This window comes from Methylomonas sp. LWB (assembly GCF_001856095.1).
Taxonomy (GTDB): domain Bacteria; phylum Pseudomonadota; class Gammaproteobacteria; order Methylococcales; family Methylomonadaceae; genus Methylomonas; species Methylomonas koyamae_A.
Genome location: NZ_MKMC01000006.1, coordinates 1 through 56,916, shown reverse-complemented (window position 1 = coordinate 56,916; position 56,916 = coordinate 1). Strand labels below are relative to the sequence as shown.

Here is a 56,916-nt window from a genome sequence, read left to right as displayed (position 1 = left end):
GTTTCCAGACTCAGCTCGCGCAAACCTTGCCGACCGGCCAATTCGCCGACCCGGATGCCGGCCACCGCGTAACCGTCGAAATGCCCGCCTTGATAGGCTTGATTGAGCGCCCATAACTCCAACGCCAAGGTACCGCTGATATTGTCCGCGCCGCGCCGGTTGGCAATTTCACCGACATTCAACCGAATCCGCCCATTTTGAACGTCGTAACCGCAATTGCCCAGTAACAACAGTTCGGCGGCCGCCGGTTTGAACGCCTGGGCTTGCACGAAGTAGTCGTTCTCGATAAAGCGTCCCGATTGGTTATCGCTGGCTTCGGCATGCTTGTACTCGATGAAACTCACTTCGATGACATTGTTCGAAGCTTGCCGGACGGCGGTTTTAACCGGACTGTACGGTGCCGCGAAATTGACGAAATCGCGCGTCTCGTAAGCCATGCCATTCCACTCGCGCAACATCAGCGTCAGTTGCCAGTATCCTTCGCCGGGCTCTTGGAACGCCAGATCCCACGAAGCAGGCCCAATCGCATGTTGACCATGCAATTCGCCGATAACGACGCCAGCCAACGGAATGCCGCTGAAACCGCCGCCCTGATACGCTTGATTCAGCGCCCAGAGTTCCACCGAAAGCGTGCCGCTTAGATTCCCGAACGACCGGTGGTTGGCAATTTCACCAATATTCAGCGTAATACGGTCGCCTAGAATGGAATAACCATTAATACCGCTTAACCGCAACTCTGGAATATCGGTATCAAAAACAGGGTTTTGTAATGCATACATAGATTATGACTCAGTGATTAAGGAAGGAAAATTATATATCAAGCCTAGAATATACCGCCATTATTTCCAACCTTTTACTGCTTATAAAACAGCCGCTTAAGCACCAACTAGGTGCAATTAAGCTGAATTTAACGCTCTATTTTGGTGAATACCGCAAAACTCAAACCCCGCCAATTCGAATATACTGGATCCGGAACGAGCGCACAGGCTTTTAAGAGAACACAAAACTCGCAAAGCGTCGATACGAACGTAGGTCAGCCGACCTCGGCGCATCGGTCGCCCGGCCAAATCGCGTGCTTCATGCGCGACCCTCAAATGCGCCCCGGCTACGGACGTAAACGATAATCCCGGCATGGATGGCAACGGCAACCGCGATGCCGGTCGCGTGCGCCACAAATCCCGCGACCCCGGCCATATGAAACTGCCAAATACTGTAAGCACCTACCGGCAAGAACAGCCCCGCACCGGTCGCAAGTCCGGGGTTGTAGCCTTTGAAGACCAGGGCGTGACCGATATGAACCAAACCGTTAACAACGGCCAGATACACTGCAATCAAACCCAGACCCGGCTCGCGGAGCGCCGCCAAATAGGTGGCAATGACGATGACGCCCCAAACGCCGGGGACATTGATGATAAACACGGCCAACGACGACAGCACGGGCTTGCCGCCGCCGACGGTCCGGTTGAAAAAAGTTCGGAAGCGGTCTTGATCGTGTTCCTCGTACTGATGCAGCATATACATCGGCAGATGCAGAAACGTCAGCGCGAGCGGCATCGACCACCCCGCGGTCAACAACGGGAATAACATCAATAATAATAACCCGGCCAACGCGCCGCCATAAACCCAATGCGTTATCAAGCGCTCGAACATGAAATGTTTCCGACAGTCGATTAGAAGTCGTTAACTCTAGTCCAATTCGAAAGTTTCAGCGCCGACAAACGGCCGATTTCCGCGTTGGAATCGCCAAGTAAACAACGCAGCTCCCCCCCCCCGACTGGTCGTATCCTTGGAAGACCGCAACAAAATAAATAGCGAATAGCGTGACAAATGTGGAAAGTGATCAGCGAACAGGAACCCATCCCACCCGAACCGGACAAACTGGATCGAAAGTTCGCGCAACGCCCTTCGCTGAAACGGTTTCGAGACCTCTTGCTCCCAGTTTAATTCGCCATGCATCGCTTCATGACGATCGACCCTAAATTGCAGTGTCGGCAAAATCCAAGCGAAACCCTGGGTTTTCCTTGACGAAAACGACCAAAGACAGTAGCTTATCCAACCTTTTTTGTAAATCCGTATCCGTGCGATCCGTATTGTTTTCGAGGGCTTAAAATTGGAACTCAGTGGCGGGCAAATTCTTGTCCAATGTCTTAAAGATGAAGGTGTCGAATTCGTATTTGGCTATCCGGGTGGCTCTGTATTGCACATCTACGATGCCATATTCCATCAAGACGACGTGAAGCACATCCTGGTCCGGCACGAACAAGCCGCGGCCCACTCGGCGGACGCCTACGCCCGCGCCACCGGCAAGCCCGGCGTGGTGCTGGTGACTTCCGGCCCCGGCGCCACCAACGCCGTCACCGGCATCGCCACGGCGTATATGGATTCGATTCCGATGGTGATTATTTCCGGACAAGTGCCGTCGCCGGTGATCGGCAGCGACGCGTTCCAGGAAGTCGATACGGTCGGCATCACCCGCCCCTGCGTCAAGCACAACTTTTTGGTCAAGGACGTCAACGATCTCGCCGAGACCATGAAAAAAGCCTTTTACGTGGCAACGACCGGCCGCCCCGGCCCGGTATTGGTCGACGTGCCGAAGGACATCACCGACCCGAACATCAAGGTACCTTATAAGTACCCGAAAAAAATCGTGATGCGCTCCTACAACCCGGTGGTGACCGGCCACAAGGGCCAGATTAAGCGGGCCGTCGATATGCTGCTGGCCGCGCAACGCCCGATCATTTATTCGGGCGGCGGCGTAATCCTGGGCGAGGGCCATCAAGAATTGACCGAGCTGACTCAATTGCTGGGCTTCCCGATCACCAACACCTTGATGGGTCTGGGCGCTTATCCGGCTACCGACAAGCAATTCGTCGGCATGCTGGGCATGCACGGGACTTACGAAGCCAATATGGCGATGCACGAAAGCGACGTGATCCTGGCGGTCGGCGCGCGCTTCGACGACCGGGTTACCGGCAAGTTGACCGAGTTCTGCCCGTACGCCAAGATCATTCATATCGATGTCGATCCGGCCTCGATTTCCAAGACCGTGAAAGTGGACGTGCCGATCGTCGGCGAAGTTAAACCGGTGCTGAAGCAAATGCTCGAGTTGATCCGCGACAGCAAGGACAAACCGTCAAAGGCCTCTCTGGAAAACTGGTGGAAGCTGATCGACAGTTGGCGCGGCGTACGCTGCCTGGAATACGACCGGGAAAGCCGGATCATCAAGCCGCAATACGTGGTCGAGCAGTTGTACGAAGTCACCAACGGCGAGGCCTTCGTGACCTCGGACGTCGGCCAACATCAAATGTACGCGGCGCAGTATTACCATTTCGACAAACCGCGGCGCTGGATCAACTCCGGCGGCCTGGGTACGATGGGCTTCGGCTTGCCGGCCGCGATCGGCGTGAAGCTGGCATTTCCGGAAGCGGACGTGGCCTGTATCACCGGCGAAGCCAGCATTCAGATGTGCATACAGGAGCTTTCGACCGCGTTGCAATACAACACGCCGGTCAAGATCGTTAATCTGAATAACCGTTACATGGGCATGGTCCGGCAATGGCAGGAGTTTTCCTACCAAAGCCGCTACTCGCACTCCTACATGGACACGATTCCGGACTTCGTCAAACTCGCCGAAGCCTACGGCCATGTCGGCATGCGCATCGAGAAACCGGAAGAAGTGCGCGACGCGCTGAAACAAGCCTTTGAAATGAAGGACAGAACCGTGTTCCTGGATTTCATTACCGATAGAACCGAGAACGTATATCCGATGATAGAAGCAGGCAAGGCCCACCACGACATGAAATTGCGCGTCGCGCCCGGCACTCCGGTCGACAGGGAGTTATCGTGATGCGGCACATTATTTCCATCCTGATCGAGAACGAAGCCGGCGCGCTATCGCGCGTCGCCGGCCTGTTCTCGGCGCGCGGCTACAATATCGAATCGTTGACCGTGGCGCCGACCGAAGATCCCAGCCTGTCGCGGATGACGCTGGTCACCAGCGGCAGCGACGAAATCATCGAGCAGATCACCAAGCAATTGAATAAATTGATCGATGTCGTCAAATTGATCGACCTAGCCGAATCGGCGCATATAGAGCGCGAGCTGATGCTGGTCAAAATCAAAACCAGCCACGACACCCGCGAGGAAGTCAAACGCATGGTGGATATTTTTCGCGGCAAGATCATCGACGTCACCCACAACAGTTACATCGTGGAAATGACCGGCCAATCCAATAAATTGGACGCCTTCATCCACGGCTTCGAGGAAGGCTGCATCATCGAAGTGGTGCGCTCCGGCCCGACCGGCATTTCCCGCGGCGAAAAAGGCTTACACCTATGAGCGTCGCCGGAGTACCGCGCTAGATTGGTACTCCGCGTGACGGCGACTCCCAGAAAGTCGATAAAATTTTTAATTCACACCAGAGTAACGAGAGAACCTATGCAAGTTTATTACGACAAAGACGCCGATCTTTCGATCATCCGCAGCAAGAAAGTCGCCATCATCGGCTATGGCTCGCAAGGCCATGCCCATGCCAACAATCTGAAAGACTCCGGTGTCGACGTCGTGGTCGGCTTACGCGCTAGCTCCGCGTCCGTCGGCAAGGCCCAGGCCAGCGGCCTGACCGTCAAGGACGTACCGGAAGCCATCGCCGGCGCCGACGTGGTGATGATTCTGACCCCTGACGAATTTCAATCCAAGCTGTACAAGGAAGAAATCGAACCGAACATCAAACAAGGCGCGGCCCTGGCTTTCGCCCACGGCTTTGCGATTTTATACAACCAAGTCGTGCCGCGCGCAGACCTGGACGTGATCATGATCGCCCCGAAAGCACCCGGCCACACCGTGCGTTCCGAGTTCGTCAAAGGCGGCGGCATCCCGGATTTGATCGCGATTCACCAAAATGCGTCCGGCATGGCCAAGGAATTGTGTCTGTCCTATGCCTCGGCGATCGGCGGCGGCCGTTCCGGCATCATCGAAACCACCTTCCGCGACGAAACCGAAACCGACTTGTTCGGCGAACAAGCGGTATTGTGCGGCGGCGCGGTGGAATTGGTGAAAGCCGGTTTCGAAACCCTGACCGAAGCCGGCTACCCGCCGGAAATGGCCTACTTCGAGTGCTTGCACGAACTGAAACTGATCGTGGACTTGATGTACGAAGGCGGCATCGCCAACATGAATTACTCAATCTCCAACAATGCCGAGTACGGCGAATACGTGACCGGTCCGAAAGTCATCAACGAAGAAAGCCGTTGGGCGATGAAACAAGCCCTGGAAGACATCCAGCAAGGCAAATACGCCAAGCAGTTCATCCTGGAAGGCCAAACCGGCTACCCGGAAATGACCGCGCGCCGTCGTTTGAACGCCGAACATCCGATCGAACAAGTCGGCGCCAAATTGCGCGCGATGATGCCGTGGATCAAGGCCAACCAAATCGTCGATAAAAGCAAGAACTAAGCTGATCGACTAGACTTAAAAGCCCATCTTCTCGATGGGCTTTTTTTTGTCCGCTAGATCGAAAAAGCATGCCAGAGTCGCTGCGTTCGCATACGCTGAAAACCGTCATCGCCGCCGCGGCACTGGCCGTACCGGCCGCCAGCGTGGCCGAATGGCTGGACTGGAGCACCAGCGAAATTCAATATTTGCACGGCCCAACCTACTCCGAACCGTTTAACGCCAACGATATTGCTCGCTCCATCGTCACCGTGACCCACACTCACGGCTGGCGTTACGGCCGAAACTTTTTCTTCATGGACACCCTGTTCACCGAAAGCGGTCAACCGGCGCAAGTCAACCTATACGGCGAAGCGTACAGCACCCTTAGCGTCGGCAAAATTAGCGGCCTGGACCTGTCGTTCGGCATCGTCAAGGATGTCGGCGCCACGGCGGGCATCAATCTGGGCGAAAACGTCAATAGCCCGCGTAGCGGCTATCGGGCCTGGCTGTACGGCATCAGCGTCGATTTCGATTTGCCGGGTTTCGAGTACTTCAATGTCGATTTTTTACGGCAACGCGTCACCGAACCCTCCGACATCGGCACTTCTTGGCAAATCACGCCGGTGTGGAAACTGCCGTTCGAAATCGCCGGCACAAAATGGAGCTTCGAGGGCTTCGCCGATTTCATCGGCCGCAACCAAACCGCCGCCCGCCAAGCCCTAGCCCAACCGCAACTGCGCCTGGACCTCGGCGATCTATGGGGCGCGGGTAACCATTTGTTTATAGGCCTAGAATATCAATACTGGCACAACAAATACGGCATCAAAGGCCTGCATGAAAGCCTGCCGCAGGCGCTGGTGGTTTGGAAGTTTTGAGGAGCCCGCGGCATCAACGATTTGCACGGCAGACGACGGCAGTTTGGAATCCTCCGTTTAACCGGCCGAACCGCTGATGCGTCGATGCAGGCCGAGATCGTTTAACTGAACGGCCCGCAATCGGCATTTCCTCAAGCAACCGTCATATTCACCATGTACAATGCCGCCAAATCGAATTTCCCGTCCGACCGAGATGATAAAAAAACCAGCGATTGCGCGTCATAGAGGCATTTATCTGCTGCCCAACTTGTTCACCACCGGTGCGATGTTCGCCGGGTTTTACGCGATCACGTCGGCGATCAACGGTCGCTTCGAAACCGCCGCGATTTCGCTGTTCATCGCGATGGTGCTGGACGGCCTAGACGGCCGAGTGGCACGGCTGACCAACACCCAAAGCGAATTCGGCGTGCAATACGACAGCTTGTCCGATATGGTTTCGTTCGGCGCCGCGCCGGCCATCGTCATGTATTTGTGGACCTTGTCCAGCATGGGCCAGGCCGGCCTGTTCGCCGCCTTCGTACACATGGCCGGCGGCGCGTTGCGCTTGGCGCGTTTCAACACCCAGGTCGAAGTCGCCGATAAACGTTATTTTCAGGGCTTGCCCAGCCCGGCGGCGGCGGCGATTCTGGCCGGCGGCCTATTGTTTTGCATCGAAAACGGCTACGACGTCGAGAATTTCAAATATCTGGTGCTGTTTACCACAATCAGCACCGGGCTACTGATGGTCAGCAACTTCCGCTATTCCAGCTTCAAGGAGCTCGATTTCAAAAACAAAGTGCCGTTCATCGTCGCGATTATCGCGATGCTGGTGATCGGTTTCGTGATGGCGCAACCGCAACGCATGCTGTTTTTGTTGTCGGTCGGCTACGCGCTGTCCGGCCCTATCGTCACGCTGGTGGTGCGCAAACGCCGGCTGCAAAGCCGTAAGGGATAGGGAGCCATGGCCGGGGCCGGCAAGTTCTTGCAACACGCCCTAGACCGCCACTGGCAACTGTATCGCAAACGCCTGCAAACCTGCCGGCAAAGGGCCGACGAAGACAACATCCACAAACTACGCACCGGCATCCGCCGGCTGGTGTCGGTGATAGACCTGATCCGCGCCTTGGCGCCCTGCCCGGCTCTACGCAAAGCCCGTAAAGTGCTGAAGGCGCAACTCGACCGCTTCGACGATTTGCGCGATACCCAAGTCATGTTGCTGACCATCGACGCAGCCATCGTCGAACTGCCGGAATTACGCGACTTCCACGAGCACTTGCGTCGCCGGGAGAACCGATTGCTTGGCCGCCTGGAACCCGAGATCGCCGCTTTTAGGACCGGCAATCTGCGGCGCAAACTGAAAAAGTCCGGCCGGCGAGCAAACCGGCGCGCCGCCGACATCGATCTTGCCCAAGCCATCCCGGCCGTCGTCGATCGGGTTTATGCCGATGCGCTGGAGCGCCATGCCGCAATAGATGACAGCCATCCGGCCACGATCCATCAACTGCGGATCGCGCTGAAAAAGCTGCGTTACATGCTGGAAGCCGCGCCCGATCAAATTCCTGGACTGAAGCCGGACTTACTGGAACGCTTGCAACGCTATCTAACCGCGATGGGCGATATTCAGAACGCGGAAGTGCTGGCATCGGCCTTGGCTGAGTTCTATCGAGGCGCGCCGCCCGCACCGGTCGCCGACTATTTTCAGCGGCAACATCGGCAGCTGATGGCCGAATTCATTGCCGACCGTTACGAGATCTTTCGATTCTGGCGAGCCGCGCCCTACCAAGCTCAACCCTGGCAACCCGACCTCGCCGTTTAGGCGCAACGCCGCACTTGAGCCGCGTGGCGACTATGCAGTATAGTGCGGCCCCATGAACATCAAGACGACTTTTCCGCAGCCTACCGAATTCGCCCGACCAGTATCCGGCCATCTTGCGCTCGCCCCGTCTCCAAGACTGCTGCCCTGAGGGGCTAGCAATCATTCCACGACGACTTCAATAAACACCACTTTTTCCGCTTTCTCGGCGAGATGCCGAACGTTTCATGAACGGAGCCCTCATGAAAGATTCATTGATTATTTTCGATACCACCTTGCGCGACGGCGAGCAAAGCCCCGGCGCGTCGATGACCCGCGATGAAAAAGTACGCATCGCCCGCGCCCTGGAGCGCATGAAAGTCGATGTCATCGAAGCCGGATTCCCGGCCGCCAGTCAAGGCGATTTCGAAGCGGTGCAGGCCGTCGCCGATGCGATTAAAGACAGCACGGTCTGCGGTTTGGCCAGAGCCTTGGACAAAGACATCGACCGGGCCGGCGAGGCCTTGAAGGGCGCGAACAGTTCCCGCATCCATACCTTCATTGCCACTTCGCCGATCCACATGGCGAAAAAGCTGAACATGCAGCCTGACCAAGTGATCGAGTACGCGGTCAAGGCCGTCAAACGCGCGCGGCAGTACACCGACAATGTCGAGTTCTCGCCGGAAGACGCCGGCCGCTCGGAAGAGGATTTTTTGTGCCGGATTCTGGAAGCGGTGATTACCGCCGGCGCGACGACCTTGAACATCCCGGACACGGTCGGTTACAGCATGCCGCAGCAATTCGGCGCGATGATCGCCAATTTGCGGCAACGGATTCCAAACGCCGACAAGGCCGTCTTCTCGGTACATTGCCATAACGACTTGGGACTTGCGGTCGCCAACTCCTTGTCGGCGGTGATGAACGGTGCCCGCCAGGTCGAATGCACGATCAACGGCCTGGGCGAGCGCGCCGGCAACGCCTCGCTGGAGGAAGTGGTGATGGCAATCCGCACCCGCCAGGATTTTTTCCAATGCGACACCCGCTTGGACACCCGCGAGATTGTCACCTGCTCGAAGCTGGTGTCGTCCATCACCGGCTTTCCGGTACAGCCGAACAAGGCCATCGTCGGCGCCAACGCCTTCGCCCACGAATCCGGCATTCACCAGGACGGCGTTTTGAAAAACCGCGAGACTTACGAAATCATGCGGGCCGAGGATGTAGGCTGGACCACCAACCGGATGGTGCTCGGCAAGCATTCCGGCCGCAACGCGTTCAAAACCCGAATGGCGGAACTCGGCGTGCAGTTCGATAGCGAAGCCGATTTGAACGATGCCTTCTTCCGCTTTAAGCAGTTGGCCGATAAAAAGCACGAAATCTTCGACGAGGATTTACAGGCGCTGATTTCCGAGCAAAGTTTCGAGGCCGAAGACGAACACATCAAACTGGTGGCGCTGAAAGTCTGTTCCGAGACCGGCGAAGTGCCGAACGCCACCGTGACCATCCTGGTTGACGGCAAGGAAGTCACCGGCAATGCCACCGGCGGCGGTGCGGTCGATGCCAGCCTGAAGGCCATCGAAAGCCTGGTGCAAACCGGCGCGACCTTGGCTTTGTACTCGGTCAACAATATCACCACCGGCACCGATTCTCAGGGCGAAGTGACGGTCAGACTGGAAAACGCCGGCCGCATTGTCAACGGCTCCGGCGCCGATACCGACATCGTCATCGCCTCGGCCAAGGCTTACATCAACGCGGTCAACAAACTGCAAAGCCCGGATCAGCGCCAGCATCCGCAAAAGGGTGACGTGTAACAGCTCGCGATGGAAAAGTCGGTCCGCTTGCAATACCTGGAGGCGATGGGTATCGATGCCTGGGAACTTCGGCATCCATCTATCGTCACCGAGCAAGCGGTTGCCGCCCCTGTAGGGTGGGCATCGCAAAGCGAAGCTCACCACTTCGACGCCGCCGATAACGAAGCCGCGCCAACAGCGGAATATCCGGCCGTAGACGAAACTGCCACCGATCACCGGCACGCTGAACCGGCACTGCAAACCGCCGCATCCGACTCGTCTTGTATATCCGAAAGCGATGCCTTCGCACCATTGCCGCATCACCCCAAGTCTCACACCGACGACCAGGCCTGGAAAGACCTGCAGCACGAAGTCGCTATCTGCCGCGCCTGCGCTCTCTGCGAGACCCGCACCCAGACCGTATTCGGCGTCGGCAACAAGCATGCGACTTGGCTGCTGATCGGCGAAGCGCCGGGCCGCGACGAGGATCTGCAAGGCGAGCCCTTCGTCGGGCGGGCCGGCCAATTGCTGAACGAAATGATCCGGGCTATAGGCATGCGCCGCGAGCAGGTCTACATCGCCAACATGCTGAAATGCCGACCGCCGAATAATCGCGATCCGAGGGCCGAAGAAGTCGATGCCTGCCACGATTTTTTAAAACGCCAGATTGAACTGATTCAACCCAAGCTCATCGTCGCCGTCGGCCGCATCGCCGCGCAAAACCTGCTAAAAACCCAGCAACCGCTGGCGCGGCTGCGCGGCATCCGCCACGAATTGGCCGGAATACCGTTGACGGTGGTACACCACCCCGCTTATTTGCTACGCTCGTTGCCCGAAAAAGCCAAAGCCTGGGAAGACCTGCAATTCGCGCTTTCCGTTTATCAATCGCTGGAAACCTAACCCCATGTGGAAATTGCTACACAAGCTGAAAGATGCCGTGATTTACGACGCCGACCGCGAGTTTTACGCCAAGGTATTTCCCGATTCGGTCGCGCCGCGCGACTTGTTGAGGCTCCGTAAAATGGACCACGCCGATTTACCGCGCGTTCTGACCATCGAAAATGAAAATTACGAGTTCCCGTGGTCGGAAGGCATTTTCAAGGATTGTTTTCGCGCCATCAATTACACCAACTGGGTCTGCGAAGCGCCGGACGACAGCATCGTCGGCTATTGCATCATCTCGGTGATGGCCGGCGAGGCCCATATCATGAATATCAGCGTCAGTCCCCGCTTTCAGCGTCAGGGCGCCGGCCGCAAGATGCTGGAGCATTTGATCGAATACGCCCGGTCGCGCGCCGAAAAAATCTTTCTGGAAGTCCGCCCCAGCAACCCCGGCGCGATCGACCTGTACCGCAAGACCGGTTTTCGGGAAATCGGTGTCCGCAAGAATTACTATCCGGCCAAACAGGGCCGCGAAGACGCCATCATGTTCGAACTGGATCTGGTGCCGCGACTCTAACACGGCCGCTTGACCGGGCCGGAAACGATGAGGTAAAACCCGCGCTAGGGTATCCACGAGACTTTCCGATGACTGTTTCCGAAATTGACGGCCTGCTGTTCGATCTTGACGGCGTTCTCTACGTTGGCGACGCGGCGATTCCCGGCGCGGCGGCGGCGCTGGCGCACATCCAGTCGTTGGGCTTGCCCCGCCGCTTCGTCACCAACACCACGACCCAATCGCGCGCGCAATTGGCGGCCAAACTGCAAGCCATCGACTTGCCGATCGTCGCCGACGAGATATTGACGACTCCGCACGCCGCGCGCCTCTACCTCAAACATCGCGGCTACCGCAGCTGCCATTTTCTGGTCGCCGACGCGGTCAAGGATGAATTCGCCGAATTCAACGCCGCCGCCCAACAGCCGGACGCCGTCGTGATCGGCGATATCGGTTCGGCCTGGAATTACGACATTCTCAACCGGGTGTTCGAAATGGCCATGGCCGGCGCCGAGCTGATCGCCTTGCACAAAGGCAAATTCTGGCAAACCGCCGACGGCCTCAGGATGGACATTGGCGCTTTCGTCACCGGCCTGGAATATGCGACCGGCAAGACCGCCGCAGTCATGGGCAAGCCATCGCCGGCCTTTTTCGCGCTGGCCTTACGACAACTTGGCCTGCCGGCCAGCCGGATCGCGATGATAGGCGACGATATCGATTCCGATGTCGGCGGCGCTCAGCGCGCCGGACTGCAAGGTATCCTGGTCAAGACCGGCAAATACCGCGAGGCCTATACCCTAGCATCGTCAGTGCAACCCGATCTGATACTGGACTCGGTCGCCGAGCTGCCTCGGCATTTAGGACGTTAGCAAGCTTGCTGTGCTGAAACAGAACTCTCGATTGCGAGCCGACGTTTGGAAACTCAGGCATTGACGCGTGCAGCAAGCCGGACTCGGCGGACAAGCCTCAACTCGGACAACCCTCCGCCTCCACGGCCGGCGTAAGTCGCAGAGGTACCTAAACCGACTGTTTTCATCACGGCCACCCCTCGATTCTAACGAACTGAATTCGTTTTAACTCCCCGCCAAAGCCCATCGGCGCCGATGCCGATTTCCACACTCTAAAACCGGAAGGATTCCGTTTATTTGGGATTTCTGTTTCATCTAAGGCCATTCGAAAAGCCGAGGCCCGAACAGAATGCTGTTACCGAAAACGCATCCGATAATATAACAAGTTATTGACTTACCAATCTTTTAAACCTGCTCATTATTATTAACCTGGATTCGCGCCGAGATACGCAAATTTAGCGTGCTTATTCCCCGGAATACACATGCTTTAAGGCACTAGAAAAATCAACAAGGAATTTTCCCAAGTGATGCCGGGAATTATTCTGTCTGGACCTGATAAGTTTCGTCCATTTTGACGAAAAATATTATCATCGACGGAAGAGCTGTCAGCGTGACAAATTGTCGCATTTTCAATAAATAATCGGAGTGCTATATTTTGGATTGGTTAATTTTTACGAAAAAAATAACCTCGCCCCTGCGGCTGATCACTTTTATTTCAACACCCTTGATAATCAACAGGAAATTTCAAATGGAAAAAATTACAGCACTATCCCTGAGCATCGGCATTCTTTCTGGAGTCGCCACGTATTTTGCGGTGGGCCCCGCGGCGGGCGTGTTTTTTATTTGGGCTGCAACGATTGCATGGGCGGCTTATTTCTTATTAGGCGCGGACCGAGAGGCGGCAATTAACACGATAATCAATGGAATTTTCGGAGTGTTCATGGCCTGGATCACCGCACTATTGCTGCTGAAAATAGATCCGGAAATCTCATTGGGCGTCGAAATTACCACTGCATTAATCGTGGCGGGCGCGGTGATTGTACTGTGTCTGTCTGCGAATTTACCGCAATTCGCGATTATACCGGTTGGCGTTTTGGGTTACTCCTCCACCTTCGCTTATTTACTACAAACTCCCGATAAATTGAATCAGGAAGTTCTTTTAGGCGCATCGCTGAATAACCCGCTGTTGGTCATATCGATTTCGTTTATTCTCGGATCGGTATTTGGACATCTTTCGAATCAATTGGCCGGAAAACTTAGCAGTATTCCAAGCCCTCTGGTTAGAAAAAGATAAAACAGGATTAGCACCACCAGGCAAGGATGCCGAAACGCTTATACATTCAGCGAAGTCGAACAGCGAATTTGCATCCGCCCGCCGACTTCGCTCGACGCTTTCCCCGCAACGATAGCCATCACGGCTTAGCATTGCCTCAGCTCGAGGCTTTAACACTCTGATGTGCTTGCAGGCGCTTCGACATCGTTGCCGCGAATATCCGCAAACATTGATACGCTTCGGGTAACGTCGGCAACACGGCGGCAAGAATCCGTTCGTCGCTTGCGCCTCCTTCAATATTACCGCCGATCCGCGATTTCAGTTGTTCCAAATTATCCAAATAACTAAGGTCTTCGGTCACCAATGCGGTAATAATATTAATACTTCCCTTGACAAGATCGTAACACTGCCCGGTTTCCTTGGCGATAATACCGCTTTGCCAAAAAGACCAGCGCAAGTTAATGCCCCTCAAAAATCCATAACACCAATGCCAAATATCAGCCATCGTTTCTTCGTCAATCTCGGAAAAATCGTACGGAAACTCTAGTTTATCGGCCAGCATCGACTTATTTGCCGACTTAACCACGGCGACTACCGCTTTTTTCAAGCGCTTAACTTGTCTTCCGCTTAAATCGGGTCTATCCCCCAAAAACAACTCCGCCATCCACTCGGATGGATCGATTATGCACGGCGTGATAGTCAGCGCATAAAAAAAACCGGTTAACCCGGCTTTGTTCAAATGCAATTCCGGAAGAACGCATTCATTTAAAGAGAATACTAGCGCGTCTAATGCTTTATTATCGATCATAGCCTTAAATAATGGGTTAAGTTACTTGACACCCCAAGAGGATATTGCTCAAACCTAGCGGTCGTGAAAGGATTTTCGTCCCTGAAAATGAAGGTATCTGTAGCGACTTTAGCCGAGATCAAGGCGTTCCTGACCTAGATATATCGGTGATTTTCCTAACGACTTTCATAGTAAAAGACAGCATTGTCAAAATGACTCGCCACGATTGCCAAAAAACCTGGATATGGTTTGTTTGACTTGCAACAGTAAAATCAATAAAACGTCAAAACCGGACAAATCGGACCAACGACAGGCTCACAAATTTCACCGTCTCTTGAATAACCTCGATTTGCTCTATTAACTAAACAGGCGATGCTTTCGCCAGCCAATCCGTGGACAAAACGACTGTTTACCGCCGGCATCTATCGTTCGCCCTAGTCATTAATTTGCCGGGATAAACTCGGTCGATGAAAATATCACAATCGGACGAAAGTTCGCGGCAGGGTAGCGGGGATCAAACTCGCCCTGATTGGCGGAAACTTCAGTTGTTTGCGCTTGTTGATCGCTCTCGTTGCCATCGGCGCTGTATATCAGCTTGGGCTGAAAGTAAGCCGCCGGATAGCTTTCAGAATGCACTGAAAAACTAAAGCCCAGCAGTACCAAACCTATCGCAAACCTCATCAGAAACCTCGCCATCGTTAATCCAAGAAACCCAAAACCGACATATTAATCCGGAGAATCAGCGCTTAAACGGCGTCAATCAGCCTAGCGTCACGGCCCGCCCGATCCGAACGCCGAGTAGAAACGCGCCGCCGTGCGGCCAAAGCGCAGCACCCAATAACGCCGCCATACCAAAGCAGGAAAAATGCCAGATCCCGCCAGCACCTATAGCATTGATTTTTATATTTTTTTAAAAATAGAACCATCCAAGCCCGCAATCCATCCGTTTATTTTTTATGCACCTGTTAATTTTATAAACAATGATTTGTACAGTTTGCACGATGCCTTTGGCAGCCCCATCTCGAATCCGCCGCGCGCCATACGCAACTGTCACCTTGGCGCTGTCGCGGCGACTCAAAGTTGGATACACGGAAGGCTCCCGAGTCAAATGAATCAACGCAAGACGAATTTGGACTGCGACAGGAGTGAATTTCGGTTCGGGAAGAATTCGAGCGCAAATTGACCAGACACCGACTTCGCCTCACACCGAACGACGATGATCCGATGGAATTTAGGGCACGAGCGGCCGCGCCGCCTACTAAAACGACGTGAACGGCGATTTGATTCGCGAGAACGTAAGCCGCGAACCGGAAACCAATCCACCCCGGCACACCATTCGCCCCGTCGATTGCCAACGCGCAAGGATGCGGGTCCGAGCGGACAGTTCTGGAGGGGAAAATATCGAGGCCGATCCCGGCGCGCTGAACAGCCGGGACGCTGACAATCTTAAATTGCCGCAAAATCTCACGCAGGGCGGATCCGAGTCCGGCGCGTCCGACGGCGCTCGTGTTATTGGCGAAGGGAGGAATAGCAACGTTTGCCGGCAAGTTCCGGAGGACAGCTCGCCAAGCTGCTGAGTTACGTCCGATGAGTTGGCGCCGCCAGCCTTCGACTTGACAGTCGCGGCGGCCCAAAGTCAGCCCGACGGCAGGTTGCATACAACGGAAGCCAGCGACGCATACCCTCCAACAAGGCGTGTCCGCCAGCCCAATTGGCTGGCGGAGCGGCGCCTAAGGCCAATCTCGAGCTAATCGGCCGAGCCGGAGGACGGGGCTGGGCTTATTCAGCCCTTTTTGCCGAATTTTCCGAACAATCCGCGCAATTGGCCCTTGGCCTTTTCGGCGGCCTGCATCGCGTCGGCGGTGGCGGCTTCGAGTTGTTCGATCAACGGTTCCGCTTCGTCATCGTCGGCATTCGCTTCGCTTTTGCCCTTGCCGAGCAAGCCCTTGAACTTGGACATCGCGCCGCCAGCGGCCGGTTTTTCGGCGGGCTTATCCGCCGCGACAGTCGGCGCGATTGGTTCCGGTGCCGGTTCCGCGCTCGGGGCCGGTGTCGGTTCGGCTTCAGCTACCGTGGGCCTCGGTGTCGAACCGCCGAATTTTTCGTCCAGTTTGGCGAATTTCTGCATCGTGCTGCCGAACAGCTTTTTCAAGCCACCGCCGGCCGGCTCGGCTGGTTTGCCAGAAGCCGGTTCGACGACGACCGGACGCGGCGGCTCCACCGGTTTGGCGACGACAATCGGTTCGGGTGCGCTGATCTCGACGGGCTTCGGTGCCGGGATCGGTGCGACCGGACTGGCGACCACCGCCGGCTTTTCAGGCTCTACGGCCGCTCTAACACTATCGCCGATACGCTCGCTAACCGGCGCGGGGGTTTCCGATTTTACGGCCGTCACCGGAGCCGGAGCCGGCGCGGGTACCGCCTTGACCGCAGTGGCGGTGGCTAGCTTCGCTTCCAGCTCGGCGACGCGCGCGGCGTCGATCCGCTGTTGTTGCGCTTGGCGTTGCTGTTCGGCCAAGGCCGCTTCCAGTTCGCCGATTTGTTGAGTTTGCGACTCGACGCGCGCCCGCAATGCGCCGAGCAAGGCTTCCTTCTCGCCCACCTTGGCCGCCTCGTCCTCGCGGGCCTGTTCCGCGTCGGCCTTGGCTTGACGCTCGGCGGCCAGTACGCCGTTCAATTGCTCGGTAATTTGCCGATGCTGATCCCAAACCTCCTCGGGGTTGCCGCCGTCGCCGCCGGGTACCGGCAATCCAAAGTTCGCCGCCAGCCCCTTGTTGGCGTCGGCGAGCCTTTGGTTGGCTTTAAGCATTTGCTGCTCCAACGCGTCGATTAATTGTGCCCGATTGGCGATTTCGGCATTGGCGGCGGAGACTTGCTCGCCGCTCTCGGTCAATTGCTGCTGTAAGCCTTCGATTTGCAGTTTGGCTTCGGCCAGTTCGGATTGCAGTTGTTGCAACGCGGCGGCCAGCCGGCGAAAACGGCCGTTCAGAAAACCGATTCGGATGCTGTAAAAAATCGCGGTCAACAGCCAGACCGCGACGATCAGCGTGATCGCGTATTCCTGATTGGCCAGCGTCAACCGGTACCAGTCGGCGGCGATGGATTCGAGCATCGGCAAATAATCTTGCATAAAATATCCCGGTAGTTGTCGTTATTATTAAAAGGCGGGAAGACCGCGATGACTTCCGAATCCGATCGGGCCGGTTCGGAACCGGCGCAGTATATCAGTTTGTCGCGGTACCGACGCGGAGCGCCCGTCCGGTGGCGGCCTTCAATATAGCCAAGGCAACAGGCGCCAGCGCACCGCGCAATAGTCGGCGTGAGCCGCGCCGAATTCGGCCGCCAGCATCGCTTCCTCGATCGCGATTCGGCCGCGCACGGCCAGGCCGATCGGCAGGGTTGCCGCCAATATGGCCAGACCGTCGCCCATCGCCAAGCCGGCTCCGGCCAGCGCCAGCAGCAAACCGGTATAGGCGGGATGGCGCAGCCAGCGGTAGGGCCCGTCGACGATCAACTCGTGACGGGGCTGTATCGTGACGTCGGTGGTAAAAAATCGGCCTAGACGCTGGACCGCCAGATAGCGCAAGCTCAGACCGGCCGCGAAAATCGTCAGTGCCAGCGCCTGCCTGGGCAAATAAGCCACCGGCAGCGGCCACCACCATAGTTGTTTGGCGTACAGCGCCGCAATCAGACCGGCCGCGCCGGCCAGCCACAGGCGGCGTTGCGAATCGCGTTCGGCGGCGACACCATCGGTTCGGCCGCGCGCGGCCTGGGCCAAGCAAATTTCCGCCGCCAGCCAAGCCAACGCCAAAACCAACCATAGCAAGCGTACCGCCAACATATTTTCTCTCCAGAGACTCTCGAAAGCCGGCGCGCGCCCGAAAGCCGCGCGTCGTGTACCATACCCTAATTTGCCGGCCGCCATGCAACCCATCATCCGACTTCGCCAGGTTTACAAAGATTATCCGCAGGCCGGCGGCTTGCAGACGGTGTTGCACGGCATCGACCTGGACATCGCCGCCGGAGAATTCGTCGCCATCGTCGGCCCGTCCGGCAACGGCAAATCGACGTTGCTGAATCTGTTGACCGGCATCGATCATCCCAATCGCGGCGAGATTTTCGTGAACGGCGCGGCGCTACACCACCTGAGTAACGCAAAGCTCACCGCCTGGCGCGGCGCCAATGTCGGCATCGTGTTTCAATTTTTCCAATTGTTGCCGGCTTTAAATTTGTGGCAAAACGTAGTGCTGCCGATGGATTTTCTCGGCAAGCTAGACAAACGCCGGCGCCGGGAGCGGGCCATGTCTCTATTGGAGCGAGTGGGTCTGGCCGATGCCGCCGACCGCCTGCCCAGCCAGGTTTCCGGCGGCCAACAACAGCGGGCCGCGATCGCCCGCGCGCTGGCCAACGACCCACCGTTGATCGTCGCCGACGAACCGACCGGCAATCTGGACATGGCCACCGCCGATGCGGTGTTCGAACTGTTCGCCCATCTCAACGACCAGGGCAAGACCTTGGTCATGGTCACTCACAACGAAGCGCTGGCCGACGCCGCCAGCCGCAAGTTGGAAATTCGCGGCGGGCGCATCCATGCCGACGTGACTTGGCACGCGGCCGAGCGGAACGGATCGGGCTTGGAAGCACCGGACGATCCAGCAGCGGACCGCGGAGCCGAAAGCGCTTGAACGTGTTGCGTTACAAGATCCTGGCCGACTGGCGTGCCGCCAAGGCGCGCAGTCTGTTGGCCGTCGTCAATATCGCGATCGGCATTTTTTGCGTCGGGACACTGTTCGGGATGATCACCTTGCTGCTCGACCGCATGGACGCCGCGCATCGACGCTCGCAGCCCTCGCATATCAACCTGATTCTGCGCGGCACGGCCGAGCCCGAACTGCTAAGCCGCTTACGCGCCGTTCCCGGCGTGGCGGGTATCGACACGCTGACACCGCTGTCGGTGCGCTACCGCCAAACCGGCAGTGGCGAATGGCAAAACGCGACCTTAATCGTTCGCCCGGATTACGCCGCCCAGCAATTCGACCTGACCACGCTGGAAAGCGGATCTTGGCCGGGCTCAGGCCAAGTCGCCGTCGAAAATCTGTCCCAGCAAGCAACCGGCTTGACGACCGGCTCGATGCTGGAGTTCGACACCGCTAACGGCCCGACCGGTTTTCGGATCAGCGGCGTCGTCCGCCATCCTTTCGTCAAACCGCCCAAATTCGGCGGTCAGATACATTTTTTCGCCGACCGTTCCAGCGCCGCGTCGTTCGGCGTAGCGGACGGCTATTTCCGGCAGTTGCTGGTGCGCATCGTACCGCCCTACGACGCCGAAACCGCCCGAGGCGTCGCCGCCCAACTCCGAAACTTGCTGGCCGAGCGGCATCTGCCGGTCAGCGTCACGTTGCTGCAAGACCCGGAAAAGCATTGGGGCCGTCCCTTTGTCGCCGGTATCAACTCGGTATTGCAAGCGATGGCCCTGGCGTCCCTGGCCTTGGCCAGCCTGTTGATTTTGAATACGGTATCGGCCCAGATTACCCAACAAACCGACCAGATCGGCGTCATCAAGGCGCTGGGCGGCGGCGGCGCGACCGTGGCCGGGTTATATCTCAGCGAAGTTGCGTTGCTGGCGGTGGGCGCGACTTGCATGGCGATTCCGCCGGCGCTGTTCGGCGCCGATTGGGCCGCTCGCAAGTTGCTGGCCTTGTTCAACATCGCCGGCGGCGCGTTCTCGGTCGCACCCGACGCACTGGCTTGGATGATCGGCGGCGGTCTGATTGCCCCGCTACTGGCGGCGTTGCCGCCGGTGTGGCGCGGCGCGGCGATGACGGTACGGACGGCATTGGCCAGCTATGGCTTGGGTGGCGACTTCGGCGGGAACCGCTTCGACGCCTGGATCGAAAAACTCGGCGCGCGATGGTTGCCGACGCTGTATGCGGCGGCGCTGGGCAATTTATTCCGCCGCAAGGCCCGATTGCTATTAACCCAAGGCGTGTTGATCGTGGCCGGAATCATGTTTTTAGTATCGACCAGCCTGATCGCCTCCGTGAACCTGACGCTGGACAACGAAATGGCGCGTAGCCGTTACGCGGTTAAATTGGGTTTCAGCGTCGACCAGCCCGCGGCTAGGGTCGCCGAGTTAGCCAAATCGCTGCCGGCGACCCGCGATCTCGCGGTCTGGCAACGGCTGCCGGTGGAAATCAGCCATCAAGGGCAAACCTTGCGGCAAACCGGCAGTCTGGGCCTGCAGATGCTGGCGGTACCGGCAGCTTCCACGCTTTACCGGCCGCTGATCGAAGCCGGCCGCTGGTTAGCGGACGACGGCGAGCGGGAATTAGTCATCAGTGCCGACACCGCCGCGCTGAACGGTCTAAAACCCGGCGACAACGTTGATGTAAGGTTGGGGGCGAGCCGCCAGTCCTGGCGCATTGTCGGGGTCTACCGCTGGTTGGCCGGCAACAATCCGGCCGTCGAACCGGTTTACGCGCCGCAGACAACCGCCCGCGAACTGGCCGGGACCGGCGAACTCGCTTCGTTTGCGCTACTGGATGCCGACATCGCCGACGCGGCCGGCGAAGACAGCTATTTGCGCCAACTCAAGGACCGCTATGACAGTGCCGGCCTGACCTTAGACGTCTACAGCACCGAAGCCAAGCTGGCGCAGCGCCGCTATGCCCGCAACCAATTCAATTCAGTATTGGGGACCTTGGCGGGATTGGCGGCGATGGTCGCGGCCATCGGCGGCATCGGCCTGTCCGGCACGCTGACGATCGCCGTGTTGCAGCGCACTCGCGAAATCGGCGTGATGCGCGCCATCGGCGCGCCGACGCCGGCGGTGTTTCGGCTGTTTGCGATGGAAGGTTTGTTGCACGGCGGCTTGGCGTGGCTCGTCAGCGTGCCGCTGGCCAGTTGGCTTGCCCAACCGATCGCCGAACGCTTGGGCAGCGTCATGCTCGGCATGCGGCTGGATTACCGCTTCGACTATACAGCCGCGCTCTATTGGTTGGTATTGGTACTGGCAATCGCCGCACTCGCCGCCTACTGGCCGGCGAAATCCGCCGCCAAATTGACGATACGCGATTGCCTTGCGCATTGACACGGTTGGACGCCGGCTAATAGCGCACGAATTGCCCTTCGTTCGGTAAAAAATCGGCTTCGAAACGATCGCGCGCCGGCTTGGTTTTCGGCGGCCGTTCCGTAGCGAACTGGCGGGGGCTCGGCGGCTCTTCGTCCGCCAGCCGGAAGAAACTCATCAGATTTTGTAATTGCTCGGCCTGTCCGCTCATTTGTTCGGCGGTCGCCGCTAATTCCTCGCTGGACGCGGCGTTTTGCTGGGTCACCCGGTTCACTTGATTCATCGCCTGGTTGATTTGCCCGACGCCGACTGCTTGCTCGTGCGAAGCCGCCGCGATTTCCTGCACCAAGGCCGAAGTCTTGCCGATGGTGGGGATAATCGAATCGATCATCCGCCCGGCCAATTCGGCGTCTTGTACGGTTTGTTCGGCCAACTTACCGATTTCCTGGGCAGCGGTCTGGCTGCGTTCCGCCAATTTACGCACCTCGGCCGCCACCACCGCAAACCCCTTTCCTTGATTTCCGGCCCTGGCGGCCTCGATCGCCGCGTTCAAGGCCAGCATATTGGTTTGATAGGCGATGTCGTCGATGATGCCGATCCGGGTCGCGATTTCCTTCATCGCCTCCACGGTTTGCTTGACCGCCGCGCCGCCCTCGACCGCCTCCTGAGCGGACTTGCCGGCCATCGCGTCGGTGACGGCGGCGTTCTCGGCGTTCTGGTTAATACTGGCCGCCATTTGCTCGACGCTGGCACTGGTCTGCTCGACCCCGGCGGCCTGCTCGCTGGCCGACTGGGCCAAGACTTGCGACGTGGCGCTGACTTGCTCGGCGGCGTCGCTCAATTGGTCGGCCGCGACCGAAACCTCGTTAATCGTTTCCGACAAACGGATTACCGTTGCGTTGGCGGCCAATCGCAATTCCTGCAATTGGCCTTGATAATCTTCGTCGATCCGCCGGCTCAGATCGCCTTGCTCGACACAGGTCAACAGCTCGCGCACCCGGTCCAACGGACCAACTACCGCGTCCAACGTGGCATTGACACCTTCGATGATGCGCCGGTATTCGCCGCTATGCGCGTTGGCATCGGCCCGCACCGCCAGTCGACCCTCGACGCCGGCCTCGGCCAAGGTCATCGCATCGGCCGCCAAGCGCCGCAAATTGACGACGACCGTTCGCAAATTGGCGGCGATGCTCAAGGTGTCGCCGGGCGCGACCGGCACGTCTTGGCTCAAATCGCCGGCCGAAACCGCTTGCGCCAGTTCCGCCGCCGCGCTGGGTTCCATGCCGATCTGGGCCTTGATCGAACGGCCGATCTTCAGTGAAAACCAAACGCAAACCACCAAACCGGCCAGCAACATCGCCGCGGTCAGATTGCGAACCGTCGCGTAATTGGCCTCGGCCAGATCGTTTTGCTGCTTGGCGACCCGCAATTGCAAATCGACCAGCGCGGATATTTTTTCGGAAATCGGGTCTATGGCCGGATACAGGCGTTGCACGGTAAACGCCGCCAGCGCGTTGCGGTCTTCGCGCTGCAAGATGGTCAGCAAATCGGCGAGTTCGCGGTTGGCGTTGGCGAATAGCGGTTCGATCTGCTTGATCAAATCGCGCTCTTCATCCACCAGAGACGTCGACGTATAAGCCCGCCAAGCCTTTTCGACGACGGCGCCGGACTCCTCGATGTTCTTGCGAGCCTCTGCCCAACCGATGTTGCCGTTGCGGGCCTTGTGCGCGGTATCGACGATATTAACGGCATAGCGGTCGGCGATGGTCTTCAAGCTTTGTAGCGGGACGACTCTGTCGTTGTAGACGCTACTCAAGACCGCGTTGACTTCGGCCAGATTGCGAATGCCGAAAATGCACAACAGGACAGCCAACAGGGCCATGATGCCCGGCGGCAACAACAGCCGGGTATTCAGTTTCAACTCCGACAACGGCATACGCATCTCCAATAGTTCCGGTCAAATCAACCATCATGCCGTCTAACCGTGCAGCTATTCGGCGTGAACGAAGAGTTTAAAACCGACGACGGAACTGAAAGCCCTATGTAAGCCTGGACTTACAAAAGGTTTGCGCAAGTTCGAATAACCTGGGCCTTACCGAATCCGCCACCCGCAACGCAGTCATAATACTAGCCGATTTGGCACTTTTGTCAGCAACATCGCCGAGCCACGCCGAGCATTTAGTGCCGGATTTCGCGAGCGGCGACGGCACGAATCCAGCCAACGGCGCCGGACCAGCCGGCATGACCAGGCGTTGATGATCCATAAGGCGGCGCTCCCCGGTAGTGGTAAAATCCGTTATCCCGTCTTTTTTGGAATCGCCGCGATGCTGGAAATTTTGCTGCTGCCCGCCCTGACCGACAATTACATTTACTTGCTGCACGATCCCGCCGACGGCGCGACCGCCGCGGTCGACCCCGCCGAACCCGAACCTGTCGAAGCCGCTTTGCAGGCACGAGGTTGGCATCTAAATTACATTTTCAATACCCACCATCACGGCGATCATGTTGGCGCCAATCTGAGCTTAAAACGCTCAAGCGGATGCCGTATCGTCGGCGCCGCGGGCGACCGGGCCCGCATCCCCGGTCTGGACCTTGCCGTCGAAGACGGCACGACCTTTAACCTCGGGCGCGAGCAGGTACAGGTCATCGCCACGCCTGGCCATACCAGCGGCCACATTGCCTTTTATTGTCCGGACAGTTCGGCGCTGTTTTGCGGCGACACGTTGTTTTCGCTGGGTTGCGGGCGTTTGTTCGAAGGTAGCGCCGAGCAGCTTTGGCAATCGCTGCAACGATTCAAAACGCTGCCGCCGGAGACGCGGATTTACTGCGCCCACGAATATACCGAAGCCAATGCCCGTTTCGCGGTGGAAGTCGATTTCGACAACCCAGCCCTGCGCCGGCGCCAGACCGAAGTCATCGCGCTCAGACAAACCGGACAAGCGACCCTGCCCAGCACAATGGCGCAAGAACTGGCCACCAATCCTTTTCTGCGCGAGCAGGACCCGGCGATTCAACGACACTTGGGCCTGACCGGCCGGCCGGCGCCCGCAGTGTTCGCCGAACTGCGCGGCCTGAAAGACCGGTTTCGCTAAGCGCCGGCGATGTTAGCCCGCGCGAATTTCTGCTAGACTCGCCGTCGATTCGTAGCGTACCCACCGCGCCGTCACCGCCCAAACCCGCCGTTTTTTACCCACCCGCGCCCAACATGACCGCCCAACCATTGCTCAGCATCGTATTGCCCGCCAAAAACGAAGCCGAAAACCTGCCGACCTTCTTGCCGAAATTGAAGGCGCTGTATCCCGACGCCGAAATTCTGCTGATCGACGACGGCTCCGACGACGATACGGCCCAAGTCGCCCGAGCGGCCGGCGCCAAGGTCGTCTCCCACCCCTACGGCATGGGCAACGGCGCCGCGATCAAAACCGGCGCCCGCCATGCCAGCGGCGATATTCTGGTATTCATGGACGCGGACGGCCAACACGATCCCGCCGACATTCCAATGGTGTTGGCCAAGCTGGCGGAAGGCTACGACATGGTGGTCGGCGCCCGCTTGTCGAGCAGCCACGCCTCCTGGTTTCGCCGCACCGCCAACCGCTTTTACAACAAATTGGCGTCGCTGATGACCGGCCATAAAATCGACGACTTGACTTCGGGATTTCGCGCGGTCAGGGCCGACAAATTCCGCAAGTTCCTGTACCTGCTACCCAACGGCTTTTCCTATCCGACCACCAGCACGATGGCCTTCTTCCGTTCCGGCTTCCCGGTCGCCTACGTCTCGATACATGCCGGCAGCCGGATGGGCAAGAGTCACATTCGCCTGCTGCACGACGGCTTGCGATTTTTCATCATCATCCTGCGCATCGGCGTGTTGTTTTCGCCGATGCGTTTGTTTCTGCCGATCAGCGGCTCGATCTTCGGCGTCGGCGTAGCCTATTACGCCTATACTTACCTCACCGAAAATCGCTTCACCAACATGAGCGCGGTGTTGTTTCTGTCGGCACTGTTGATCTTTATGATCGGTATCGTCTCCGAGCAAATTTCGTCCCTGCACTACAAAAACATCGAATGAACCGCGCCGGAACTTGGTCCAGGCGCCGGGCAAGCCGAACGCGCCAATCGGCTCAAGCCCGGCGGCGGCGCGAGATTGAGCCAGCCTAATACTTTGGTACTACGTTGGCTGGCTCGATTTATGTTAGAAACTAATCGACACTCGACAGTCTAATCGACCGAGCTACCGACTGACTTCTACCCCGATCCGACCATGTATATACAAAACCGCTCCGAAACCTACTTCGACCCCTACTGGCGTACCGCCGCCAGCAAAATCATTCCCGGCGAATATTGCGTCGCCCAAGCCGGCGCGGTCATCGTGACGGTGTTGGGCTCTTGCGTTACCGCTTGCATCCGCGACCGCGTCAAAGGTATCGGCGGCATGAACCACTTCATGGTAGCCAATCTGAACGAAGACCAACCGGTCGGCGAACGCCTGACAAATCTGGCCAGCGAGGCGATGGACAAATTTATTCAGCACCTGCTCGACATCGGTGCGGAAGCGCACCAGTTGGAAGCGAAAGTGTTCGGCGGCGGCAACGTGCTAAACCGCCTGAGCCGTAACAATGTCGGCGCCCGCAGCGCAGACTTTCTCCGCGACTACTTGGACGAACGCAATATCCCGATCGTCGCCTCCGACACCTTGGACATTTATCCGCGCAAAGTGTATTTCTTCCCCGCCTCGGGCAAAGTCCTGGTCAAAAAACTGACCGACGTCAAAAACGAAACCATCCTGATCAGAGAACAGGAATACAGTAATCGCCTGCTCGCGGGCGCTCTGATTTGATTCGCGGGTGGCCGACCGGGCTCGCGATAACACGGCTATGCCGTGACGGTTGCCGCCTAGCCCGGCCTAGCGGCGAACCCCAGCTCTTTTATCCCGTCGATTCAAGTTCCCGAAGGTTAACGCGATTTTTTTCGCAACCGGCAATCCCCCCTTTCCGCAGGGCATACCGGCATCGGCGCCAGCGGCGAGATCGGAAAACCAACACCATGCGCGCGATGCCGCTAAGCTAATCGTATTTGCCAGGAAACCGCCATGCGAAACTTGAATCTCGCCGTGCTCGTGCTATTCGCCACCGCGACCTTCACCGCCCAAGCCACCCCACCCGCCAGCCGCACCCTTTCGCTGGAAGATATCAGCCTCGAACGCATCGAAATTCAAGGCCAAATCCAGACTTGGAAACTTAACAAAGTGTGTATCGACCAGCAGGCTTATCTATTGCTGCTCAGGGGCCTCACCGAGCCGGTCGGCATCTCGCCGTCGTTCAAAAACGGCAAGCCGGAACAGTGTCGGCAAACCCTCAACGACAGCCCAATCGACGAATAACCGCGATCGAGCTACCGGACTCGGCATCGAGAATGCGTTAGCGGCTTCGCGATCCGCAAAGAAACCACGTCACCCCAGAACGGTTTTCCGAACGAAGAAGCCGTTCCGGCTATCGGTCCGAGACCCGACATTAAGCCCATCACGCGATTTAAATGCCACGCCCAGGATTAAGCAACACCGCGCGTGCTCGCAAACCGGGCTCTCCGGTTAAATACAATAGAGTAATCGATCAAAGCCGAAAGCACCTCAAGCTTGCTCGTTGGCAACCGCCGGATGTGATAAATCGAACTATTCTCGACCCAAGCTTTCAGCTAGATTGTACGTGCAGTTGTTGAGTAATCAACCTGTTCCGCCGCCGACTGCGGTTAGCGGCAATCTTCCGAGCCTTACTTCTTCCGAGCCTTAATTAGGGGGCCATATGATCGCTAAATCCCGATATCTTCTCTACCTGTCCGTGGGATTATTCCTGAACAACACCAGCTATGCCGCACGGTTAACCGAACCGGGCATTAGCGTGTCCGGCAACGGCACGCACTGGTTTAAGGTTTGTTCGACGTGTCCGGACGACGGTTCCAGCGCGTCCGATTCAAAGGGCGGAAATGGTTATCCAACGGCGACGACCGAATTCAACGACATTTATTCTTGGTTTGCCGAAGGCTCCTTAACCGGGGCGCAATCCTTACCCATCCTGAAGGCTTACGCTAAAACGGACATCCCCAATACCATCGGCTATGTCTCCGCGACCGCCACCGCTCAGGGCCTGCAAGCCTACCACTACGCCGGAACCGAGTCCCAAACCTACACCATCACGTTCTCGGTCAGTGGCTTGCTTAGCGGCGATACCACCGAATCCATCACCGCCGGCATGAACGTCTGGGGGGGAATTTTCGACCCTTACGCAGAACTTCCCGGCTCAATGCTTGGCGGAGACTTCGTCAACGCGCACGCCGATCCCCTGGTTAACAGTACCGCGTTGAACGAAAGCCGAGCTATCAGTTTCGATCTGGCGCCCGGTCAAGACTTCTTCATCACCAGCTATATCACCGCCAGTGCGTTTTGGGCGGACGGCAGCGATATCGCCGGCACCGCGGACGCGGCGCATAGTATGACAGCGCAATTCACGGCAGGCGATTCAACGATGCTGAATACCCTGACAACCAGCGTTCCGTTACCCCCTTCGGCTTGGCTTTTGCTCAGCGGCATAGCATTCCTCACCTTTTCACCGAACAAAAATCGCAAAGACTCGAAAATCTAGGCCGTCTAGGGCTAACGCCGGTAAACCCCGGCCATACCGGGTTTTACCGGCGTTAATAAAAATGAATCCTGAAAAACCCAGTGCCGCGCCCCATGATTCAGCCAATTCGCTGGTCACAAAGCCATTTCCACCCGCGGCTAACCTCCAGCCACACGTGGCGTCGAGCATTTTTGCCTAGCCGACCAATGGCGATTCGACCCCACCAGCCGGAGCGGCTTAAACAACTCGGCCGGAGTGCAAACCTAGGTTTGCACTCACTCCAATCCGACGATTTCCGGACGTCACACTCCGTAACGAGAAATTGAGAGGATTGGCTTAACAACGTCTCAGTCAGGGCCTACGCCGCCTATTCGAATGCGTTTTTTGGACGATTCAGGGACAAGCTTTACTCGCAAGTGTACCGTTTCCAAGGTTTCACAGTAAAAGCTTGCAAAGAAAAAAAAAACCGATATAATGATCGAATTGATTGGGGTCGTTAGCTCAGCCGGTAGAGCACCGCACTTTTAATGCGATGGTCGTGCGTTCGAATCGCACACGACCCACCATCAATCGATCTTGTTTATCAAGAGCTTATCAACTGGATTGCCGTCGAGTTGAAGCAACATAACCGCAGCAAGGCGCAAATTTGGGCGCACTGCTGCATTATTTGCTCAATGAGGTGGCGTAATGAACCAGTTAAATCAATCCCTCCCAAGCTCAACGGACAACCGTCCTTCTGAGCAGTCGTTGCTAATCCCTATTCGTTCTAAGTGTCCCGATGAGCTTTCGGCTTGCGCGGAGTCCAATCTGCATGCTGTCGAAGTTTTTGCCGTAGGCACGGAAAACAAAATTCTTGGCGAGCGCTATGCCGTAAGGCAACATGCCGAGCAATCTGCCAGGCATCTCGACGCCGATCAACTGTTTCTTCACCGCGAAATTCGTTTTTTTTCCTCGGAGTTTTCCAAAGCTCGACAGGAGTTACTCAGCGAAGTGATCGGCGCGACCCGAGGAACATTTTTTGTCGCTCAGGGTGGCGATGGTCACCCACTCCAATATCATCTGATCGGTCCGCGATTCCAATCCCTAGAACAGGCCGAAGCCTGGCGATACCTCAGCTTGCCGTATTACCCAGAATGCCAAGTCGTGCAGGACGAGTCCGGGGGCTTCGAGTTTAGCGCGACTAATCAGTCGGCGATCAATCATGTCTCGGCTTTCAGCGTGGTGGCTTTTGATGCCGAGCAAGGCCAGTCGGTTTCAATTGCCGATCGCTACTTCACGACCGAGGCCGACGCACGCCGCTATCAGCTTGAATTGCTACCAGATTACCCGGACTGCAACATCGTTCAGAGTCGCTTCCGCTTTAATGGCGTTCGCCATCGTCAAGAAATCCTGGAGGTTCTATTCGATGAAGACTCCGCCTTTGCTCGCGCGGAGGCCTAATCATGGCTTACATTCGACCATTATCGAACGGCAACTTCCGCGCTGATGTCCGCATGAAAGGTATTGTCAAAAACAAAACCTTTACCTCCGAAAAACTCGCGCAGGCCTGGGCTGATGACATCGAAAACAACATCAAGGCTATTCCAATGTTGGACCTGAGCCAATTGGCGGCCTTGAGTGAATCGGATGTCGAGCGAATGGGCGGTGCTGCGATTTTTGCTCAGCTGGGCATTGATCTGTTCGCGATTCGTAACTCCTCGAAGCTGGAAGCCATCAATGCGTTATCCAAGAAGGAGTTGTTGCAATTGTCGCCGCAAGAAATCGAGCGCATGGGCGGCGCCGAACTATTTATCAAGGCCGGCAAGCGCATCCGTTACAAGACGTTCCGCGAAGTCTGCGACGAATACCTGTCGCGGTGGAATAAAAAGGACTACAAAGGCCAGATGCAACGGGTTGATTACTGGTGTAGGGTTTTCGGCGATCGCATCATGACCGACATCGACATCTTCGACTTGCGAGAACACGTTGACGACATGATCGATGCAGGCGAACGAACTACCACGATAAATCGCAAAAAAGCCGTACTTTCCAGCGTCTATAAGTTTGCCTTGAGTCGCGGCTACGTCGATGAAAACCTGGTGCGAAGCGTCGTGGTCGACGACGACACCAAGCGCCGGGATCGGGTGTTATCAGACCAGGAACGCCAACGCTTGATTAAAGCTTGCCAGGACTCCCATTGGGACAAACTGTATCTGCTAGTGGTCATGGCGATGACCACGGGCGCCCGCAAAGGCGAGTTGATGAATTTGCGTTGGAGCGACATCAATTTCAAAGAGGGCACCGCCTTTCTCGGCGATACCAAAAACGGTACGAGCCGGGAGCTTTACCTTGCGCCCGTTGTGATTACCGAGCTGAAGCGCCATCAGGAGGTCGGCACCGGCTTGATCTTCCCGTCGTTCGAGCTTCCCGAGCAACCGATGGACTTCCGCGCGACCTGGCGCAATGCCTTGAAAGCCGCCAATATCTCCGACAAGGATATTTTGAATGCGGACGGCACCGTCAAGATCGAACGCTTTACCTTCCACTGCCTACGGCATGGCTTCTGCTCGGCGCTGTCCGACCAAGGCAAGGAAATCAATCAAATAGCCAAGCTAGCTGGCCACAAGAGCATTCAAACCACCATGCGCTATATCCACCAAGGCCGCGACCAGAAGCGGCAGATCGTCAACGAACTGGCGCAAGCGTTCAACCTGTAAAGGCTAACAGCCGGCTAGTTTTTGATTGAACTGGCCGGCCTCTCAATTCATGACGCGAATAATCAAACCAATCGGCGCTTTACGTTTAGCGTATTGTGGCTTTACAATTATTTTAAAATCACTTTACGTTTAGTCCCTATGAGCACAGACCTACGCCACTCCATCTTAATGACGATTGCCGAAGACGGCAGCAATGTCGCCAGTCGTCTTGCCGTTGAACGCGGCGTTTCCCGCCAAGCCGCCAGCGCTTGGCTGACAAAGCTAAAAAAAGAAGGCCTCATTACCTCATCCGGCGTGGGCCGTGGCGTGCGTTACCAATTGGCAACGGTAGCGCAAGTGCAGCGCGTATACCCCCGAGCCGGCTTACGCGAAGATATTGTCTGGGCTGAATCTATTTCGCCGTTGCTAAGCGACTTACCCGGCAATGTCCGCGACATCTGGCATTACGCCGTTACCGAGATGGTAAACAATGCCATCGACCATTCAGGTTCCGAAAATGTTGTAGTGGAGTTGGTGCGTGATGCACTCAATACCACTGTTTACATTGCCGACGAAGGTGAAGGTATTTTTCTGAAAATTCAGCGGGCAATGAATTTATACGATCCCCGCGAAGCGATCCTGGAGCTGGCCAAGGGCAAGTTGACCACCGATCCAGCCAACCATACCGGCGAAGGCATTTTCTTTTCGTCCAAGGTGATGGACGCGTTTGACATCCGTTCCGGTCTATTGCACTTCATGCACGACGAATGGGGCGCGGACATTCTGCTTGAGCGCCCCGCCAATGCGCCGGGCACCCTGGTTTTGATGCGCTTGGCCAACGATAGCCCACGTATCTTGCAAGACGTGTTCGACCAGTTCGCCGCGCCGGAGGAATATACCTTTGCCAAGACCATTGTGCCGGTTCGGCTGGCTCAGCATGAAGGCGAAAAACTGGTTTCCCGATCACAGGCCAAGCGCTTGACGATGCGCTTCGAGCGCTTTCAGACCGTGGTATTGGATTTTGCCGGCGTTGAGGAAATCGGCCAAGCCTTTGCCGACGAAGTTTTCCGGGTGTTCGGCAACGCCCATCCAAATACCCAATTACTGCCGATCAACTTAACCCCAGCCGTTGAAAACATGGTTAAGCGGGCACTGGCGGCTAAATGAGAATTTCACGGAACACGAATATGACAACGTTCAATCCCCCACACCCCGGCAGCATTTTGAAAGAGGACGTGTTACCCGAACTGGGTATCGGCGTGACCGAGGCCGCCGCACAGCTTGGCGTTTCCCGGAAAACGTTGTCGAGTATTCTTAACGGCAAGGCCTCGATCAGTGCCGATATGGCCATCCGCCTGGAAGCCTGGATGAACGGCCCGACGGCAGAAGCTTGGTTGCGCTTGCAGGCGAAATATGACATCTGGTTTAAAAGAAAAGAATTTAAACCGACCATTGAGAAATTGGAAGGACGTTTTATAGAAACTGATTTAGGCGATAAGAATACTCAAAATCCAAATACTTGCAGAGCTGAAAGAAACATTCTTTCAAACATTGGATTGCAGCTTAAAAAAGCAAGGGAGTTAACGGAATACTCGCGGGAAGATGCGGCAAATAAACTTGAAATTTCAAAATCCGATTTAAAGCAATTTGAAAGCGGGCTAAATATTGAAAGCATCCCACTGAGTTTGATAAAGAAAGCTTCAATTTTTTATGATGTTAGCGTCGATTATATTTTTGGATTAAATGAGGACTGGGAAAACACCGTGTCGGCCAGAAGGCGGCGCGATAGTATGATGCACTATGATTATATGATGACGAAAACGCATGTATATCTATTCAAAAATCAGGAAAAGCTTAAAAATAGGATAGAGTCGATTTCGAAGTCATTTTTAGAGCTAGTTAAGTTGTGCAATCTGGTCGATGCGGATTGTGAAGAATTTTTTAGGTCGAATCCATCGCTTGACGCAAGCAGGATTGGAAAGTTAAAAAGATCAAGCAAGCGTGCTGTTGAAGCAGGAGAAAAGTTTAAACATGTATTAATTCGATACAAGGTGATAGAAAAAAACAACTGACGTAACGTGGTGCGTTACACAATGACAACAACACATAAGAAAACATCGTTAATTAACAATACCTTATAAATCAAGCAACCTAAACAGGAAAAACCAAAAAAAGCGGCAAAAATATACATGAATAATAGCCTCAACCACTTCAAACAACTTGAAAAAAGGTGAGGCAATGCAAACACAACCATCAACACCGTCACTCGACGACATCATTCCCTATCAGGGTATTCCTGACAAATTTCCCCACTTATATTCCAAAAAAAGCTGGAACTGGGTTGTAAAGCAGCGTCAGCATAATGGACTAGCCAGAGCCTTCCGCAAGGTAGGAAAATCGCTTTTCGTAAATACTCGCGTTTTGGCCGAGTGCATAGATTCTCAAACTGATACCTAACCGCATATTAAATGCGTTGCAATGCCTTGTGTTTTGAGGCTTGCAAATAATTAGGCGCACAAATAGGCGCAATTTCCAGGTATTTAAAGACTTCAACTCGACGGCAAATCGGAAGACATACCCGGAACTGCACCCAATATGCGATGTGAACTTATTCCGCCTTTTTGGCGGTATTGCGGGGATTCTATGTCCGAAAAAAATATTAAATCAATTTTACGCGATAGCGGGTTACTGGAGATGATCGACGGTCAATTTATCTCGCCGACGATTATCGCCAGGATAATTCCGGATCGTAAAAAAGGAATTGCGGTTGTTAAAGATAAACACGGCAACCGCATCGGAATATTGCGCTGGTTAAAATAGCAACATGGATTATTACCAGCGCTGCGAATGGGCCTTTGCCCAGCATGGCATGAGCGCTGCCGAGAAATTTATTTTGGTTGCTATGGCAAGGCGATCAGGCGGCGAATTGGCCGAGTATTACCAAAGTATTCAAGCCTTATACAGCGAGACCCGCTTAGACCGCAAGACGGTAATCAAATCGCTTACAGCCTTGCGTGATTCCGGGTTCATTCGCGATACCGGAAAGCGAGTTGGCAATACCAAGCAGGTGGTCGTTTACCAAATCAATGGGATTTTTGAAATGATTAGCAGCTCAAAATCAGACGATTTAAACAGTACCAAAAGCGGAACCGTTCCAGAACCGGAACAGTTCCAATTATTCCCGGAAACAGGCGAAAATTTACCGGCAAACAGTACCGCTTTTTCCGCTAAAGAGTCCCAAATTTACGCGGAAACAGTCCCAAATTTGGGACACGGAACTAATACATTAACTAAAACATTAACTAAAAACATACGTAACAAAAAAATTGAAAATTCATTTGTCGAGTTCTACATCGCTTATCCCGGAAAGAGGAAGAATCGTACCAACGCAAAAAATGCGTGGGACAAGCTAAATCCCTCCGAAGAGCTGATTAGGGAAATCATGTCGGGACTGGATCGGGCGAAACAATCCCGTGATTGGCTGAATGATGAAGGTCAGTACATCCCGGCGCCGGCAGTGTGGCTGAACAAACGGCGCTGGGAAGACGAAATTAATTCCTCGCCATCGGCACCTGATCCCCGCGAACCAACCCAAAGCGGCTTCCTTGGCATCGCGGGATTGATATGAGACCGGCCGAAATCGCACAATTGCTGGCACGTAATGCCGATGCGGTTGCTAAGCACCTGCTGCCCAACGGCAAGCGTGAAGGCAACGAGTGGCGCTGTGGATCAGTATCCGGTGAGGCAGGTAAAAGCCTTGGCGTTCACCTTCACGGGGATAAAGCCGGTATCTGGTCGGATTTTTCGACCGGCGAATCTGGCGACCTGCTAGACCTCTGGCGCGAAGTGAAAAACATTAGCATGCCGGAAGCGATGGCTGAAGCCGCAGAATGGCTCGGTGTAAATCCGGAAGGCAAAAAACCGCACTTTGCCCGGCAGCAAAAGGTTTACAAAAAACCGACAACAAAGCCCGCTGATGCATTACCGGGTTCGCCGGCATGGCAATACCTGACCCAAGAGCGAAAACTCTCCGAAGCCACGCTCAAGGCATTCAGGGTCGGCCAAACGCCAAAATCAGTATTGTTTCCCTGTTACAACCCGGCGGGCGAATTGGTCATGACCAAGTTTCGGCATGTTGCCGGTAAAAAATTCGGTGTCACTGAAGCCGACATGCGCCCGGCTTTGTTTGGCTGGCAGGCGGTACCACCAGAAGCGCGGACCGTTGCTATCTGCGAAGGCGAAATCGACGCCATGTCGTTTGCCGAATATCAAATTCCGGCTTTGTCGGTTCCTTTCGGCGGTGGCACCGGTGCGAAGCAGGATTGGATCGAGCACGAGTTCGACAGCCTGGAGCGATTCGATCTGATTTACGTTGCCATGGACATGGACGATGTGGGCCGTCAAGCAACGGCAGAAATCATCGACCGGCTTGGGCGGCACCGTTGCCGAGTCGTCGAGTTGCCGCACAAAGACGCCAACGATTGTCTACGCGCTGGTGTATCGCTGGCAGACATGCAGGAACTACTCGCCAAGGCCAAAACGCTCGACCCGACCGAATTACGCAATGCCGGCGAATACGTCGATGGTGTCATTGCTGCTTTTAACCCCAATCAGGCCGAAATCGGATTCGCCACGCCGTGGAGCAAATGCGCCACCCTGCATTTTCGCCCCGGCGAATTGACGATCCTAGCCGGCGTCAACGGCCACGGCAAAAGCGAAGGCGTTGGACACATCACCCTGGATGCCATCGCCCACGGAATTCGAGCCTGTGTCGCCTCAATGGAGTTTAAACCTCAGCGCTGGTTGCAGCGACTGGTCCGGCAAGCATCCTGTGTGGATCGACCGGCCGACGCTTATGTCGCGAAAATCATGCAGTGGCTTGGCAACGGTCTATGGGTTTTCGATGTTTCGACCAGCGCCAAGTGTCAACGCATGCTGGATGTTTTCGCCTACGCGCGCCAGCGCTACGGCATCAACCTATTCATCATCGACAACCTGTCGAAGTTGGACATCGATCCCGACGATTACAACAAACAACGCGATTTTGTCGACAAGCTGACCGACTTCGCGAAAGACCATGACGTACACATCATCCTCGTGGCGCATCTTCGCAAAGGCAACAACGACGAGCAACCTGGCGGCAAATTCGACGTGCTCGGTGGTGGCGCCATTACCAACCTGGCCGATACCGTGCTGATTTGGTGGCGAAACAGGAAAAAAGAGGAAAAATTAAAGCAAGGAAATCTCGACGACATCGAGGTCAAGCAGCTCGAAAAACAGCCAGATGCACTCTGCCTGTGCGAGAAACAGCGCAACGGCGAAGACGAGCCACGAATTGCGCTCTGGTTTCACAAGGCTTCACACCAGTTCCTCGGCGCTCCCGGTGCAGCGCCGCGCAAGTATGTTCACTATTTGACCACCGGACAGCCCAGCGCCGACTTGGCCGGCATTGATGCCGAGGTGTTTTAGTGAGCGTCCTGCACTTTGTCACCAGCCTTCAGTCATCGGGATTCGCTTTTTCCGCCAATGGCGATTCGCTTGTGGTCAATCCAGCGTCTCAGCTATCCAGTGAGGAGCGCGATTACATCCGGCAACACAAGTCGGAGATATTGGCCTTCATAGCAGGGAATTCGCTTCGAAAAACCGGTGATGCATATCCGCAGGCCGTTGAAGTCTGGACGCCGGCCGGAAACAAATTGCTTGTCCAGGCAAGGTCGCCAGAGCACGCCGCCGACTTAAGGCGCTGGAATCCGGCACCTATCTAATCGCCACTCAACAAACTGATTTTTTATCAACCGAGAAAACAAAATGCCATTAAAACCGGAAAAAGCGGTCAAATCGGCGAAAACCGGCCTGTAGCCTACACCCTAACTTCAAATTTCCACCAAAAAGGGGGTAAAAAATGTCACCCAACATTAAAATTTCAAAAACAGAGTTTTTTTAAAGCTCAAACGCTGAAAAATGCAGTCGGCCCGGCCGCAGAGGCGCTGGCGAAAATCGACGGCGCTGCCCTGGGCCTCAGCGATAAAGACGCAAAAACCGTCGCGGCCGCCGCCGAAATCATCGGAAAAATCGACTCGTCGGCGCAAGCGGTCATCGACCAGGCAAACCAGCAATATCTCGACAGGGACCAAAGCTTAATCAACCTCGCATCAAGCCGCCTGTTCAGGATCGGCGCCGATATTGAAGCGGCGCAAGCACACCAACACCACACCGAACAGGCGCACCTCGAAAAAACGGCGGAGCTTAAAAAACAAGGATTCAACCAGGTCGAAATCGACGAAATTCTCGATGATCCGCGTCCCGCGATCGAGGCTTTCCAACAACAAATTTCCGACCTCGCCGCCGAAAAAATCAAGGTTGAAGCCTTCCTCGCCGACGCCCCGCGATTCGACCCAGGCCTGCTGATCGGTACCACGATCAAAGTCGCCGCCGACCAGCCCGCAGAAGCGGCTTAAGGGGGAAGCGTGAACTTTCAACAAGTAACCGGCGCCACCCTTCTGGCCGCCAAAAATCGAATGGCGGCGCTCGGCCAAACATTCCGCGCCGCCAGCCTGGCAATCGAGCAACGAAACGCCGAATACGACCGCCGCCGGCAAGCGGCGTTGCGAGAGAACATGCGGCCAGCCGAGTTCCTGGCTCTGTTTCCAAGCCCACCCGGCACGACTGAATTCGCCGCCGAGGACGCCGAAATCGCGGCCAAGCAGGCGCAAATCGCGGCGCTGAACGCCAGCGGCGGAACCAACACAGCGGTAACAACGCGGCTGCAAAATGACATCGACATGTTAAATGTTCAAAAAGGCCTAAAAACCTCAGCGTACACCCGCCAACTCACAAAACCCGAGCGGCCGCTGACCGCAGCCGAATTTGCAACACTGTATCCGGCACCGACCCATACGGCCGATCAAGCAACAATCTCAGCGGGCCAGACGGAAGCGAACGACCTCAACGCATTCATCTACAGCGGCCCTTACCCCTCGCCAGGGCTATACGACGTTGACCTGCTCGCTGGAACCGCCGTGGTGTACCCGTGATGTCATTACAAAGTGACAGCCGAGGATTTCTCATTGGCGAGCCGATTGATCTGGGGCGCATGCCGACCGACATTTCTCGCATTCGCGATGACGTTTCGGCCATTCGCCAGGCAATAGCCGGCCGCTGGCGCGAACACCGTCGGCCGACGCCGTCGGCCGGCCCCGCCCGAGATTCGGCCGGCCGATTTGTCAGCGCATCGCCAACCAAGGTGGCCGTGGCCGAGCCAAACGCCACCAGATCGAGCGCCGCCGCCATCGCGGAAGCGGCCGGGAAGGCGGCGATTGCCGAGCGGATCAAGAGGTCGTCGAGCCACCCCGTTGCTTTGCCGGGTCGGGACTCGGCCGGCAGATTTGCATCGGATGGTGGATCGCCCAGCAACCGATCGGCAACGGCTTCGGCCATTGCATCAATCGGTGACCGGTTATCCCGCCTAACTGCCGCCGCGTCTGGCATCGACGACGCCGACCCGGCCGTGAAGGCGGCGCGCGAAGTGGCCGAGCCGCTACGCCGAGGATTCGAATTTTTCAGGGGCGACAAACAAACGCCGTGGCTGAAAAAAATCTTTGCCAAGCTGGCGATATTCCAAAAAGAGGAATCGGTTTATAACCGCGCCACAAAAGAAACCCTTGAAAAGATCGAAAGAAAGCCAGCAATCGCAAGCGCGCAGAGCAATGCTGCATCGTGGGTGAACAAGCTCCCTTTGATCGGGTCGGCGCTCAGCACCTTGGGTAAAACCGCTGTCGGCGGTGGCTTGCTTGGGATGCTTGCCAAAGGCGGGCGCGGCGCATTCGGCATGCTCAAACGCGTCCCGGTCCTTGGCGCCTTACTGGCGGCCGGCGGCGCCGCGTTCGACATCTTCGGCACCGAAAACGACAGAAGCCTTTCTCGGCGCGATAAAGACAAAGCCGCCGGAACATCGGTCGGTGGCTGGGTTGGCAGCCTTGGCGGCGTCGGTGCCGGCGCCCTAGCTGGCTCAATGCTCGGCCCGGTCGGAACCATCGTCGGCGGTATCGTCGGCGGCTTCCTGGGCGACCAAGCCGGCCAGATCATTGGCGATAAGTTCGGAGGGTTGGTATCTGACCTCCGCGAAGCGGATATTCCCGGCAAGATCGCGGCCGCCTGGGATAGCGCCGTATCCACCATGTCCACGACCTTCAACGAGTCATGGGCCAAGGTGAAAGACATCGGCGGCCTGGTGGCGAATGTCGTCGGCGAGCAACTTGATGGCCTCAATAACTACGTCAAGGCCAACACCGGAATCGACCTAAAACAACAAGGCGCGGCGTGGCTGGACCGCACCAAGGCTAACGCCGGTGACGCTTGGGATTTTGCCAAGAAGGCGGCGGCGTCGTTGGTCGACACAGCCATGCAGGGTGTTGACTGGATGTCTAAAAACACAACGGCCGGCAAGGCGATTGGTAAGGCAGTCACTCTTTCGAAATCTGGCGGTGAAGTCGGAAGTCCAGAGCGATCCATACAATTGCTGATGCAAAAAGGCTGGTCGAAAGAAGATGCGGCCGCAATTGCCGCCAACATCAGTCGAGAAAGTGGTTTCGATACGCAAGCCTCTGGCGACAAAGGCACCGCCATCGGCATCGCCCAATGGCACAAACCACGGCAAAACCAGTTCAAACAACTGTTCGGCAAAAACCTAAGCGACTCAACGTTTGAAGAGCAGGTCGCCTTCATCGACTGGGAACTAAAAAACTCCCACCGTCGAGCCGGCCAGGCCATCAAGTCAGCGTCCGGCGTTGACGCCAAAACGGCTGCGGTCGAGCAAACCTACGAAATATCAGCCCTTGGCAAGCGCGGCGGCGTTCAGCCTGAGCGAATCTCCGACGCAAGAAAGTTTGCCACGATTGATGTGGCTCCATCTGTGTCGGTAGCCATGCTTAAAATTCCGACGATACCACCTCTCGCCGAAGCGCCAAAAGTCATCGAGCCTCTGGGGTCGCCGGCCGCGCCAGTCTTCACAGTCAATCTACCATCGCAGGACGTAGGGCGAGATTTATCTGATTGGCGAATTGCACAAATCGCCAGCGGCGGAATTGGAGGTAAATAAAAATGAGTGAAACTCAAACTCTCACGTCGGACTGGGGCGCGCTGTCGCCCCATCTGATCGCGTCATTCTGGGAAGTTGACCGCGAAGGCAACAAGAAAAATGACTCTGACACTATCGTCAAGGCGGCGGTATCGGACGACGCCAATCTGGAAATCACGCTGAATTGGCAATCGCCGTTCGAACAAGCCGGCCCGGAGACCAAGGCGCCGACGTTATTTGCCCTGCTGCAATCCGGAGTAGTTCAGCCGTTGATCGACTCAGTCATAGGCGGCAACAAAGGCGGAGACGCCAATGTCAAGGCATCGCAATTACTCCAGCAATTCGAAGGCCGCACCGGCATCACCAAGATAAATTCGGTCCAAGTGTTCAATGGCATGCCGCCGGCCAAGATTCCCATGACCCTTCTTTTCCGGGCTTGGCGCGATCCTATGGCCGAAGTCGAAAACCCGGTCGATCAGCTTATGCAGTGGGCGCTACCGATCGAACTTGCCAAAGACAGCACCCTTCTTACAAATGCAGTCGACGCCGTAAAGGGTTCAAAAGACTGGATCGAGGCCGTTCTACCGTCCAAGTCGCCGACCCTGCTCGCATTCAACTACAAAGGCCGCACCTTCGCGCCAATGGTCATCGAGTCCATCAGCCAGCCGTTGACGGCGCCGATCGACAGCTCCGGCAGATTCGTCGAAATGTCGGTTCAAATCACGTTGGCGACATTGACCGCGATCGACCGAAAATATTGGCAGTCCATTTACAAGCCTCGATAGCCATGCCAAAACCAACAAAATTCGACATTTCCGGCGCGAAAAAGGAACTCAAGGCACTCCGCGAGTTCGATCAGAATCGCCGCGACAATGCCAACAACATCCTCCGTCCCGAGCAGATCGTCGGGAAGGATTGGAGATCGGCCAAGGTTCTAACGACCACCCTCGGACTGGCCAACGGCCAGATGCGCAAGATCACAAAACAAGACCTGATCGAGTTCAGCAAAAACATCGCCCGCCTGGAATCCAGGGTCGAGAAAGGCGTCACCGCCAATGAAGTCATCAACCTTTCGACGCCTGAAGACAAAAACCGGAGCAAGGAGCAAATTTACTTTGCGGTTCCTGTAACCATGAAGTACGGCGACATCAAATTTTTGACCAACGCCGGCCCCGATTCAAAAGCAACGCGGCATAGCGTTCACATTGTTTTGGCCGACTACGATCATGGGCTTGCCAAGGCCGGCACCCCGCTCCAAGCGGCCAAGGAAATTTCCAAAGGAAACCTCCTGTTTGACTGCGATTGCGATCACCACACGTTCGTTTTTCGTTATATCACGACGATCATGAAAGCCAATGCAGGCCGTCCAGAGCATGGGTTCCCAAAGCTCAAAAACCCCCAACTGAACGGCATCGCCTGCAAACACGTCTTGCGGGTCATGACCGAGCTCAACAGCTCGATTTTCATCTGGAAAAAAATCGCCGTAATGATTGAGTCGGATCGCGCCAAAAATGCGAGCCGGGAACTCAAGCGCCGGCAAAAAACGGTAACCCTGACGCAGCGCGAAGCCTCCGAATTAGCGGCCAAGCAGAAGCTGACCCCACGAAAAATCGAGGTCATCACCAAAACAGCAAAAGCCGCTCAAAAAGTAGCCAAAACGGCGCCGCCGCCTAAGCGGCCAAAGCGCGCCTCAGCGCAGGAGGCGAATAACGCCGCCGCCATCCTGGCGGCTTCCGGCATGACGATGGAGCAGATCATGGCGCTTATCGCCGCAAATAAGAGATAAACCGCAGTCCCGCCCCGAACCCACTTTTTAACCAACCAACGAGGTAAAACCATGCAACAACCCAATTTCACACACCGCGTAATGCCGGCCGGCGGCGAACTGACCGAATTCAATAACGTTGACCTCTACTCGGCCGTGGCCGGAAAAATCGAGGACATCCGCGCGCTGAGCGACCTGATGAGAACCCAGTTCGAACCGAATAGCGGTGTTATCCTTGGCGACGAAGTAAATCTCAACCTTTTGCGCCAGATCGACCAGCACCTTTCCGACCTCGATGCGGTCGCCGAATGGGTTGTCGACAACTTTGAAATCATCCCCGACGACAGCGACGGCGAAGCGGCGGCGGTCAGCGACGAAGGTGAAACGGCCGAATAACCGCTGGCCAATCCGGGGCGGCCCGCCGCCGCCCTCAACCCAACCAACCCGCGCCGGCAATAATGACCAACCCCAAAATCATTTACACTAATAAAACTGAAATCGCGGTTTTAAAAGCGGTCGGCGCGCGCCTGAGGGAAGCGCGAGAAGCGCTGAGAATGCGGCAATTCCACGCCGCCAACCTCATTGAAACATCCGTACAAGCCGTAATTGACGCGGAAGAAGGCCGACTTAATCCCCTGCCAATCAAATTCCTCAAAGCCGCCGCCGAGACGTACGCGGTATCAGTCGATTGGCTACTGGGGCTCATCGAATGGGAGAAAGAAGACGCGGGCCGCGATCTTTTGGCCGGCCTGCAGCGGATTCACCTAAAGCACTACTCCACGCTCGTCGCCCGCCAGGCCGACGCGGACGAAATCAATCACCGCGCGCAAGTGGCGCTCGCCGAAATAGTAATGGCCTTCGAGGCTTTCCAAAAGGCGAACGCGGGCTTCATCGACATGCCGGCCGGGGCGCGGCTTCTGCGGGCTGTTTCTGCGGCAAGAAAAATCAAGGTGGCGCATCCGATCGGCAACAAACAGACTTTAAACGTTTGATTTTTAACAACCACAGGCCTAAAGTTACGCTAGGCCGCCGAGGCTTCTGTTTAACCTCTAAGTAACTAAAGCGCTCTCATTGCAATACTCGGCGGCCACCCTCCATTCGCGCCCGCTGCAAATCTGGCCGCTGTAGAACCACTATTGCAATCTGACATATTTAAAAGGGGAAAAACTGATGAGATTCAAACAATTATCACTGGCGGCTTACTCGTTCCTGAGTATGATTGCATTTAATAACGCCCATGCGACACTGACCAGCTACACCGGCGTCGACGGCGTTGGTTTGGTCTATAGCAGCATTGCAGATGTCACATGGACCCAGGATGCCAACCTATTTGGCACCTTGACGGCCGACAATCCCAATTTGATCAACACTATTATCAGCAATATTGGCTCGATTTATAGCCCTGTCAACAATACTAACCATACCCTGACAAGCGTTGATTTCGGTTCAACAGTTGGCGGAAACGGCTACCTCACCTGGTTCGGAGCTCAAGCGTTCATCCAATACCTTAACAACATCAACTACGGTGGCAGCAACCAATGGATGCTGCCATCCGCCGGCAGCAATCCTCAATCGGGTTACAACATAAACAACACAGCCTTTGAAAAACTGTTCTACAACGAATTGGGTGGGGCTAGGAGCTACAATATTCCCAATACCGATACCTTTACCAACGAACGCACCTATGCGTACTGGCTGGATACCGAAGATACTTCCAATACCGACTATGCTTGGCTCTTCTTTACCAATCGAGGCTATCAGGGTAATTATTTGAATAATTTTAAGGGATTTGCCTGGGCGATCAGCCCGGGACAAATCAGCACCGTGGTTCCGGTGCCGTTGCCGAGCGCGGCCTGGTTCATGGGAAGCGGCCTATTGGGATTGGCTGGCATGAAACGTCGCCGCTTACGCCAAACACGATAAACCCGCCGCATCCTTGCATATTCCGCACGGCTGCAATAAGGGATGAGGGATTTTCGCCGCAATCCAAAATCAGAACCAACGGGGACTGCGGGCACCGGCGCCAGTGAAACCGCGCGCCATTACGGTAATATGCGGTTCGCCATGTTCACAGTGTTTACCGCCATTCTCGGAGCGTTGGTCGGCTTTGTCTTCTCGAAAGCCGGGTCGGCTTTCGTTCATCTGTGCCATCAAAAGCTCTTAGTCACTATCGCCGGCATCGCACTTTCCGTCATGTTCGGCTTGGCGGAAATCCGAATCTCGCAACTGGTCACCCATTATCAAGAGGCGTCCTTCAGCGCAGGCGTCTTGCAGCCCCCCAAATACCGACTTTTTTGGGGATGGGTGGTGCTGATTACTATGCTACTCCCGTACGCCTTGAGCCTGACGTTCTGGATCATGCTTGCAATGGAATACATCACGATCCCGATCGTCTCTGGAGATTAATCCCATCCAGCACTAGCTGCTCGAACTAACAATTCAACCGCGATTAAACCTGGAAATCGCCGCGAATTTAGCAAAAAACCCATGATTAAATGCCTAAAAACCACCGATTTTGGGCATAAATGCTTATTTCTTATACCAATTTAAAGCCTGACGAAATCAAACACGCGATGTCGCTGAATTTCGGCGCGCGGATGCTCCAGGCCCGCCAACTGTGTGGGCTGGAGCAAATTGAAGCCGCTCCGCTGTTCGGATTTGCCAATTCGTCCCGCCTGAGCAAAATCGAGTCGCCAACGTGCGAAAGCCTCGCCTACATCCAGCCCAAGGTTCTCGTCCCGGCCGTTTTAAATTACGGGGTCAGCGCAGATTTTTTGTTTGGCTTCTCTAACTATCCACAACGCGACGTCAAGCAAGCCCGCGAAAACCAGGTTGCGGACCTTTTGACCGACCTGATCGCCGACGAAATCGCCGACATCCGCCGCCTGATGAATGCCGTCAAACAGATCGCCAAACAGACCCAGCACTTTTCGGAAAAAACTCAAGAAATTCAGCAAGCGCTCGACCGGTTTCGCCAACTGAACCCGGATTTCGACGACATGGCCGGCGGCGCCAAGCTCGATCGCTTAATTTGCGAGCTTCGCCAAGACGCAAAGCACAACGCCAACGAACTGGTCGAACTGCGCCAGTCCCTCCAATAATCCTTTTGACTTCACCACCATGACCGAAAACACCAAAAAAGGCGGCCGCCCACGAGGCTACAAGCCGGAATACGTCCAGCTCGCCCACAATTACACCCTGTTGGGCGCGACCCAAGAGCAACTCGCCGAATTTTTCAACGTCTCGGCGGCCACTGTCAAAAGCTGGACTAAACAGCACCCGGAATTCGCCGACGCGATTAAGCGCGGAAAAATCCTGGCCGATGCTGAAATCGCCAGCAGCCTGTTTCGGCGCGGCACCGGTTACCCCTGCACCGAAGTCACCACGCGCGAAATCAAGAACCCAGCCGGCGAAGTCACGTCCTACGAAACGGTCACCGTCACCAGCGAAATGCCGCCCGATACCGATGCCTGCATTTTCTGGCTGACTAACCGCCAGCCTGACAAATGGCGCAACAGACTGGAAATTGAGCACGCCGACAAGCGCGAATCCAGCACGACGGACCGAGATACCCCGGCCACACCCCACCAGGACGCCCCCGCATGAACTCAGACGCCTTTGCAAAAATCGAAAACGCCGCCCACGACGGCGCGTTCGGCCACAACCAGCGACCAACGCCGACCGATCGGCAATGCCTGGCCGGCAATTACAAGTTAGGCCGCGTCTCAATTTACGGCATGCCGGTTGCAATCGAGCAGCCGCGACACAGCTATCGAACCGGCGTCGATCCGAAAACCGGCCAGCGCTGGACTTCCAGGCTGGCCGCGCATTACGGCTACTTCTCCGGCACCAAAGGTGCCGACGGCGACCCCGTCGATTGCTTCATCGGCCCCTACCCTCAATCGGAAACCGCCTGGGTTATCAACCAGCACGTCGGCGGCGCCTTCGACGAACACATGGTCATGCTGTGCTTTCCCGACATGGATACCGCGCGCCGCACCTATCTCGACAGCTACGAACGCGGCTGGAAAGGCCTGCACAGCTTGGTAAAAGTTTCGCCGCAGCAATTACGCTGGTGGCTCAAGAACGCCGACCTGAAAAAGGCGTTGACCTCGGCCGATTTGGCCGACGCCAATGGGCCGGCCGCCGCCAAGGCCAAAGCTGCACGCGCCGACGCCGATTATTTGAAAACGCGATCCACCGTCCTGGGGTACTAAACCATGTTCGAACCCGTCAAAGTTGGCTTCGGACAATACCTGGCCGATTTCTACGCTTCGCTGGTCGCCACGACCCAGCCTATGACCGAATACCTGGAGCGAGGCGTCGCCAAAAGCATCGTCTGGGCGCCGTCGCGCATGGTCGATGCCGCCGAAGAAATGTTGGCGTCCTGGCAGCGCAACGATACCGACAGCGCGCCGACACAGTCGGCCAAGTTGCCGGTAATATTTGTGGCAATGGATCAAAGCTACACGCCGACCGGGCGCGATTTCGCAAGGCAGATTGCCAACTCCATGAAGGTCATCATGCCCGGCGACACCAAGCAGCGCCTATTCGGCTTGCGGACTGTATTCGGCGACATCCGCACTCAACTGGTGTTCGCGGCGGCCGACGAGCCGACGGCGCGGTCGCTTGCGGCGCAATTCCTCAACTTCATTGACGCGGTGCCAAATCGCCGGTTTGGCTATTCGACCACGTTTGCCGGCATCAGCGAGGACTGGGTAGCGACCATCGAATCGCCGGACATTCCGGCCGTCGCCATTCGCACCGGCATGAAGAACGTGGTCATGCTGGCGGTGGACATCACAATCAAGGCCCAAATACCGATCTACGACGCGCCCAAAGCCGGAGAGCCGAACGATGGCCTTGGTGTACCAGGTACCGACGACCCAGCCGGCTATCCCGTAGTGGTTCAGGTGAACTTTGATGACAAAGCCCTAAATCTCCAGACATCGGTCTCCGCCAACAGTCCGTAGCCAAAATGGCGAAGCTAACTAAAGATCAATGGCACGATGCCAGGGAAATCTGGGAATGCGATCCAAGAGACGGCTTCGATTGGCTTTCCAATCATCTTGGCAATGTTGTTTCTAGGCAAGCGATCAGCAAGTCCGCAAAGCAACAGGGGTGGGCGAAAAGACCGGGGCAAGTTGCGCAACTAAAATCGAAAAGTTGCGCAACTATTCAAGAGGTTGCGCAACCAGCGCCAAAGCCAATTCCAAATCAAAAGCAACAGCCGGCGAAGAAGCCGGAAGCTGTTCAGGAACCGGAATGGGAAGAGGTCGATGAGGCGGAAGCCAGACGGGGCGGGCGTCCCAGTATGTACATGCCTCATTTTGATAGGCAGGCTTACCAGCTCTGTTTGTTGGGGGCAACCGATAGCCACCTCGCCGAGTTCTTCATGGTGACGGAGCAAACTATCAACAACTGGAAGAAGGTCCATGTCACCTTTTTTGAGTCCATTAGGAACGGCAAGATGCTGGCCGACGCCGGCATGGCCGAGCGGCTATATCAGCGGGGCATGGGCTACGCATGCCCGGATACTCACGTAGCTGTCATCAACAACGAAATCGTCCTCACGGAGTTGGTCAAGCATTACCCGCCTGATACAAAAGCCGCGTTTCTGTGGCTCAAGAACCGACAGCCAACACTGTGGCGCGACAAGGTGGAAGTCAAGTCGGAGGTGTCAATAACGCCTATCCCGTGGGATGAATTGCGGGAAATAACCAAAGCCTCGGTTGCCGAAGCCGAGCGCAAGCACCAAGAGCTATTGGCTACCAGATATGCCGCCTTTGGGCTAAAGCGGGAAGAGTTCGATAGCGACTGATTTATGGCGAAGGAGACTTTAGTCGAAGACCCGCGATGGCTGGGTTTTTGCCAGGAATACCAGGGCGATATTGTTCGTTTCGCGATCGAGGTCTGTGGATATACGCTGTCGAGCCAACAGATCAGGCTGTTGCGATCCGTCGCAAGGAGCAGGTCTCGCGTTTCCGTATCATCAGGTCACGGTACCGGCAAGACAAAATCGCTGTCCATCATTGTTCTGTGGCATCTACTGTGCCTGCCGAAATCGGTCATGCTGATTACGGCGAACGACATGGACCAGTTGAATGCAACATTATGGAAAGAAGTTGCGATTACGGTCGAGAGAATAGGGCTTGGTTATTTTAGCTGGCTATACCCTCACATTTTCATAGGCGCCGACAACCACTGCCACGTCGTCGGCTATGACGATCAGTGGTTCGTTGAGAGCAAGACCGCCAATGCCAAGACCGCCAACAAAATGGCTGGTCGTCATGGCGAAAACTTCATGGTAATTGTCGACGAAGGCTCGACGGTGCCGGATGAGGTATTCAACACGCTGACCGGCGCGTTGACTGAAGAGCATAACCGGATGGTGATAACCAGCCAGTACACTCGGCTGTCCGGATACTTCCACCGAACGCAAACCGAATTGGCGTTGACAAACGGCGGCTCTTGGGACGCCATGACGTTTTCGTCTGTCGAGTCCCCGTGGGTTTCCGACGTGGACTTGGCCGAAAAGCTACGCGACTACGACGAAGACGAAAAGCGGGTCAGGCTGTTTGGGTTGCCGCCTGAGGATTCGTCAAAATTCTTGTTGTCTTTGAAGTTCGCGAATGCGATGTACAGCTACGGCAGGATCATTGGCGATGACGAGCCGTATGGCTGGGTGGTGTCGTCGGACGTTGCGCTCGGCGAAGGGTTGCGCGATAAGTCGAGCATTGGTGTTGCCAGGGTGATTGGCTACGGCGACCGAGGGGACAATCCACGGCGAGTCGAACTGATACAGATACCGCTATACACGAACAAAGTGAAATCATCCAAATTGGCGCAGAGAATAATCGAATCCGGCACCGATCTGCCGAGCCCTACCTATGTCGTTGATAAAGGCGGCATTGGCGGAACGGTCTGCCAGCAAATCGAAGAGCAGGGCCAGGTCTTAAAGCCGGTAGTTTGGGGAAAGCCATGCTGGCAAAAAGAAAATAATGATCGCTACCAAAACTTGCGAGCTCAAGCCATGCACCATGCGGCATTGGCGGCTAAAACCGGCAGGCTGTCGATACTGACCCCGGATTTTCGTCGGCAGATGGTTGCCGAAGCATCAGGGGTTCCAAAGGATCACACCGGAAATTTTCGGCTAAAAATCCCCGAAAAGGGATCGCCCGCATGGGAGGGACGCGGAAGCCCCGACTTGTGGGATATGGTTTGCTTTCTTTTCATGGAAGGGGTCGATTACATGGTTTCCGAAAACGCCGGGGCGAATACCGGCGGCGTAGTTGCCGCCGCCGTCGCGGCCGCAAGCGACATGTTCGCTGGAGTCGATTAACCGGAAAACGCGAGAATCCGCCTAAAAATCGTCCAACAAAATACAGCCATCATTTTTTAGACCCAAGGAGGTCGTGATGGCGTATCAACCCAGCCCGAACCGAATCGCGGCGCAATCACCCGGTTTTTACCGGATTTGGCATATCACCGGCGACAAAAAGCGTGGAATTGAGCCGATCCTGCCGATAGGCCGCTCGACATTCCTGGATGGGGTGGCCGCCGGCAAATACCCGCAACCGGTTAAGCTTGGCAAACGGACCTCGGCATGGCGCAAGTCCGACATTTTGGCTCTGGTCGAAAGCTTCGAGCCTGGCGCCAATATGGGGGCGGCATGAAAGCCAAGGCCAAAACCAACCTCGCCTTGGTCGAAGTACATGGCCGGAAGTTGACCACGACCAGTTTGATCATCGCGGAACAATGCCAAGTCAAACACGAGAGCACGATCAAGCTTGCCAGAAAGTTCAAATCAGACCTGGAAGAGGTAGGCTTGCTCAGATTTGAAATCCGAGCAAGATTACAAGGACAACATGGTGGCGGCGACACGGAGGTGGCGGTTATGGACGACTACGCGGCGATGCTCTTGCTGACACACATGCGAAGCAACGAAGTGGTCCGAAAATTCAAGCTGGAGTTGGTTCGAGAGTTCAAGCGTATGCGCCGAATTTTGTCGGAGCCCGGCCGTAACGCCGAACTGATCGCCAAGCGCAACACCGGCGCGGAAATGACCGACATGTTGCGCTTCATCCGCGAGTCCGCTGGCAAACAGACCGCCGCCAAGCACTTCATTAGCGAACACATGTTTTGCAATCGCGCCCTGACCGGCAAATGGGCGGCGATCGACGAAACCGAGCTGGACGTGTACGACACTCGCTTAATGGCCGAGATTCGAAAGCACAACATGCGATTAATGACGCGGCATCCCAAACAGGCCGACCGCAAAGAACTGATGGAAGTCTTCGTTGCAAATTACCGGGCCAAGCACCCTAGGCCGGCTTTGGCGGCGTAATTGACGCAGCCAACGCGGAGTGACTCTTCAGGCGTTCCGCGAGTTCGCGCTCGACCGGCTCACGCCAACGCCTCATTTCTGCCGCTGGCGTGGCTCTTGTTATTGCTGCCCGCAAGCTGTCTATGCGGTCACGTGAATCCCAATCACCCGGTATTCCCTCGTGTAACCACATTATGTCCCACCAAATAAATATCTGGCCGAACACCGTACTGGTTTGCTCATCGGTGATCCGACCGTACGCCCGCATGACCTCCAAGCGTTGGAAAAATCCTATGACAATCCAAAGATCGACAGTTTCCAGGGGAATAGTGCGTCGAAGTGATCGAAGGAACGGTCCGGATTCACCTTCAACAGGCAATCGGCCTTGGTTCGACTCTGATACATGTTTTCCGACATCCACTCTCTCAGCAAATCGGACACCAAATTCAATTGGCGCTCAGTATCGCGGTCCTCCAGATCCTTGCGGCGTTGCTCGAAATTGACCTTATGAGCGATATAGGCGACAACCAACAGATTCAGAACACTGATAAACGGGTTCAGGTAATCGCCTAGTACGCCCCAATCCGCAGGAGCCGGTGACAGGCTAGAGTGCCGGAAGTTGTACGCGTACAGCCCTACCGGAAGTCCCAAAACAACCAAAACGACCAGAAGGATACCAAACCAACCTGTAAATCTAATCAGCGGGAACGCGGATGCGATCTCTAAGACACGAAGGCAGAACGCTTTGAAAAGTTGCCTAGTTCTCGCCATTACTGCCACCTCTCGCCCAGAATCGATAAACAATTACCGGCTCAGGATTTGCCTGCCTGTAACCGTCCCCATAGGGCCCGAATGATAATCCCGCTGGCGTCGTCTGGGGAATTCCAAGACCACAATCGGACAGCAGCGGGCTATCGGCCTTATGAAGACCAAATGCGTTCCGGATCGCTACGCCAAGCCAGCCCATAAGTTGATTCATGCGAATGCCGGCGCGGTGTCGGTTTTCATACCTGTTGACCCCCATCAATTCCCTTGTATTCTCATCAATACCTATTAAAATGATAGGTATGGCGGTGATAAAATACCTCAACATGTCCGATTCGGACGCACTCACGATTTTGCGAGAATGCGCGGCGGACGACGGTCGCGTGTTCTTTTCCAAACACGCTATCGACCGCATGATGGAGCGAAAAATCACCCGGCCGCAAGTGCTTTCATGCCTGGAGAAGGGAAAAATCACGGAATCGCCTTGCCGCGATCCTAAAGGCGATTGGCGGTGTACATTGGAGCATTACACGGCCGGAAGCGTCGTGACGGTCGCTGTTGCGATCAAGCATAACAATCATGGTGAACGCACGGTGATCGTCACAGTGTTTTAAGCCGGAGGCAAACGATTATGTACCACTACAAAGACTGCGGACTGGATAATATCTGGCTCGTGAATGGTTACTCCAGTATCGACGACGAAGAGTTCGGCGAATGCGTGTCAATTACCGACACCAGGGGATTGCACAAAGCCATCGCGCATGACCTCGTATTCAACAAGCCCACTTTGACCGGAAAGGAATTCCGGTTTCTGCGCAAGGAATTGGATTTATCGCAAAAAGCATTATCCGACCTGCTGGGCAATGATGAGCAAGCCGTAGCCCGCTGGGAAAAATCCGGCAAGGTGCCCAAATGGGCCGACCGGTTATTGCGGGTTTGCGTCATTGAGTTCTATGGCGAAAAAACCGGTGTTCGAGAGCTGATTGCCCGTATTCGCGACATTGACGAGCGTAAGCAAGAACGCCAATTGTTCAAGGACGATGCCGCCGGCTGGAAAAAAGCCGCTTGATGCTATCCACGGCGGCTTCGGGGCATTCTGAGGAGGCTAGACTTGAACAATCAACTCAATGAGCCGCTATCGTTTCAAGAAAAACGCGAACTCCAGCGTTTGATCATTCAGCAAAACCAAGTCATTGCCAAAGAGTGCTGGGGCTTATTGCCGAGACCGGAAAGTACAAAGGAGTTTCTATCTGGTCTATTGCTTAGATTCTGCTAACCTACCTTAGTTAACGTCAAAAATAACCGAAAAACATGAGGGAGGCATGCTGATGACTGAATATTCAAAATGTCCACATTGCGGATTGCAGTGCATGAGGACTATTGGGGTTGATATGGTTAGGTTTGGGTAAGGCCTAGTCATGTTTACAGAGGCCAATGCGGGGCTGCAAAGCTTAAAGGTAATTTCTGATTTTTTAAAGGCTAATAAATCTCTTAGAAATTACAATGAAATTGTTGTTGCGGTAAGCGAGGTAAGCTCTAAACTTGAATCAGCTTACAATCTAATCAATCAGCTACGAGACGAAAATGCGTCTCTCATAAATCAGTTGGCAGAGCTTAGAGAAAAAGAAAGCAGACAAGAAACATTTGATCGAGAGTTCGCGCATTATTCGCTTCACAAACTTGAATCTGGCTCTATCGTGTATCGCGTTAAGCCAGAATACGATACCGAAGAAACGCCGACTTATATTTGTGCAGACTGCGCACGTAAACAACAAATAGTTTTTATGAATACGGCGCTCAATGGAACTCGATTGGTCTGCGATTCTTGCAATAAAAACGTTAATACTGGATGGAAGCCTGGTTCGCATAAAACACCGAAATAAAAAGGAATTGTCAATTTCATTTTAGGAGTCAATATTTATCGGTGAGGCGTTATTTTCCGTTTTGTGCAAGTGCTACATAATACCGCTTAAATACGGCAGATCTGGAGCCCTTAATTAGTCTTGATTTTGAAAGCGCCATTCGTGAGCAGAATAAAATTACCGAACAGTTGGATGCTAAATCGCGAGAGCTTGGAGAACTATTAGCTGGCCTCGTGGCAATACGTGACAACTATTGGAAAGAGCACAAATTGAATTCTCGGTCTTTCCTAGACATAGAAGAAAAATCGGACGATGAACTTGCTATTACGCTTGAAATAGCAATAACAGAAATTAAAAAACTTGAGGCAATGATCGCCAAGGCAAACGAGGCAGCAGCAGAAGCAGATAATGAAGCTAATCAAGCCGAAGTGGATGCTAATCAACTTGGAACGCTCATGGGTTCATTAAGAGCAGCTATACCCGAAGTTTCCAATGAAGCCGAACCAATTTTGCTGCCCGAACATGACGTATCGGCTTTTGCAAACGAGTTGATCGAGAGATTCCGAAAACAAAATGAAGAGCTTACTACGCTACGGAATAAAGCTCACATAGCATTTCGGGATCTCACCAAGACTGCTAGCACTAAGGAGTTTGTTGAAATCGAGCCGGAATTGGCTCGCGACATTACAGATAGTGATTTTGAAGCGGCATGTTCAGACCAAGAACGTATTCTTGGGTTAGTCGAGGATAGAATTAGCGCGACTCGAGATACCTTGGAAGGTATGAAACCAGATTTCGAAAATTGTGTCGGGGAGCTTTACAATCTGACCTATGAGGGAATTCAACTTCTGAATCGCGCTTGCGCTAAAACTATGCCGATTACAGCGCCCTATGTTGGGGGTAAACACATACTCAAAATGAAAGCATCATTTTCAGGGGTTTCTGTCGACAATCGTAAAGACGCAATCCGGCATTATCTAAATGGGTTAATAAAAAGCAGCGTGATTCCCGCCAAGGGTGCTGACTTAGTTGCGCAATGCCTCACTGCCGTTTGTGGGCGTCAGGAACTGGGGTTGCAAGTGTTAAAAATGGAGCAGAACGAGGTATATCAGTATCAGCTTGCTGGTGAGCTTAAAGGATCGAAGGGACAGGGTACAGTGATTGCTATGTTTCTCTATTTGCTGATTAGCCAATTGCGTGCCGATACTCAAGCTCGAACCAAACGTGGTGGAGGCGGGCCACTTATTCTTGACAACCCATTTGCCAAAGTTCAGACCCGTGCCCTCATTGATGTGCAGCGATTATTAGCCAAAGAAATTGGTGTGCAGCTGATTTTCTTCACGGCGAATGCTGACTACAACATTTTGTTCGGATTCCGACGAGTTATCCGTCTAAGAAAATCCGGCGCTAATAGTAAAACCAATAGATCCCACATCGAAATGGTATCTGCCACGTTTGAAGATCTGACAGAAACCAAGGAAGGTGTAGCGTGAATGCCGAATTTCTTTTGGCCTTGCGGACAGTGCGTCGTAAACGCATCGATTTGTCAGATCTTCGGCGTTACTGGTTACAGGTTAACCCTGAACAATTACAGCACCCTGAACGCGATGCCCTCATGATGGCTTCGCTGAAACAAATGGCAGGCCACGGGTACATTGCATTACCCGCTTCCGGTAGCTTCGAGAAAGTTGGTAATCCGCCAATGCCTAAGTTTGTAACTTTAGTAAACCAAGATGAAGTTAAACCGCGCAACAACTGGTCGAATATTTCCTGGCTTCCGGAGCTTGGTTTTTGGACTGAACTGACCGAAAGCGAGCTTCTGACTGCTAAAAAAATCAACGACTGGTTGCATCGTCGACGAGGAAAATTTATGAAGGTTCCTCTTCGAGAGCGATCATTGGAAATATTTGGCGACGAAAAATACTTGGACTCAAGGGCCAGAAACAATGCGCTTTTTTCAGGTCGATTGCCTCTGTCATTAATTGGCGCTTTTCATGTTCCGCATCCTTTGCCCTACCGAGCGGCTAATGCACCCGGCCAGCCGGTTCTTATCGTAGAAAATCATCACACCTATTGGAGCCTGGCCGAGTGGAATGTCCAGTCTTGTCAATATGCTGCGGTGGTATATGGATCTGGAAAGGCTTTTTGTTCCACCGGCCAAGCACTTCAAGAGGTTCTCAGAGAATGTGATGCTAACGGAGCACTCTACTTTGGCGATCTGGATCCGGCAGGCATTTTGATACCTCTTAGCTTCAATGATGCTAATGAGTCAGTTGTTTTGCCTGATATTGGCTTATACCAATTTGTGCTTGAAAATGGAAAACGGAGGTCTCCTGTCAATAGATTATCTGGTGACAAACAAGCCGCTCAGCGTTGGCTGCCCGAATTGAGCGATCGTATTTTGGAGCTCTGGGCTTTGGATTACTGGATACCGCAGGAGAGTCTTGGGACCGAGCAGCTTTTTAGGAATTGGGAGAGAGCCCCCCTTAGCAATCCTGCCTAGTAAATATCCCATCTAATTAAACTCGATACTTTTAAGATGTCAGACAGACCTGATTGGCAGAAACCGAACTGGCGACGCTATGTTGCAACAGAATTATTTAGAAAATGGATTCACTAGAGCGATGCCGGTATTTTGGAAATCCTCTGTATTACGAGTCACAACCGTCAAATCATAAATCAATGCAGTTGCCGCAATCAGCTTGTCGATGGGATGCTGAGGATTAGGAACGCGCATTTTTCCCCAGATCAATGCAATCTCGCAGTCAATGCCGAGAATGTTTTCTTGATAGTGTTCAAGAATTGAATTTAGCCACGTTTCTAAAAGCTTGCCTTGCGCGATGTCATCGCGATGAAAAATCAAATCGACACCTCTGCGTAGTTCCCCAATTGTGACCACAGAAATATAAAGTTTTTGATTATTTTGGATTGCAGCATCAAAAAAACGGCGAACCCCTGGATTGGCTTTGTCGCCTTTTCTGATCTCACTGATGACGTTAGTATCAATCAAATACATTGGTTGCCGGAGTGTCGTCATTCACGCGTTGAAAATCGGTATCTATACCGACAGAAGGCATATTAGTTAATGCCTCTGCAAAGGTTTTACGTTGGGGACTTAACAAAAACTCCGCTAAAATCGCGCGGTGCTCCGCCTCGGTAGAGCGGTGATGTGCAACTGCTCTCGCTTTAAGTGCGTTAATGATGGATTCATCAAGGTTTCTGACAACTAGACTAGGCATGGTAATCTCCGAAGATTGGTTGCTATCAATGCTATCACCTATGCCTGATAGCAACAACTCAATATTGAATTTACAGGATTGAATGGCAACGAATGCCGATACCAATCGGTAAATCTATCAAGATGATATGCGTGAATTTTGCGTATTTGAGTTGTGATTCGTTATGCTTTGTTATGCAAACTCACGCAAAACCACCAGCATAAGTCATTGATTTATAATGATTTAAGTGGCGCTTTGAGCACTTTTAATGCGATGGTCGTGCGTTCGAATCGCACACGACCCACCAGCAATTCGATAAGAAAATCAACCAGTTACTGAGAAATCAGAGCTGGTTTTTTTGTGCCTGAAATTTAGGCTTACGCGAGATTTAAGGTAAGCGGTCCTTTAACAGCATCTGTATAAACAGCTCGAAAGGAACGAAGATAGTGTCCACTTATAATCAGGTGGACACCTATGAAGGAGCATAACACGCGATTATCGCGGCCATTAATCGTGGGGCACGGGCGAGACGGCCGTTGCCTTTATGATCCGGAAGCCAAGCGGGAGCTAGTGAAAGTTTGCTTGCATTCGGGCACATCGGTTGCCAAGATCGCTCTGCAATACGGTATCAATGCCAATCTGCTGCGCAAGTGGATGGGGCATTACCGAGAAACAGGACATCCGAATCCGAACAGTCCATTAACGTTGCCGGCTTTTGTGCCCGTTCAGTCGCTGAGCGCAGAGAAACCGGCTGAGTCAGCGCTCAGTGCGGAGTTGCCCAACGGCGTTAAACTCGCGTTACAGCCTGTCGAGCTGAGCGACCTGCCGGTGATTTTGAAGGCGTTGGCCGAGCTGCCATGTTTCGTTTCGACGCAGGATTGAAGGTCTACCTGCACCGCGAGCCGGTCGACGGCCGCAAGGCCATCAATGGTTTAGCGCTGCTGGTTGAGCAGGCATTAGGCTTGAATCCGTTCGAGCCGGCCATCTACGTGTTCAGCAATCGCCGGCGGGATCGGATCAAACTGCTGTTGTGGGACCGCACCGGTTTTTGGTTGATGCTCAAGCGGCTGGAAGCCGACCGTTTTCACTGGCCGAAAGAGGCAGCAGTTGTGACGTTGACGGTCGAGCAACTCCACTGGTTGTTAGCCGGTATTGACTTGGCCGCGATGCGGCCGCATCCGGCACGAACCTATACCCAAGTAGGCTGAAACGCGGATGTAAAGCCGGTAAAATAACGGCATGACGCCCACCATCACGCTGTCCACCGAAGACTACCAAGCCTTGCTGGCCGAGCAGCAACGGCTGGCGAGTCAACTGCGGTTGGTGACGGTCGAGCG

The 56,916-nt window shown here is 54.9% G+C and carries 60 protein-coding genes and 1 tRNA gene (1 of these 61 only partly in view); 50 read left to right on the top strand and 11 right to left on the bottom strand.

Features of this window, described 5'->3' with window-relative positions; all coding sequences use genetic code 11:
• On the bottom strand, positions 1-779 hold the 5' portion of the coding sequence (locus tag BJL95_RS03140; RefSeq protein WP_071155414.1) for a helix-hairpin-helix domain-containing protein. Its footprint begins 418 nt before the window's first position; only the first 779 of its 1,197 coding nucleotides appear in the window; it begins with the start codon at positions 777-779; its stop codon lies off the left edge, out of view.
• A gap of 298 nt (positions 780-1,077) precedes the next feature.
• Positions 1,078-1,650: an HXXEE domain-containing protein gene (locus tag BJL95_RS03135; protein ID WP_071155412.1), complete on the bottom strand. Its 573-nt coding sequence runs from the start codon at positions 1,648-1,650 to the stop codon at positions 1,078-1,080.
• 460 nt (positions 1,651-2,110) lie between these two features.
• Between BJL95_RS03135 and BJL95_RS03125 the strand changes: the two genes are divergently transcribed.
• The 11 genes from BJL95_RS03125 (at position 2,111) to BJL95_RS03075 (ending at position 13,443) form a co-directional block, all read left to right on the top strand.
• The gene (locus BJL95_RS03125; RefSeq protein WP_064026224.1) at positions 2,111-3,847 is read left to right on the top strand and encodes an acetolactate synthase 3 large subunit; all 1,737 of its coding nucleotides are present in this window, start codon (positions 2,111-2,113) and stop codon (positions 3,845-3,847) included.
• On the top strand, positions 3,847-4,338 hold the full coding sequence (ilvN, locus tag BJL95_RS03120) for an acetolactate synthase small subunit (RefSeq protein WP_064026222.1): 492 nt from the start codon (positions 3,847-3,849) through the stop codon (positions 4,336-4,338). Before BJL95_RS03125 ends, ilvN begins: the two co-directional genes overlap by 1 nt.
• Before the next feature lie 99 nt (positions 4,339-4,437).
• A complete protein-coding gene (gene ilvC, locus BJL95_RS03115) occupies positions 4,438-5,454 on the top strand; it encodes a ketol-acid reductoisomerase (RefSeq protein ID WP_071155408.1) in 1,017 nt (338 codons plus the stop codon).
• A 68-nt stretch (positions 5,455-5,522) separates the two neighbouring features.
• Positions 5,523-6,308 carry an outer membrane protein OmpK gene (locus tag BJL95_RS03110; protein ID WP_071155406.1) on the top strand — a complete coding sequence of 262 codons (786 nt, stop codon included), beginning with the start codon at positions 5,523-5,525 and terminating at the stop codon, positions 6,306-6,308.
• A gap of 193 nt (positions 6,309-6,501) precedes the next feature.
• Positions 6,502-7,242 (top strand): CDP-diacylglycerol--serine O-phosphatidyltransferase, encoded by a 741-nt coding sequence (pssA, locus tag BJL95_RS03105; RefSeq protein ID WP_064026216.1) that lies wholly within the window; start codon positions 6,502-6,504, stop codon positions 7,240-7,242.
• A gap of 6 nt (positions 7,243-7,248) precedes the next feature.
• Complete coding sequence (locus BJL95_RS03100) at positions 7,249-8,103, top strand: CHAD domain-containing protein (protein WP_071155404.1); 855 nt, start codon at positions 7,249-7,251, stop codon at positions 8,101-8,103.
• A gap of 239 nt (positions 8,104-8,342) precedes the next feature.
• Positions 8,343-9,887 (top strand): 2-isopropylmalate synthase, encoded by a 1,545-nt coding sequence (locus BJL95_RS03095; protein ID WP_071155402.1) that lies wholly within the window; start codon positions 8,343-8,345, stop codon positions 9,885-9,887.
• Positions 9,888-9,896: 9 nt separating this feature from the next.
• On the top strand, positions 9,897-10,766 hold the full coding sequence (locus BJL95_RS03090) for a uracil-DNA glycosylase (RefSeq protein ID WP_071155400.1): 870 nt from the start codon (positions 9,897-9,899) through the stop codon (positions 10,764-10,766).
• A gap of 4 nt (positions 10,767-10,770) precedes the next feature.
• On the top strand, positions 10,771-11,325 hold the full coding sequence (rimI, locus tag BJL95_RS03085; RefSeq protein ID WP_071155398.1) for a ribosomal protein S18-alanine N-acetyltransferase: 555 nt from the start codon (positions 10,771-10,773) through the stop codon (positions 11,323-11,325).
• Between the two features lie 68 nt (positions 11,326-11,393).
• Positions 11,394-12,170, top strand: a complete 777-nt coding sequence (locus BJL95_RS03080) for a TIGR01458 family HAD-type hydrolase (protein WP_071155397.1) — start codon at positions 11,394-11,396, stop codon at positions 12,168-12,170.
• Positions 12,171-12,897: 727 nt separating this feature from the next.
• Positions 12,898-13,443, top strand: coding sequence for a DUF1097 domain-containing protein (locus BJL95_RS03075; RefSeq protein WP_064026234.1), 546 nt, complete (start codon positions 12,898-12,900; stop codon positions 13,441-13,443).
• 136 nt (positions 13,444-13,579) lie between these two features.
• Here BJL95_RS03075 and BJL95_RS03070 read toward each other — a convergent pair whose 3' ends face one another.
• From BJL95_RS03070 to BJL95_RS03050, 4 genes are all read right to left on the bottom strand, one after another.
• Entirely contained in the window at positions 13,580-14,161 is a 582-nt protein-coding gene (locus BJL95_RS03070) for a UPF0149 family protein (protein WP_175463636.1), read from the bottom strand.
• A 489-nt stretch (positions 14,162-14,650) separates the two neighbouring features.
• Entirely contained in the window at positions 14,651-14,905 is a 255-nt protein-coding gene (locus BJL95_RS03065; RefSeq protein WP_071155396.1) for a hypothetical protein, read from the bottom strand.
• 1,087 nt (positions 14,906-15,992) lie between these two features.
• Complete coding sequence (locus BJL95_RS03055; RefSeq protein WP_071155394.1) at positions 15,993-17,339, bottom strand: hypothetical protein; 1,347 nt, start codon at positions 17,337-17,339, stop codon at positions 15,993-15,995.
• Positions 17,340-17,480: 141 nt separating this feature from the next.
• Positions 17,481-18,050 (bottom strand): isoprenylcysteine carboxylmethyltransferase family protein, encoded by a 570-nt coding sequence (locus tag BJL95_RS03050; protein WP_064026194.1) that lies wholly within the window; start codon positions 18,048-18,050, stop codon positions 17,481-17,483.
• An 82-nt stretch (positions 18,051-18,132) separates the two neighbouring features.
• On the opposite strand from BJL95_RS03050, the gene BJL95_RS03045 reads away from it, so the two are divergent.
• Positions 18,133-18,894: an ABC transporter ATP-binding protein gene (locus tag BJL95_RS03045; RefSeq protein WP_083385588.1), complete on the top strand. Its 762-nt coding sequence runs from the start codon at positions 18,133-18,135 to the stop codon at positions 18,892-18,894.
• Between the two features lie 2 nt (positions 18,895-18,896).
• The gene (locus tag BJL95_RS03040; protein WP_254786670.1) at positions 18,897-21,299 is read left to right on the top strand and encodes an ABC transporter permease; all 2,403 of its coding nucleotides are present in this window, start codon (positions 18,897-18,899) and stop codon (positions 21,297-21,299) included.
• Positions 21,300-21,315: 16 nt separating this feature from the next.
• Here BJL95_RS03040 and BJL95_RS03035 read toward each other — a convergent pair whose 3' ends face one another.
• Positions 21,316-23,214, bottom strand: coding sequence for a methyl-accepting chemotaxis protein (locus tag BJL95_RS03035; RefSeq protein WP_071155390.1), 1,899 nt, complete (start codon positions 23,212-23,214; stop codon positions 21,316-21,318).
• A 388-nt stretch (positions 23,215-23,602) separates the two neighbouring features.
• On the opposite strand from BJL95_RS03035, the gene gloB reads away from it, so the two are divergent.
• The 14 genes from gloB to BJL95_RS02965 all read left to right on the top strand — a co-directional run bounded on the left by gloB (position 23,603) and on the right by BJL95_RS02965 (position 36,332).
• Complete coding sequence (gloB, locus tag BJL95_RS03025; RefSeq protein WP_071155386.1) at positions 23,603-24,370, top strand: hydroxyacylglutathione hydrolase; 768 nt, start codon at positions 23,603-23,605, stop codon at positions 24,368-24,370.
• 113 nt (positions 24,371-24,483) lie between these two features.
• Positions 24,484-25,347 (top strand): glycosyltransferase family 2 protein, encoded by an 864-nt coding sequence (locus BJL95_RS03020; RefSeq protein WP_071155384.1) that lies wholly within the window; start codon positions 24,484-24,486, stop codon positions 25,345-25,347.
• 192 nt (positions 25,348-25,539) lie between these two features.
• Positions 25,540-26,115, top strand: coding sequence for a chemotaxis protein CheD (locus BJL95_RS03015; RefSeq protein WP_064031016.1), 576 nt, complete (start codon positions 25,540-25,542; stop codon positions 26,113-26,115).
• Positions 26,116-26,367: 252 nt separating this feature from the next.
• Positions 26,368-26,658, top strand: a complete 291-nt coding sequence (locus BJL95_RS03010) for a hypothetical protein (RefSeq protein ID WP_071155382.1) — start codon at positions 26,368-26,370, stop codon at positions 26,656-26,658.
• Between the two features lie 418 nt (positions 26,659-27,076).
• Entirely contained in the window at positions 27,077-27,913 is an 837-nt protein-coding gene (locus BJL95_RS03005) for a hypothetical protein (protein WP_071155380.1), read from the top strand.
• Positions 27,914-28,382: 469 nt separating this feature from the next.
• Positions 28,383-28,458: transfer RNA gene (locus BJL95_RS03000), tRNA-Lys, on the top strand.
• A 121-nt stretch (positions 28,459-28,579) separates the two neighbouring features.
• Positions 28,580-29,332: a hypothetical protein gene (locus BJL95_RS02995; protein WP_071155378.1), complete on the top strand. Its 753-nt coding sequence runs from the start codon at positions 28,580-28,582 to the stop codon at positions 29,330-29,332.
• Positions 29,333-29,334: 2 nt separating this feature from the next.
• Positions 29,335-30,588, top strand: a complete 1,254-nt coding sequence (locus tag BJL95_RS02990) for a site-specific integrase (RefSeq protein WP_071155376.1) — start codon at positions 29,335-29,337, stop codon at positions 30,586-30,588.
• Between the two features lie 138 nt (positions 30,589-30,726).
• Positions 30,727-31,734, top strand: coding sequence for a DUF4325 domain-containing protein (locus BJL95_RS02985; RefSeq protein WP_071155374.1), 1,008 nt, complete (start codon positions 30,727-30,729; stop codon positions 31,732-31,734).
• 20 nt (positions 31,735-31,754) lie between these two features.
• A complete protein-coding gene (locus tag BJL95_RS23565; protein WP_083385584.1) occupies positions 31,755-32,639 on the top strand; it encodes a HigA family addiction module antitoxin in 885 nt (294 codons plus the stop codon).
• Between the two features lie 571 nt (positions 32,640-33,210).
• Positions 33,211-33,387, top strand: coding sequence for a hypothetical protein (locus tag BJL95_RS25030; RefSeq protein WP_175463635.1), 177 nt, complete (start codon positions 33,211-33,213; stop codon positions 33,385-33,387).
• A gap of 4 nt (positions 33,388-33,391) precedes the next feature.
• A complete protein-coding gene (locus tag BJL95_RS02975) occupies positions 33,392-34,195 on the top strand; it encodes a hypothetical protein (RefSeq protein WP_071155372.1) in 804 nt (267 codons plus the stop codon).
• Positions 34,192-36,036: a toprim domain-containing protein gene (locus tag BJL95_RS02970; protein WP_071155370.1), complete on the top strand. Its 1,845-nt coding sequence runs from the start codon at positions 34,192-34,194 to the stop codon at positions 36,034-36,036. Before BJL95_RS02975 ends, BJL95_RS02970 begins: the two co-directional genes overlap by 4 nt.
• The gene (locus BJL95_RS02965) at positions 36,036-36,332 is read left to right on the top strand and encodes a hypothetical protein (RefSeq protein WP_071155368.1); all 297 of its coding nucleotides are present in this window, start codon (positions 36,036-36,038) and stop codon (positions 36,330-36,332) included. The genes BJL95_RS02970 and BJL95_RS02965 overlap by 1 nt, the downstream gene beginning before the upstream one ends.
• Before the next feature lie 387 nt (positions 36,333-36,719).
• Here the strand turns inward: BJL95_RS02965 and BJL95_RS02955 are convergent, their stop codons facing one another.
• On the bottom strand, positions 36,720-37,103 hold the full coding sequence (locus BJL95_RS02955; RefSeq protein WP_139306108.1) for a hypothetical protein: 384 nt from the start codon (positions 37,101-37,103) through the stop codon (positions 36,720-36,722).
• Here BJL95_RS02955 and BJL95_RS02950 point away from each other — a divergent pair.
• The 16 genes from BJL95_RS02950 to BJL95_RS02875 all read left to right on the top strand — a co-directional run bounded on the left by BJL95_RS02950 (position 37,086) and on the right by BJL95_RS02875 (position 49,755).
• Positions 37,086-37,601 carry a hypothetical protein gene (locus BJL95_RS02950; protein ID WP_139306107.1) on the top strand — a complete coding sequence of 172 codons (516 nt, stop codon included), beginning with the start codon at positions 37,086-37,088 and terminating at the stop codon, positions 37,599-37,601. The two genes, BJL95_RS02955 and BJL95_RS02950, sit on opposite strands and share 18 nt — an antisense overlap.
• Positions 37,601-39,664 (top strand): phage tail tip lysozyme, encoded by a 2,064-nt coding sequence (locus tag BJL95_RS02945; RefSeq protein ID WP_139306106.1) that lies wholly within the window; start codon positions 37,601-37,603, stop codon positions 39,662-39,664. The genes BJL95_RS02950 and BJL95_RS02945 overlap by 1 nt, the downstream gene beginning before the upstream one ends.
• A 2-nt stretch (positions 39,665-39,666) precedes the next feature.
• A complete protein-coding gene (locus tag BJL95_RS02940) occupies positions 39,667-40,428 on the top strand; it encodes a hypothetical protein (protein WP_071155358.1) in 762 nt (253 codons plus the stop codon).
• Between the two features lie 2 nt (positions 40,429-40,430).
• Complete coding sequence (locus tag BJL95_RS02935) at positions 40,431-41,429, top strand: hypothetical protein (protein WP_071155356.1); 999 nt, start codon at positions 40,431-40,433, stop codon at positions 41,427-41,429.
• An 81-nt stretch (positions 41,430-41,510) separates the two neighbouring features.
• Positions 41,511-41,804: a hypothetical protein gene (locus BJL95_RS02930; RefSeq protein ID WP_139306105.1), complete on the top strand. Its 294-nt coding sequence runs from the start codon at positions 41,511-41,513 to the stop codon at positions 41,802-41,804.
• Positions 41,805-41,866: 62 nt separating this feature from the next.
• The gene (locus BJL95_RS02925; protein ID WP_071155352.1) at positions 41,867-42,400 is read left to right on the top strand and encodes a helix-turn-helix domain-containing protein; all 534 of its coding nucleotides are present in this window, start codon (positions 41,867-41,869) and stop codon (positions 42,398-42,400) included.
• A gap of 178 nt (positions 42,401-42,578) precedes the next feature.
• Complete coding sequence (locus BJL95_RS02920) at positions 42,579-43,331, top strand: VPLPA-CTERM sorting domain-containing protein (RefSeq protein WP_071155350.1); 753 nt, start codon at positions 42,579-42,581, stop codon at positions 43,329-43,331.
• Between the two features lie 42 nt (positions 43,332-43,373).
• The gene (locus BJL95_RS02915; RefSeq protein ID WP_064025262.1) at positions 43,374-43,814 is read left to right on the top strand and encodes a hypothetical protein; all 441 of its coding nucleotides are present in this window, start codon (positions 43,374-43,376) and stop codon (positions 43,812-43,814) included.
• Positions 43,815-43,933: 119 nt separating this feature from the next.
• Positions 43,934-44,509, top strand: a complete 576-nt coding sequence (locus tag BJL95_RS02910) for a hypothetical protein (protein WP_071155348.1) — start codon at positions 43,934-43,936, stop codon at positions 44,507-44,509.
• 19 nt (positions 44,510-44,528) lie between these two features.
• Positions 44,529-45,014 (top strand): hypothetical protein, encoded by a 486-nt coding sequence (locus BJL95_RS02905; RefSeq protein ID WP_071155346.1) that lies wholly within the window; start codon positions 44,529-44,531, stop codon positions 45,012-45,014.
• Entirely contained in the window at positions 45,011-45,625 is a 615-nt protein-coding gene (locus BJL95_RS02900; RefSeq protein ID WP_071155344.1) for a hypothetical protein, read from the top strand. Before BJL95_RS02905 ends, BJL95_RS02900 begins: the two co-directional genes overlap by 4 nt.
• Positions 45,626-45,628: 3 nt before the next feature.
• A complete protein-coding gene (locus BJL95_RS02895) occupies positions 45,629-46,381 on the top strand; it encodes a hypothetical protein (RefSeq protein WP_071155342.1) in 753 nt (250 codons plus the stop codon).
• A 5-nt stretch (positions 46,382-46,386) separates the two neighbouring features.
• The gene (locus tag BJL95_RS25025; RefSeq protein WP_175463634.1) at positions 46,387-47,229 is read left to right on the top strand and encodes a hypothetical protein; all 843 of its coding nucleotides are present in this window, start codon (positions 46,387-46,389) and stop codon (positions 47,227-47,229) included.
• A 3-nt stretch (positions 47,230-47,232) separates the two neighbouring features.
• Positions 47,233-48,750: a hypothetical protein gene (locus BJL95_RS02885; protein WP_071155340.1), complete on the top strand. Its 1,518-nt coding sequence runs from the start codon at positions 47,233-47,235 to the stop codon at positions 48,748-48,750.
• Positions 48,751-48,826: 76 nt separating this feature from the next.
• On the top strand, positions 48,827-49,084 hold the full coding sequence (locus tag BJL95_RS02880) for an AlpA family transcriptional regulator (RefSeq protein ID WP_071155338.1): 258 nt from the start codon (positions 48,827-48,829) through the stop codon (positions 49,082-49,084).
• Positions 49,081-49,755 carry a Rha family transcriptional regulator gene (locus BJL95_RS02875; RefSeq protein WP_071155336.1) on the top strand — a complete coding sequence of 225 codons (675 nt, stop codon included), beginning with the start codon at positions 49,081-49,083 and terminating at the stop codon, positions 49,753-49,755. Before BJL95_RS02880 ends, BJL95_RS02875 begins: the two co-directional genes overlap by 4 nt.
• Before the next feature lie 270 nt (positions 49,756-50,025).
• Here BJL95_RS02875 and BJL95_RS02865 read toward each other — a convergent pair whose 3' ends face one another.
• Positions 50,026-50,505, bottom strand: coding sequence for a hypothetical protein (locus tag BJL95_RS02865; protein ID WP_071155331.1), 480 nt, complete (start codon positions 50,503-50,505; stop codon positions 50,026-50,028).
• 296 nt (positions 50,506-50,801) lie between these two features.
• On the opposite strand from BJL95_RS02865, the gene BJL95_RS02855 reads away from it, so the two are divergent.
• The 5 genes from BJL95_RS02855 to BJL95_RS02835 all read left to right on the top strand — a co-directional run bounded on the left by BJL95_RS02855 (position 50,802) and on the right by BJL95_RS02835 (position 54,864).
• The gene (locus BJL95_RS02855) at positions 50,802-51,113 is read left to right on the top strand and encodes a DUF4258 domain-containing protein (RefSeq protein WP_175463633.1); all 312 of its coding nucleotides are present in this window, start codon (positions 50,802-50,804) and stop codon (positions 51,111-51,113) included.
• Positions 51,114-51,130: 17 nt separating this feature from the next.
• Entirely contained in the window at positions 51,131-51,568 is a 438-nt protein-coding gene (locus tag BJL95_RS02850) for a DNA-binding transcriptional regulator (protein ID WP_071155325.1), read from the top strand.
• Positions 51,569-51,917: 349 nt separating this feature from the next.
• The gene (locus BJL95_RS24430; protein WP_139306104.1) at positions 51,918-52,382 is read left to right on the top strand and encodes a hypothetical protein; all 465 of its coding nucleotides are present in this window, start codon (positions 51,918-51,920) and stop codon (positions 52,380-52,382) included.
• Positions 52,383-52,549: 167 nt separating this feature from the next.
• Entirely contained in the window at positions 52,550-53,854 is a 1,305-nt protein-coding gene (locus BJL95_RS02840; RefSeq protein ID WP_071155321.1) for a hypothetical protein, read from the top strand.
• A complete protein-coding gene (locus BJL95_RS02835) occupies positions 53,851-54,864 on the top strand; it encodes a Wadjet anti-phage system protein JetD domain-containing protein (protein WP_071155319.1) in 1,014 nt (337 codons plus the stop codon). Before BJL95_RS02840 ends, BJL95_RS02835 begins: the two co-directional genes overlap by 4 nt.
• A gap of 93 nt (positions 54,865-54,957) precedes the next feature.
• Here BJL95_RS02835 and BJL95_RS02830 read toward each other — a convergent pair whose 3' ends face one another.
• Both BJL95_RS02830 and BJL95_RS23560 read right to left on the bottom strand, forming a co-directional pair.
• Positions 54,958-55,377 (bottom strand): type II toxin-antitoxin system VapC family toxin, encoded by a 420-nt coding sequence (locus tag BJL95_RS02830; RefSeq protein ID WP_071155317.1) that lies wholly within the window; start codon positions 55,375-55,377, stop codon positions 54,958-54,960.
• Entirely contained in the window at positions 55,364-55,600 is a 237-nt protein-coding gene (locus tag BJL95_RS23560) for a DNA-binding protein (RefSeq protein WP_082880795.1), read from the bottom strand. Before BJL95_RS23560 ends, BJL95_RS02830 begins: the two co-directional genes overlap by 14 nt.
• A 453-nt stretch (positions 55,601-56,053) precedes the next feature.
• On the opposite strand from BJL95_RS23560, the gene BJL95_RS02825 reads away from it, so the two are divergent.
• Together BJL95_RS02825 and tnpB are read left to right on the top strand one after the other, a co-directional pair.
• Positions 56,054-56,461 (top strand): transposase, encoded by a 408-nt coding sequence (locus BJL95_RS02825; protein ID WP_254786668.1) that lies wholly within the window; start codon positions 56,054-56,056, stop codon positions 56,459-56,461.
• Positions 56,437-56,787, top strand: a complete 351-nt coding sequence (tnpB, locus tag BJL95_RS02820) for an IS66 family insertion sequence element accessory protein TnpB (RefSeq protein ID WP_064031840.1) — start codon at positions 56,437-56,439, stop codon at positions 56,785-56,787. The genes BJL95_RS02825 and tnpB overlap by 25 nt, the downstream gene beginning before the upstream one ends.
• The last annotated feature ends 129 nt before the right edge of the window (positions 56,788-56,916 follow it).

Bases quoted from the DNA above. Each gene is read 5' to 3' on its own strand.
- BJL95_RS03135 (WP_071155412.1), bottom strand. From the start codon at position 1,650: ATGTTCGAGCGCTTGATAACGCATTGGGTTTATGGCGGCGCGTTGGCC.
- ilvN (WP_064026222.1), top strand. From the start codon at position 3,847: ATGCGGCACATTATTTCCATCCTGATCGAGAACGAAGCCGGCGCGCTA.
- ilvC (WP_071155408.1), top strand. From the start codon at position 4,438: ATGCAAGTTTATTACGACAAAGACGCCGATCTTTCGATCATCCGCAGC.
- BJL95_RS03110 (WP_071155406.1), top strand. From the start codon at position 5,523: ATGCCAGAGTCGCTGCGTTCGCATACGCTGAAAACCGTCATCGCCGCC.
- pssA (WP_064026216.1), top strand. From the start codon at position 6,502: ATGATAAAAAAACCAGCGATTGCGCGTCATAGAGGCATTTATCTGCTG.
- BJL95_RS03100 (WP_071155404.1), top strand. From the start codon at position 7,249: ATGGCCGGGGCCGGCAAGTTCTTGCAACACGCCCTAGACCGCCACTGG.
- BJL95_RS03095 (WP_071155402.1), top strand. From the start codon at position 8,343: ATGAAAGATTCATTGATTATTTTCGATACCACCTTGCGCGACGGCGAG.
- BJL95_RS03090 (WP_071155400.1), top strand. From the start codon at position 9,897: ATGGAAAAGTCGGTCCGCTTGCAATACCTGGAGGCGATGGGTATCGAT.
- rimI (WP_071155398.1), top strand. From the start codon at position 10,771: ATGTGGAAATTGCTACACAAGCTGAAAGATGCCGTGATTTACGACGCC.
- BJL95_RS03080 (WP_071155397.1), top strand. From the start codon at position 11,394: ATGACTGTTTCCGAAATTGACGGCCTGCTGTTCGATCTTGACGGCGTT.
- BJL95_RS03075 (WP_064026234.1), top strand. From the start codon at position 12,898: ATGGAAAAAATTACAGCACTATCCCTGAGCATCGGCATTCTTTCTGGA.
- BJL95_RS03065 (WP_071155396.1), bottom strand. From the start codon at position 14,905: ATGGCGAGGTTTCTGATGAGGTTTGCGATAGGTTTGGTACTGCTGGGC.
- BJL95_RS03055 (WP_071155394.1), bottom strand. From the start codon at position 17,339: ATGCAAGATTATTTGCCGATGCTCGAATCCATCGCCGCCGACTGGTAC.
- BJL95_RS03050 (WP_064026194.1), bottom strand. From the start codon at position 18,050: ATGTTGGCGGTACGCTTGCTATGGTTGGTTTTGGCGTTGGCTTGGCTG.
- BJL95_RS03045 (WP_083385588.1), top strand. From the start codon at position 18,133: ATGCAACCCATCATCCGACTTCGCCAGGTTTACAAAGATTATCCGCAG.
- BJL95_RS03035 (WP_071155390.1), bottom strand. From the start codon at position 23,214: ATGCCGTTGTCGGAGTTGAAACTGAATACCCGGCTGTTGTTGCCGCCG.
- gloB (WP_071155386.1), top strand. From the start codon at position 23,603: ATGCTGGAAATTTTGCTGCTGCCCGCCCTGACCGACAATTACATTTAC.
- BJL95_RS03020 (WP_071155384.1), top strand. From the start codon at position 24,484: ATGACCGCCCAACCATTGCTCAGCATCGTATTGCCCGCCAAAAACGAA.
- BJL95_RS03015 (WP_064031016.1), top strand. From the start codon at position 25,540: ATGTATATACAAAACCGCTCCGAAACCTACTTCGACCCCTACTGGCGT.
- BJL95_RS03010 (WP_071155382.1), top strand. From the start codon at position 26,368: ATGCGAAACTTGAATCTCGCCGTGCTCGTGCTATTCGCCACCGCGACC.
- BJL95_RS03005 (WP_071155380.1), top strand. From the start codon at position 27,077: ATGATCGCTAAATCCCGATATCTTCTCTACCTGTCCGTGGGATTATTC.
- BJL95_RS02995 (WP_071155378.1), top strand. From the start codon at position 28,580: ATGAACCAGTTAAATCAATCCCTCCCAAGCTCAACGGACAACCGTCCT.
- BJL95_RS02990 (WP_071155376.1), top strand. From the start codon at position 29,335: ATGGCTTACATTCGACCATTATCGAACGGCAACTTCCGCGCTGATGTC.
- BJL95_RS02985 (WP_071155374.1), top strand. From the start codon at position 30,727: ATGAGCACAGACCTACGCCACTCCATCTTAATGACGATTGCCGAAGAC.
- BJL95_RS23565 (WP_083385584.1), top strand. From the start codon at position 31,755: ATGACAACGTTCAATCCCCCACACCCCGGCAGCATTTTGAAAGAGGAC.
- BJL95_RS25030 (WP_175463635.1), top strand. From the start codon at position 33,211: ATGTCCGAAAAAAATATTAAATCAATTTTACGCGATAGCGGGTTACTG.
- BJL95_RS02975 (WP_071155372.1), top strand. From the start codon at position 33,392: ATGGATTATTACCAGCGCTGCGAATGGGCCTTTGCCCAGCATGGCATG.
- BJL95_RS02970 (WP_071155370.1), top strand. From the start codon at position 34,192: ATGAGACCGGCCGAAATCGCACAATTGCTGGCACGTAATGCCGATGCG.
- BJL95_RS02950 (WP_139306107.1), top strand. From the start codon at position 37,086: ATGGCGGCGCTCGGCCAAACATTCCGCGCCGCCAGCCTGGCAATCGAG.
- BJL95_RS02945 (WP_139306106.1), top strand. From the start codon at position 37,601: ATGTCATTACAAAGTGACAGCCGAGGATTTCTCATTGGCGAGCCGATT.
- BJL95_RS02940 (WP_071155358.1), top strand. From the start codon at position 39,667: ATGAGTGAAACTCAAACTCTCACGTCGGACTGGGGCGCGCTGTCGCCC.
- BJL95_RS02935 (WP_071155356.1), top strand. From the start codon at position 40,431: ATGCCAAAACCAACAAAATTCGACATTTCCGGCGCGAAAAAGGAACTC.
- BJL95_RS02930 (WP_139306105.1), top strand. From the start codon at position 41,511: ATGCCGGCCGGCGGCGAACTGACCGAATTCAATAACGTTGACCTCTAC.
- BJL95_RS02925 (WP_071155352.1), top strand. From the start codon at position 41,867: ATGACCAACCCCAAAATCATTTACACTAATAAAACTGAAATCGCGGTT.
- BJL95_RS02920 (WP_071155350.1), top strand. From the start codon at position 42,579: ATGAGATTCAAACAATTATCACTGGCGGCTTACTCGTTCCTGAGTATG.
- BJL95_RS02915 (WP_064025262.1), top strand. From the start codon at position 43,374: ATGAGGGATTTTCGCCGCAATCCAAAATCAGAACCAACGGGGACTGCG.
- BJL95_RS02910 (WP_071155348.1), top strand. From the start codon at position 43,934: ATGCTTATTTCTTATACCAATTTAAAGCCTGACGAAATCAAACACGCG.
- BJL95_RS02905 (WP_071155346.1), top strand. From the start codon at position 44,529: ATGACCGAAAACACCAAAAAAGGCGGCCGCCCACGAGGCTACAAGCCG.
- BJL95_RS02900 (WP_071155344.1), top strand. From the start codon at position 45,011: ATGAACTCAGACGCCTTTGCAAAAATCGAAAACGCCGCCCACGACGGC.
- BJL95_RS02895 (WP_071155342.1), top strand. From the start codon at position 45,629: ATGTTCGAACCCGTCAAAGTTGGCTTCGGACAATACCTGGCCGATTTC.
- BJL95_RS25025 (WP_175463634.1), top strand. From the start codon at position 46,387: ATGGCGAAGCTAACTAAAGATCAATGGCACGATGCCAGGGAAATCTGG.
- BJL95_RS02885 (WP_071155340.1), top strand. From the start codon at position 47,233: ATGGCGAAGGAGACTTTAGTCGAAGACCCGCGATGGCTGGGTTTTTGC.
- BJL95_RS02880 (WP_071155338.1), top strand. From the start codon at position 48,827: ATGGCGTATCAACCCAGCCCGAACCGAATCGCGGCGCAATCACCCGGT.
- BJL95_RS02875 (WP_071155336.1), top strand. From the start codon at position 49,081: ATGAAAGCCAAGGCCAAAACCAACCTCGCCTTGGTCGAAGTACATGGC.
- BJL95_RS02865 (WP_071155331.1), bottom strand. From the start codon at position 50,505: ATGGCGAGAACTAGGCAACTTTTCAAAGCGTTCTGCCTTCGTGTCTTA.
- BJL95_RS02855 (WP_175463633.1), top strand. From the start codon at position 50,802: ATGGCGGTGATAAAATACCTCAACATGTCCGATTCGGACGCACTCACG.
- BJL95_RS02850 (WP_071155325.1), top strand. From the start codon at position 51,131: ATGTACCACTACAAAGACTGCGGACTGGATAATATCTGGCTCGTGAAT.
- BJL95_RS24430 (WP_139306104.1), top strand. From the start codon at position 51,918: ATGTTTACAGAGGCCAATGCGGGGCTGCAAAGCTTAAAGGTAATTTCT.
- BJL95_RS02830 (WP_071155317.1), bottom strand. From the start codon at position 55,377: ATGTATTTGATTGATACTAACGTCATCAGTGAGATCAGAAAAGGCGAC.
- BJL95_RS23560 (WP_082880795.1), bottom strand. From the start codon at position 55,600: ATGCCTAGTCTAGTTGTCAGAAACCTTGATGAATCCATCATTAACGCA.
- BJL95_RS02825 (WP_254786668.1), top strand. From the start codon at position 56,054: ATGAAGGAGCATAACACGCGATTATCGCGGCCATTAATCGTGGGGCAC.
- tnpB (WP_064031840.1), top strand. From the start codon at position 56,437: ATGTTTCGTTTCGACGCAGGATTGAAGGTCTACCTGCACCGCGAGCCG.